We start from the raw sequence: 57,671 nt of genomic DNA on the forward strand, positions 1-57,671 counted from the left end.
TACCACCTGCGTTTCTTTATATAAAGGATACAGCTCCGTCCACGCATGGGATAATCATGCATACGAACTTCCTCATAGAACCCTTTGCTTTCAAGCTTATCCTGTTGATATTCTTCAGGAGGATTATTTTTCTCCTCAAAATAGATTTCAACTTTATCGGCAAGTTCATTGAAACGAACCATGTTGAAGTAATCAAACATGCCATCGGGAAAGATAAAACGAAGGAAGATATCGTAATTCATAAGTTTTTGGGCCAAAGATAAAGATTATCAATCAAAGCCCCTCAGGATTTCGGTATGATCCTTCGGAAAGCCAGCTATGTATAACATTTCATTGATAGTTGACGGTAGTGAAAAACAGATCGAATCGTGGAAGGCAACATGTAGTGCATTACTAATTCTCAAAAAAACTACCACTAGCACTTTATCTGCCGGTTTATCATTAAATTATGATGCAACCGCATTAGCGCCCGTAATCCCTATATTAAGCTGGCAACAAAAATTAAGCAGAAAATGGAGTTTGATAGCTATATTACCGCAACGAATTTCTTTATTAAATGACACGGGCAAAAACGGTAGAATCTCATTATCAAGCGAACTCAGAACAAATCAATTTTATCTTTACCCCGAAAAAGAAAAATATAAAGACAGTTATAACTACAGAGAAATACTTATCCAGTCGGGAATAACCTATGAACACAATTTCCAACCCGTTATTGTATATATAAAAACCGGCATAACTCAAATGATAAATTCCAAAATAGTTGAAACCGGGAAGAAAATGAGTGAACACATATTATCTTTTAATCAGGACCCTGCATTTTTTCTTAGTATTGGTATATCACTTAATCCTTAAAACCATCATAACATGAATAACGTCGTAGACTTACATACCCTGAGCCACCAAATACACAGAGAAAACATATTAAATCTTAAAAGCCACTTTTTTGTACAATTTCGATATAAGATGTTTCTCATAAATTCTATACATAAGGCAATTAAAGCTAATAAAAAACAGAAATTTAGCAGTAAAAGTAATTTTAAGGAATTTGAGAACGAGCATCATTTTAATAAAAAATCATTTATACTTAGTTTCGACCTATTCATAAAAAACAGTATGGAAGACCATTTGGCATGCGCTATTATTTGCTTGCTACATTGGGCTGGAAACAAACACCTCAACTTAATTAATATAAATCCACTGTTTTTAAATAGTTCTATAGCCCTTGAGACACAGAGTTACATGCAAAAATCATCCTTCTCGCAAGAATTAGATTACGCATTAAATATCTTTTTATGCAAATCAGAAAGTCTACAAGAAAAAATAAGAAACACAATTATATGTTTGTTAGTTATATCTTATAAAAATAACATTGACATTTCATGGCACATACGTACCCGAATAAAATATGAGCAATTAACTTAAATAGGTAATACTATTTAGTTCTTTATCACCTCATTATATCTGCCCCAGACCTGTGATTTACTTATAAGTCCTTTACTTGCCTTTATTTCCAGTTTTCCATTTGTAAGGAGGTTAGCCTTACAATTCACCGTTTTATTTCCTTTTATAATGTGTATAATACCATTATTATAAGCTCCCTCACCAGCAGAAACTAGTTGCGTAATTTGCTTCCGACCAATTACATCCGAATTCTCAGCTTTCCGAATAATAGCATCATACGCTGAACCATTCTTCACAAATTCAATGATGCGAGTTTTGTCCTCGTTAATCCATTTGCCTAAAATCTTATCACCGGAAACTTGGGCAGAGACTTTTACGCCTATTAGTATTATGACCAAAGCAAAAAATAATCTTTTCATATTTTCTATGTTTACTTGTTTGAAAACAAATATAGAATGAAAAAACGGTTCAAAAAAGTCATTTCTGTGTGAAATGGACATATTGGCAGTTCAACTGCCCTACTCATCCACATTCGCTATCTTAACTCAAATCTTAGTTAAAATTTCGAATTTAAACTGCAAATATCACATTATTCGTATCTTTGAGCCATGTTAAAGGAGTACACCATTAAAGATATATGCCCTGCGTTATCTAAGCAGGTATTAAATTACGTTTGTCCGCTTGAAAAAATAGATCAAATCGGTTTAGCATGGCCCCATAAACGAAATTTTTATTCCATCACCTGGTTCACGGAAGGAAATGGAACAGCCATTATTGACTTCGCAGAATATTCCATTCAACCCAACAGAATATTCCTTACCTCACCGGAGCAAATACACAACCGCCTGTATAGCAATGACGCAAAAGGCTACGTACTTATGTTCGACAAAGCAGTAGCTGCGCAGCTGGGAATAGCCGTTCATTCACCCTATATAGACCTCAGCTGCGAGAAAACTCCGTTATTAAAACTGGTCATTGAGAATATGATTAATAAAAACGTAACTTCAGGCATTGAGATTGACCTATCTTATTTTTATTCCCTCATCTCAGAAGATATTCATGAAGTTGAAACCGATCATAAGGAAAAAAGCACCCTGCTGAGTCAATTTAAAGAACTGATTCTTTCCAAAAACATCAAGTTTCAATCAATGGAACAATACGCCAACAGCCTGCAAGTATCACTGGCCTCCCTCAACGATCTATGTCACAAGTTTGCAGGAAGCTCCGCCAAGCAATTTCTTCTGGAACTTAAAATAGCCGAAGCCAAACGCCTTTTAGTGTACAGTCAATTGAGCGTCAGCACCATTGCCTACCACCTCGGCTTTGAAGACCCCTCTTACTTTTCGCGTATATTCAAGAAAAAAGTCATCCTCTCCCCTTCTGTCTTTCTGGAAAAATTTCGCCAATAAGCATTAAAACGCCAGAAAGTACCTATAATAGGCAAAAAAGTCCTACTTGTGTTCATGCTCCAACTACTACCTTTATGCCATAATTGTGAGACATATTTCAAGTATGATGAAATCGTTTTTTATTGGAAATTTAGAAGTTAAACTCCCCATAGTACAAGGTGGAATGGGAGTTGGAGTATCTCTTTCGGGGCTGGCATCGGCCGTTGCAAATGAAGGAGGAGTAGGAGTTATATCGTGTGCCGGATTAGGATTAATCCACAAAGGACACGGTGATTTTCTCCAAAATTGCATTTGGGGTTTGCAAGAAGAGTTGCGCATAGCCCGAGAAAAGACCACAGGAATAATCGGAGTCAACATCATGGTAGCCCTATCAAACTTTGCAGATATGGCACGCACTGCCATAGCCGAGAAAGCAGATATAATCTTTGCCGGCGCCGGGCTGCCACTAGACTTGCCCCTTTACAAAACCGCCGACAGTGAAACCAAATTAGTACCTATCGTATCGTCGGCCCGTGCCGCCAAAGTAATCTGCGAAAAATGGTACCTAAATTATAACTACCTGCCCGATGCCATAGTGGTAGAAGGCCCTAAAGCCGGCGGTCACCTCGGATTTAAAAAAGATCAAATCTTCAACGAATCATTTTCACTGGAAGAAATCCTACCCGGAGTCATTGAAATAGCAAATTCATACAAGGAAATCAAACAGATACCCGTTATTGCAGCCGGAGGCATATCAACCGGAAGTGACATCTCTCGCCTGATCAATCTTGGAGTTTCGGGCGTACAAATGGGATCCATCTTCGTTACCACTTACGAATGTGATGCTGCCGATGCGTTCAAACAAGCATACATTTCAGCCAAGAAAGAAGACATACAAATTATAAACAGCCCTGTAGGTATGCCGGGCCGCGCCATTAACAGTGCGTTTATGGAAAGAGTATGTGCAGGATTGGAAACTCCCAAAAATTGCCCTGTGCACTGCATTAAGACCTGCGATTACACCAAAAGTCCTTACTGCATTATACGAGCATTGTACAACGCCTACAAGGGCGACATGCAAAAAGGATATACTTTTGCCGGTGCAAACGCTTATTTAGCTAAAAAGATAAGCAGCGTCAAAGAGATTGTGTCAATTCTAAAAGCAGAGTTTAATGTTGCAAATGCATAACTAAAAAAATACGGACTGATTGAACAGCCCGTATTTTTTTATACACTTTATAAGATTAAATCTGTACTCTTAGGAAAGCTACTCTTTTTTCACCACAAAATAAACTTTTCCCTCACTGCATCGTCGTGAAATAACACCAATGCGGGTGAGCAAACGACCAAAGTGCACAATCTTACCGGTGCTGAGGCGCAAGGCACTCTTGCGGCGAATGTGTTCCAATATGCCCACGGCAAGCAACCACTCGCCTTCTTCGTTCTTATTGGCGGGACGAAAATATTGCTGAAACAATTCTTCCAAGGGTGATACTTCCTGAAAATCTTGGTTGTGTGTGGTAACAAGTTGCTCTTCTTCGCGGTCAAACCAATAGCGTTCACCACCATAAATGGCGGCAAGGGCCTGCGAATAGAGCTGTTCGTAGTGTATGGGGCGACTCAAATCAATCACATCCGTCACTTCGATGCAGATGAAACGACGGCTACCCGATGTGTCGGTCAGCAGGTCTTTGTGGTTGCTGGTACCAATAAAAGAGGCGTAGCGACGAAGTTCCTGCACGCTGCGACCGTGGGGGCGACGGGTTTTCACCACCGGTGCCTGGAGTATGTGCTTCAAAAAGGCTTGCTGGTTGGTGGTAATTTGATCGAACTCGTCAATATTAATCAAGCCAAAGCGATTCAAAAACAGTTCGGCATCACGCTTACGCCCGAAATCAATGCTGTCTGTGTAATATTGTCTCAACTCGGGAGGCATGATGGACAAGCAAAAAGTCGACTTCTTGGACCCTTGCGGACCAACCAACAAGGGCGATGTGCTATTTGCGTGAGTATTGCTATACCCTCTCCAATGGGCTACCATGCTGAGAAACCAACGGTAAAACAAGTCGCGCCAGAAAGGGTTGTTGCAGGGAACAGCATCGGCCAGCTCGCGAATGCGGTCGCGTCCGTCCCACCGGGGTAGGTCGCAAAGGTATTCTTCTATGGGCTTAAACACAGGTACAGCATCCGAGTACAAGTAGCGTTTCACATCCCTGTCCCACACTTTGAGTCCTTCTTTCATCGCATTAAAAGCAATGCTGTTGAGCACACGCTCCGTTATAGGCTTGAAACTGAAACAAAAGGTGTTTCGTTCGCGATACTCCACTTCGCCCATCTGGTTGTTGTAACGCAATTCGTACCGTCTTTTCATAAACTCTTCGGTGGCTATGGCCAGCGCCATCTCGGGGTTGATGCAGGGTTTGCTGCCAAAAGGGGTACGGGCAATCTCATACGTATTGCGCAGCGTGGTGCGTATCAGCAATTCTTGTTCTTCCTCTCTGTAATGGTAGTAAGTCCACCGCACGGCATCGTCTTCGGGTATGCCCGAGTTATAACAATTCGTGCCTAGGCGAACCAGCAAAGCTTTGAACTCCTCCTCTCCTTCCTCGCTGCTCTGTCCTTTCAGTGCATCACTCAGTGCGTTGTCAAACAATAGCGAAAGGGTATGATAACTGCTGTAACCCGGCAGCATGCGCTTCATCGGCTCCGGTTCCGAGGTCACGGCTTCTTTGTAACTCAATTCGGCAGGCATCTCCAGCGGTTGCTGCAACACCAACGGCTGAGCCTGAGGCGAGTAGAACGGTTCGGCATCGAACGTGAAGCGGCAGGCTCTGTCAATCACCGGCTCTTTCATTTCGATTGGGAAGCTCAGCATAGGCTGATAGATGCGGTATGCCTGTCGGTAAGCGTGGGCGTGAAACAGTTCCATGTCACGCCGGGTATCGGGCAAACTGCCGTCGGGCCGTTGAAAACGCACCCATATCTTCACACTTCGTCCGCTCGACCCGGTAAAGGCCAGCAATGTCTGAGGCAAATCGGCCACGGTTTGTTTCACCATGCGTGCTTCGTGCTCGCCCGCCAGATCATTGACTTCGAGCTGCACCACTCCGTTGTAACCGGTTTGTTGAATAACGCCCTTGACTTTTCGATAAGTCGCGGCAGGAATTATTTGTGGAATCTTTTGCACGCAAAACGCTTGTTCACCTTTTCGGGCGTACTTCAGTTCGTATCGCATGTCATCTATCAAGTCCTTGGATTTCTTTTCACAGAGAAGCTGAACAAGTTCGTCCAGCATCAGTACACGACAAGTCTTAGTTTTGCCGTTGTCTTTTATATGTGTTATCTTCAAACGGTATATTTTTAAGGTCAATCAACGTGATTTTTCCGGCCATAAAGATACACATTTCTCTTCACAAAAACCAAACAAATAATTTAATATTCTCTAGTTTGGCCGATTTTTAGTCCTTAGTTTGGCCGACTTACATTATCGAATTTGGCTAAGAAGCTCTACGCTAAGCAAATTGGCTAGGCAAACTAAGCCATTTCCTTTTTATATACAGTTCGTCCCCGCTACCTGTGACGAATGTCCCCGCATGCGGGGCTATGAGTCACCGCATGCGGGGACGAATGGAACGGGTATGCGTGACGAACTAGTTGTCGGCAGAAAAGGGCTTAGTATCCGGTAAGTTTAGAACAACTTTATTCAAAAACGAATCAACGCAAAAACACATCGAAGCAACCAAGTATATGCCTTAAACGAAGAACTATGAGGTCATAACAAGGACTTTTTTCATCAAAAACACTCGAAATAGGCGAAACATCGTCGCTTTTTTAGTTAAATTGGAGTTAATGAATCTATAGACTTAGTTAAAAGTGATAGATAGTGAGGGTAAAACTGTTAATTTAGTGGTAGACATTTTTTACTATCACTCCTCTGCATAGCCTATTGACAAGGGATTTCAAGTAGGTTAGTGAGGGTAAGTGAGGGTAAACCACATTTTTTTTCTCTGGGAGGAAGGTCGTATAAACGTGCAAGCAGAAAATGTCTCGTTTTTACAATGGCACAAACAATCAATGTTTTATATTCGTGGCGCCAAGTTACACATAATTGTCGGGCAATGTAAATAAATCATAAAAAAAGAGGGCGGAGTGTGATTTATCAGAAGTTAAATACGACAAACGGAACAAAGAGAAACAGAAAGCCGTTAACCAAGGCAAAAAAAAATTAATATTACGCGTTAAGAAGTTACAAGTTATACTTTATTATGCTACATTTGCACGCAAAAACTAGTATATATAAAAAAGTTTTCTTTAAATTATTAAATCATGAATAGGATAGCATGTTAACTTTATGGGGTATTTTGAAAACACAAAAACAAAACATACGTTATTAATATTAGTCCAGAATTATACAATACACTTAAGAAAGTATGAAAACGAAAATTAACCGTTCCCTTACTAGCAGAGCATGGCAACTAGCCGTTTTTGCTCTTAGTATCTCACTCGCTTCCTGCGGAAACAAACAGCAGGGTGGCATGGAAGGGCAGTTGGAGTATGCAGTACGCACACTGCAAACCACCAATACTGAACTGCAAAGTTCGTATCCGGCTGCCATCGAAGGTAAACAGGACATCGAAATCAGACCGCAAGTTGGCGGTTTCATTACGAAACTTGGCGTTGACGAAGGTGATGTGGTCCGCAAAGGACAAACTCTCTTTGTAATTGATCCCGTACAATACAAAGCAGCTGTTCAGCAGGCCGAGGCTTCTGTGAAAGTAGCACAGGCGGCTGTGGCTACAGCAGTACTCACCGCTAAGAATAAGAAGGATTTGTTTGATCAGAAAATCATAGGAAGCTATGAACTGCAAATGGCAGAGAATAATCGAATCACGGCAGAAGCAAACTTGAGTCAGGCGAAAGCTCAACTCATTACAGCACGTCAAAACTTATCATACACCAACGTAACCAGTCCGTCGAACGGGGTGGTGGGTACTATCCCTTATCGTGTAGGTAGTTTGGTTAGTTCAAGCATTGCTACTCCGCTCACAACGGTATCTAACATCGATGAGATGTTTGTGTACTTCTCCATGACGGAAAAACAGTTGCTGGAGATGTCTCGCCAAAACGGTACGACTGCCAATGTACTAAAGAGTTTCCCGGCTGTACAACTGAAACTAGCCGACGGATCGGTGTACACTGAAACCGGTAAAATTGAAACGGTAAGTGGGGTGATCGATCAGTCAACCGGATCGGTTCGCTTGCGTGCTACATTCAAAAACCCTAATCACTTACTGAAAAGCGGTGGATCGGGTTCTGTGGTTATTCCTTATAAATCAGACAATGTGATCTTGATTCCGCAAACGGCTACCGTTGAGGTGCAAGATAAGAAGTATGTTTATGTAGTAAAAGCCGATAACAAGGTGGCCAGCACGATGATTGAGGTGGCTCAGCTCGATAACGGAGCCGACTACTTGGTGACTGCCGGACTGAAAGCCGGCGACCGCATTGTGGTGGAAGGTATTGCTTCGTTGCAAGACGGTATGCAGATTAAACCGATTACAGAAGCTGAATCGGCAGCCAAACAGGAACAGGCGGTTCACATGAGTGCCGGACTGGCCGGAAAGAAGAAATAAGCGTCACTGCTAGTAAACGAATTAATTAGTTAAGACAGAATCATGAAATTAGATAAATTCATTAACCGCCCGGTGCTTTCCACGGTTATCTCTATCCTGATAGTGATACTGGGTGTCTTGGGATTGTTTTCCCTGCCCGTAACACAATATCCGGATATTGCACCGCCTACCATTCAGGTAAGTACCAGTTACCCTGGCGCCGATGCACAGACTGTGCTCAATAGTGTGATTGCTCCGCTGGAAGAGGCCATAAACGGTGTGGAAAACATGACGTACATGACTTCCAGTGCAACAAATAGTGGTGGTGCTACCATTACCATTTACTTTAAGCAGGGTTCGGACCCCGATATGGCTGCCGTCAATGTGCAGAACCGTGTATCGTCGGCTACCAACTTGTTACCGGCCGAGGTCGTAAAGGTGGGTGTAACTACCGAAAAACGCCAGAGCAGTATGTTGGTGATCTTCTCTGTTCACGGCACAGACGGCCGTTACAGTGAGGAGTTCTTGCAAAACTATACAAACATCAACATCTTACCGCAGATTAAACGTATCTCGGGTGTGGGTAGTGCACAGGCTTTCGGTGCCAAGACGTATTCAATGCGTATTTGGTTGAAACCGGATGTGATGAAGCAGTATAAACTGGTTCCGAGCGACGTAACAGCTGCATTGGCCGAACAGAACATTGAGGCGGCTCCGGGGCAGTTTGGTGAAAGTGGCAACCAGTCCTTTCAATATGTAATGCGTTACAAAGGTCGTTTGCAGGAAACAAGCGAATTTGAGAATATTGTTATCCGGGCTACCGAAAACGGTGAGGTGTTACGTCTGAAAGATGTGGCGCGTGTGGAACTGGGTGGCCTTAGCTACTCGGTAGAAACATTCTCGCAAGGTACGCCGGGTGTGGTTTGTGCCGTGTATCAAACAGCGGGATCAAACGCTACTCAGATTGTAAAAGATGTACAGCAAACACTTGAGGAGGCTTCGAAGAGTTTTCCTCCGGGTGTGACGTATGATGAGATGATGAACAGTAACGACTTCTTGTATGCTTCAATTCACGAGGTAATTAAGACGTTGATCGAGGCATTTATCTTGGTGTTCATCGTGGTATATATTTTCTTGCAGGACTTCCGCTCTACACTGGTTCCGGCTATTGCTGTTCCGGTATCATTGGTGGGTACGTTCTTCTTCCTTTCGATATTTGGTTTCAGCATCAACTTGCTGACGCTCTTCGCTCTGGTGCTGGCCATAGCCATTGTGGTGGATGATGCCATCGTGGTGGTGGAAGCCGTGCATGCCAAGCTCGACGAGGGGTATAAGTCGGCCCGACTGGCGTCTATCGATGCCATGAGTGAAATTGGCGGTGCTATCGTTTCTATTACGCTGGTTATGGCGGCCGTGTTTATTCCGGTTACGTTCATGGGGGGTACTTCGGGTGTGTTCTACACGCAGTTTGGTGTGACGCTGGCTATCGCCATCGTGATTTCGGCTGTCAACGCCTTGACGTTGAGTCCGGCTCTTTGTGCTATCTTACTGAAACCGCATCAGGAAGGTCACGGCGAGAAGAAACTTAGTCGCATAGATCGTTTCCACAAAGCATTCAACGCGGCTTATGATGTAACGTTGAATAAATATAAAAACGGGGTTCAGTTCTTTATCAAACGCAAATGGCTTTCACTGGGTACATTCGTGGTAGCTACATTGCTGCTGGGATTCCTGATGATGAAAACGCGTACCGGACTGGTTCCTAACGAGGATACAGGTACGTTCTTTATCACTGTCAGTTTGCCTCCCGGTACTTCGCTGGAGAAAACTCAGGTAGTCATGAATCAGGTTGATAAGATGCTGGAAATGAATCCGCTGGTGAAGTTCCGTTCTCAGATATCGGGTTACAGCTTCTTGGCCGGACAAGGTAGTTCATACGGTACCATCATCTGTCGTCTCAAACCGTGGGAAGAGCGTGAGGAGAAAGGACAGGATGTAAACTCAGTCATCGGACTGATGTATGCACAGGTTAGCACCATCAAAGATGCGCAGATTCTGATCTTTGCTCCACCTATGATTCCGGGATTCAGTATAACTAACGGATTCGAGTTCAACTTGCAGGATAAAACCGGTGGTGATATCAATAAGTTCTTCGGCATTGCGCAGGGATTCTTGGCCAAGCTGACCGAAAGACCTGAAATTGCTGCTGCTCAAAGTACGTTTGACCCTCGCTTCCCTCAATACATGATTGACGTGGATGTGGCTAAGTGTAAACGGGCAGGTATCAGTCCGGCCGATGTGATGACCACCTTGCAGGGGTATTACGGTGGATTGTATGCATCGAACTTCAACCGTTTCGGTAAGTTGTATCGTGTCATGATTCAGGCGGATGCCAACTATCGTATAAGTCCCGAGTCACTGAACAATATCTATTTGCGCAACGGTAGTGAAATGGCTCCTGTCAGTGAGTACATCACCATGAAGAAAATATACGGTCCGCAAAACATCAGCCGTTTCAACATGTTTACCTCCATGGGTGTGAATGGTTCTCCGGCTCCCGGATACAGTTCGGGTGATGCCATCAAGGCGATTCAAGAGGTGGCTGCCCAGACACTACCTGCCGGCTATGGCTATGAGTTTGCCGGACTGACCCGTTCGGAACAGAGTTCCAGCAACTCTACGGCTGTGATCTTCTTGTTGTGTATCATGTTCGTATACTTCATCTTGAGTGCGCAGTACGAAAGTTACATTCTGCCGCTGACGGTGATCTTGTCACTGCCCTTCGGTTTGGCCGGTACGTTTATCTTTGCCAACATGATGGGTGTGGAGAACAATATCTATTTGCAGATTGCGTTGATCATGCTGATCGGGTTGCTTGCCAAGAATGCCATTCTGATTACCGAGTTCGCTCTGGAGCGAAGGAAAACGGGTATGGCTATCACCTGGAGTGCCATCTTGGCGGCTGCAGCTCGTTTGCGACCCATCTTGATGACTTCGTTCGCCATGATTATCGGTTTGCTGCCGCTGATGTTTGCATCGGGGGTTGGTGCTAACGGTAACAGCTCGCTCGGTACAGGTGCTGTAGGCGGTATGTTAATTGGTATGATTTGCCAGATTTTCATCGTTCCCGCACTCTTTGTCATCTTCCAGTCTATTCAGGAGAAGATTAAGCCGTTGCATTGGGAAGGTGCCAACCAACAGGTGATCAAGGCAGAGCTTGAGCAGTATACTAATCTACATAAGGATAAAAAGAAATGAAAAAACAGATATTATTAATGGTGTGTGCAACTGCTCTGCTGAGCAGCTGCCGCATCTACTCATCGTATGATCGTCCGGATGTTACCACAAGCGGTTTGTACCGCGATACAGCGTCGGTAAATGACACGCTGGCGGTGACCGACACGACCAACATGGGCAACTTGCCGTGGACGGAGGTATTCACCGACCCGAAGCTGCAAGCGCTCATTCAGAAGGGTTTGGAGAATAACACCGATCTGTTGTCGGCTTCACTGAAGGTGAAACAGGCGGAAGCGATGTTAACTTCGGCACGGTTGTCATTCCTGCCTTCGTTCGCACTCACTCCGCAAGGTACGGTAAGCAGCTTTGATCATGCCAAAGCAACACAGACGTACCAACTGCCTGTAAGTGCCAGCTGGGAGGTTGATTTATTCGGTAAGTTACTGAACGCTGAAAGAAGCAAGAAGGCATTGTTGTTGCAAAGCAAGGCTTATCAACAGGCGGTAAAAACACGTGTTATAGCCAGCATTGCCAATACGTATTATACGTTGCTGATGCTCGACAAGCAATTGGAGATCAGCTTGGAAACTGCGGAAGCGTGGAAGCAGAGCGTGGAAACAACCCGTAAGCTGATGACGATTGGTAGTGCCAACGAATCGGCCGTGTCTTCCACTGAAGCAAACTATTTGAGTGTGCAGGCTTCGCTGGCGGAATTGCGCCGACAGATTCGTGAAACGGAAAATTCATTGTCGCTCTTACTGGGTCAGGTTCCGCAAACGGTTGACCGCGGTCGTATTGACGAGCAGGAGTTACCCGCTCATCTGGCAACAGGTGTACCGGTGCAGCTATTGGCTAACCGTCCGGATGTGAAGCAGAGCGAAATGTCTTTGGCTTCGGCGTACTACGTAACCAACCAGGCTTATTCGGCCTTCTACCCCAGCCTCACCATTACAGGTGCGTTGGGTTGGACCAACAATGCAGGGGCGGCTATTCTAAACCCGGGAAAGATGATTGCTTCCGCTGTGGGTTCGCTTACGCAACCGCTGTTCAACAAGGGTCAGCTCATCGCTAACCTGAAAGTGGCAAAGGCTCAGCAGGAAGAGGCGTTATTGGCATTCCAGTATTCGTTGCTCAATGCGGGTAGCGAGGTAAGCAATGCGCTGGTACTCTACAACTCGTCGACCGAGAAAAGCCGATTGGAAGCTGATCAGGTTCGCTCGCTGGAAAGAGTGGTAAACTATACGCAACAGTTGTTCAACTTAGGTTCGGCCAGCTACCTGGAGGTGCTTACCGCACAGAAGTCGCTACTGGGTGCTCAGCTGTCAAAGGTATCGGATGATTTCTACCGCATGCAGGCGGTGGTAAACCTTTACTATGCACTGGGAGGAGGAAGATAATGTGGAACCGTTTAAACAAGGATAGATTATGATTAGTCCGCAAGCATTCGTTGACCCGAGCGCAAAGATCGGGAAGAACGTAGAGATATATCCGTTTGCCTACATTGAAAAGGATGTGGAGATAGGCGATAACTGTGTGATCATGCCATTCGTGAGCGTGCTCAAAGGTACGAAGATGGGATCGGGCAACCGTGTGTTTCAAAACACGGTGCTGGGGGCTTTGCCGCAAGATTTCAACTTCACCGGTGATGAGTCGGAGCTGATTATAGGCAACGACAACACCATCCGCGAAAATGTGGTGATTAACCGTGCCACGTTCAAGGGTGATGCCACGGTACTGGGTAACAAGAACACGCTGTTCGAAGGGGTGCACATTTCGCACGACAGCAAGATTGCCGATCATTGTGTGTTTGGTTACGGTGTGAAGGTATCGGGCAACAGTGTGATTGATTCCCATGCTATCATCGGCAGCTCGGCGGTGGTACAGGGAGCACACGTGGCTCAGTGGAGTATGGTCCGAGGCGGTTGCCGTTTCGACAAGGATATTCCTCCTTACATCATCGTATCGGGTAACCCCACGCATTATTATGACATCAACAGCATTGTGCTGACCAAAAACAATTTCCCTGAGAAAATTCAAAAGCACATAGCCACGGCTTACCGCTTGATTTATCACGGAAATACAAGTACTTTCGATGCGTTGATGCGTATTCATGATCAGGTTCCCATGAGCCCGGAGATAGAAAACATCATCAACTTCGTGCGTGAATCGGAAGAAAATAACAACGGTATCTTGAAATAAAGAAGAACCGGACTTCAAGGCGGTGCCGACTGATGCTTCTACTGAGGCAGCTGTTGGCACTGCTTTTTTTATGTGGCCTCTGTGTAAGTGGAATATTTATTGTATTTTTGCGCTCTGAATTTGGAAAAGAATTAAAATGGGATTGGAAAAAGGTATCTTCAAAAGAACGGAATTGTTATTGGGCGACGAGGTAATGGATCGCATCGCCAACGTGAAAGTGATCATTTTCGGCGTGGGTGGGGTTGGAAGCTGGTGTGCGGAAAGCCTTGTCAGATCGGGAGTAAGCAAACTGACACTGGTAGATTCCGACCGGATATGTGTTACCAACGTAAACCGTCAGCTCATGGCTACCACCAAAACAGTGGGGCAGGTCAAAGTGGAGGCGTTAAAAGAACGGTTACTCGACATAAACCCTCAAGCAGAGATTCGTGCTTTGCAGCAGATTTACAGCGAAGAAACGGCCGACTCGTTTGAACTGGATACGTATGATTACATTGTAGATGCCATTGACAGTTTGGAAAACAAGGTTCATCTCATTCGTACGGCGACTCGTACACCGGCGCGGTTCGTCTCTTCGATGGGGGCTGCATTGAAAATGGATCCGACCAAGATAAATGTAGCTGAATTCTGGAAAGTGAAGGGTTGTCCGCTAGCGGCTGCGTTGCGCAGGCGACTGAAAAAAGGGGAAAAGCCGGCCAAAAAGTTCTTGTGCGTGTATAGCGAGGAATTGCTCGAAAACAAAGGAGGCAACAGTGCCTGCGGAACTGCAGCCTGCCTCTGTCCGAAGACAAAAAACGGTCCCGGTGATCCGGAGCTGGTCAATCACGAATGGTGCAGCAAAAAGGCACGCATCAACGGAACGGTGGCTCACACCACCGCCATTTTTGGTTTTACACTGGCCGGTCTTATCATGGAAGATATTTATGCTTCCTTCTGCTGATCCATTTTGGTCAGCATATTCTCGAGAGTGGTCTTAAATTCCTGATACTCTTCCAGCGTAAGCGATACACAAGAACCGAGTTTAGCCGGTATCGGTCTGGCTTTCTCTCGGAGTTCGCTGCCTGCCTGGGTGAGTTTCACACGAACGGAACGCTCATCTTCTTTAGAGCGTTTGCGTTTGACTAGTTTCAATCCTTCCAGTCTTTTAATAAGAGGAGAAATAGTGCCGGTATCCAGCTTTAGCCGTTCGCAAACAGCAGAGATGCTAAGGTTGTCTTCCTCCCACAAAACCAGCATAACCAGGTATTGCGGATAAGTAAGTCCCAGTTCCGCCAGCAAAGGGCGGTACCGGGCATTAATTTCTCTGTCCAATCGGTAAACCAAAAAGCAGAGTTGATTGGATAGGAGTAGTTCTTCGTATGCCATAAGTCTTTTTATTTAATCAACAGATGAAGCCAGAAATCGTTCAATATCTGCCTCCAATGAGCCTGGATCTGTTGTCGGTGAAAAGCGGAGAACTCGTTTACCACTGCGGTCAACCAGGAATTTCGTAAAATTCCACTTCACAGCCGAAAAGATAAAACCGGGTGCTTTCTTCTTCAGAAAACGAAAAACGGGATTGGCATCCTTACCGTTCACATCACTCTTTGCCATCAGAGGAAAAGTGACTCCGTAATTCAATTCACAAAATGCAGCTATCTCGCTGTCATTCCCTGCCTCTTGTTTGGCAAACTGATTGCAGGGAAAGCCAATTACCACCAGTCCTTTGTCTTTATACTTTTGATGCAACGCCTCCAACGCTTTGTATTGGGGAGTAAAACCACACTTACTGGCTGTGTTGACAATCAGCATCACCTGATTCTTGTACTGAGAGAAATCGACTTCTCCGCCTTTGTTATCGGTTGCTTTTAAATCGAAAATTGTTGCTTCCATATAAGTTGTTTTATAATTAATGGTGCAAAATTATATTGCACACAATATAAAAACAAAATTTTATGGTTAATAAATCTAATCTGAAAGAAAGCGGGTAATAAAAAAAAAATCGGGTACATTTGCCACACAAAGTAAAACGTATTATAATTTGATATAGATACCAAATCATTATGAGTAAGAAATTCAATCCGGAGACCTTGTGTGTTCAGGCGGGATGGACGCCTAAAAAAGGTGAGCCGCGTGTGTTGCCCATCTATCAGAGTACGACATTCAAATATGACACCAGCGAACAAATGGCCCGACTTTTCGACTTGGAGGAGAGCGGCTATTTTTATACTCGCTTACAGAACCCTACAAACGATGCTGTTGCTGCTAAAATAGCTGCGTTGGAAGGTGGTGTGGCGGCCATGCTTACGGCAAGCGGACAAGCGGCCAACTTCTACGCTATCTTTAACATTTGTCAGGCGGGCGATCATTTTGTGTGTTCATCATCCATTTACGGTGGCACGTTTAACTTGTTTGCCGTTACACTCAAGAAACTGGGTATTGAGGTTACGTTTGTGAGCCCCGATGCTCCGGATGAGGAGATTGAGAAAGCTTTTCAGGCTAACACGAAAGCGTTGTTCGGCGAAAGCATCTCTAACCCTTCTTTAGAGGTACTTGATATTGAAAAGTTTGCCCGCATTGCACACAAGCAAGGAGTGCCGCTCATTGTTGACAATACCTTCCCTACTCCCATCAACTGCCGTCCGTTCGAATGGGGAGCAGATATCGTGGTGCATTCAACCACCAAATACATGGACGGACATGCCACATCGGTTGGCGGCTGCATAGTAGATAGTGGTAACTTTGACTGGGATGCGCATGCCGATAAATTCCCCGGCCTTTGTACTCCCGACGAATCTTATCACGGATTAACTTATTCAAAAGCTTTCGGTAAGATGGCTTACATAACCAAAGCTACCGCACAATTAATGCGTGATTTGGGAAGTACTCAAAGTCCGCAAAATGCATTCTTGCTAAACATCGGATTGGAAACGTTGCATCTTCGTATGCCTCAACATTGTAAAAATGCACTCGCCGTTGCTACCTATCTGCATAACAATGATAAGGTGGCTTGGGTTAATTATTGCGGCCTGCCCGATAACAAGTATTACGAACTAGCACAAAAATACATGCCCAATGGTTCATGCGGGGTAATCTCTTTCGGCTTAAAAGGTGGTCGGGAAGTGTCCATTCGTTTTATGGATGCCCTACAACTAGTAGCCATCGTTACACATGTGGCCGACGCACGAACCTGCGTACTGCATCCGGCCAGTCACACGCACCGCCAGCTCACCGATGAACAGTTATTGGAAGCTGGAGTCCGACCCGATCTCATCCGTTTGTCGGTTGGTATAGAGAATGCCGATGATATCATAACAGATATCGAACAAGCATTAGAACAGATTTAAGTCCTTCGAAAGGATAGATACATAGTATATAAGGACAGGGCTAAATAATTTAATAAAATTTAGCCCTGTTTGCATTTAAATTAAAGCGAAATAAGGCAAAATAAAAACAATTCATCGCATTATTTGCTAAATTTGCGGGTAGATACTAATTTAAGCAATTATATTGGAATATGGCAAAAATTACAAAAGAAGCAGCCTTGCTTTACCACTCTCAAGGCAAACCCGGAAAGATTGAGGTTGTACCTACCAAACCTTACAGTACACAAACAGACTTATCACTGGCTTACTCTCCGGGTGTGGCTGAACCCTGTCTGGAAATAGAAAAGAATCCTCAGGATGCGTACAAATACACAGCTAAAGGAAATCTGGTCGCGGTTATCTCTAATGGTACAGCCGTACTGGGTTTGGGCGATATTGGCGCACTGAGCGGTAAGCCTGTAATGGAAGGAAAAGGATTGCTTTTTAAAATTTATGCCGGTATTGATGTATTCGACATTGAAATAGAAGAGAAAGATCCCGATAAATTCATTGAGGCTGTTAAAGCCATCGCTCCCACCTTTGGTGGTATCAATCTGGAAGATATAAAAGCACCGGAATGTTTCGAAATTGAAAGAAGACTTAAAGAAGAGCTGGACATACCGGTGATGCACGATGACCAGCATGGCACGGCTATCATATCGAGTGCCGGACTGATCAACGCTCTGCAAGTAGCCAACAAAAAGATTGAGGATGTGAAGATCGTAGTGAATGGTGCGGGTGCTTCGGCTGTTTCCTGCACCAAACTTTATGTTTCACTCGGAGCTCGTCTGGAAAATATCGTCATGGTGGATAGCAAAGGTGTAATCAGCAAGAATCGCACCGATCTGAATGAGCAAAAACGGTATTTTGCTACAAACAGAACAGATATACACACGTTGGAAGAGGCTATAAAAGGTGCCGATGTATTTTTGGGCCTTTCAAGAGGCAATGTGTTGTCTCAGGATATGGTAAGAAGCATGGCTGCATCTCCCATTGTGTTTGCACTGGCCAATCCGGTTCCTGAAATATCTTACGAAGATGCCATGGCATCACGTCCCGACGTGCTGATGTCAACCGGCCGTTCCGACTATCCTAATCAGATTAACAATGTAATTGGATTCCCTTATATTTTCCGTGGTGCTCTGGATACTCAAGCTTCCGCTATCAATGAGGAGATGAAAATTGCTGCCGTCCACGCCATTGCGAACCTCGCCAAACAGCCGGTACCTGATGTGGTAAATGCTGCATACCATGTGAATAACCTGACTTTCGGTCCGGAGTACTTCATTCCCAAACCGGTTGATCCCCGACTGATAACAGAAGTATCTATGGCTGTGGCTAAAGCCGCCATGCAATCGGGTGTAGCACGCAAACAGATTGAAGACTGGGATGCTTACAAACTGCGTTTACGCGAGTTGATGGGTTATGAATCAAAGCTAACCCGCCAGCTATACGAAACAGCACGCCAAAACCCTCAAAGGGTGGTATTTGCAGAAGGTGGTCACCCAAACATGTTGAAAGCTGCCGTTGAAGCCAAGGCGGAAGGTATTTGTCATCCCGTTTTGTTAGGTAACGACGAAAAGATAGAGAAGTTGGCCAAAGAACTTGATTTGAACCTGGAAGGTATTGAGATTGTGAATTTGCGACACGACCGTGAAACGGAGCGCCGCGAACGTTACGCTCACATATTAGCCGAGAAGCGCGCTCGCGAAGGTGCTACTTACGATGAAGCTAACGATAAGATGTTTGAGCGAAACTATTTCGGTATGATGATGGTGGAAACGGGTGATGCCGATGCTATGATAACCGGCTTGTACACCAAGTATACCAACACGATAAAGGTGGCAAAAGAAGTAATCGGAATCAGGTCTGAATATAAACACTTCGGCACCATGCACATCCTGAACTCAAAAAAGGGAACGTACTTCTTGGCCGACACGCTGATTAACCGCCATCCCGACACGGACACACTCATCGATGTAGCCAAACTGGCAGAGCACACCGTGCGGTTCTTCAACCATACTCCCATAATGGCTATGCTTTCTTATTCGAACTTTGGTTCCGACCAGGCGGGCAGTCCGGCAAAAGTGCACGAAGCAGTTTCCTTTATGCACAAAAATTATCCTGAATTAGCCATAGATGGAGAAATGCAGGTTAACTTTGCCATGAACACGGAATTAAGAGACGCTAAATATCCGTTTACACGTTTGAAAGGTAAGGATGTAAATACGCTGATATTCCCGAACCTAAGTTCTGCGAATTCCGGTTATAAACTCATTCAGGCAATGACGGACACCGAACTCATTGGCCCTATTCAGATGGGGTTGAATAAACCGATTCATTTCACAGATATTGAAAGCTCGGTTCGTGACATAGTGAACATTACTGCAGTTGCAGTGATTGATGCCTTAGTTGATAAGAAAAAAGCCAGTATCAAATGAAACGTAAATTGTCCAAAACACAAATAGTATGCATTATCCTTTTATGGGTGGCATTGTGTTACCTGGTTTTGGTTAATGCAAAGCAAATTGATGGACCAACGATTGTTATGTTACTCATATCGGGTGGATTCGTCTTTATTCCGGTTTACAAGTCTCTAAAGAAAGGATAAATAGTATCTATTTTATAACTTAAAGGCGATTAAATGTACTAATTGACATTTAATCGCCTATTTTATTTATAAATTGTTTGAGAAAACATTTTTTATATCTATTTTTGCAACCGCTAACTAATTTACAACAACCAACAAAAGATTTATTCTAATGAATGCAGCTAAAGTTTTAGACACTCTGAAGCTTCGTTTTCCGAACGAACCAGAGTACCACCAGGCAGTTGAAGAAGTTCTGGCTACCATCGAAGAAGAGTACAACAAGCACCCTGAGTTTGACAAAGCGAATCTGATTGAGCGTTTGTGCATACCCGACAGAGTATACCAGTTCAGAGTTACTTGGGTAGACGACAAAGGTAACGTGCAAACAAACATGGGTTACCGTGTGCAGCACAACAATGCGATTGGTCCGTACAAAGGCGGAATCCGCTTCCATAGCTCGGTTAACTTGTCAATCTTGAAGTTCCTGGCTTTTGAACAAACATTCAAAAACTCGTTGACTACTCTACCTATGGGTGGTGGTAAAGGGGGATCTGATTTCTCTCCACGTGGTAAATCGAACGGAGAAGTGATGCGTTTCATACAATCGTTCATGCTTGAACTTTGGCGCCACATTGGTCCTGAAACTGACGTACCTGCCGGTGACATCGGTGTTGGCGGACGCGAAGTGGGTTTCATGTTCGGTATGTATAAAAAACTCACTCGTGAATTTACAGGTACTTTCACTGGTAAAGGTCGTGAGTTCGGTGGTTCATTGATCCGTCCCGAAGCTACCGGATACGGTAACATCTACTTCCTGATGGAAATGCTGAAAATGAAAGGAACTGATTTGAAAGGTAAAGTTTGTACTATTTCGGGTTCAGGTAACGTAGCTCAGTATACTGCTGAAAAAGTATTGGAACTGGGTGGTAAGGTAGTCACAATGTCTGACTCTGACGGATACATCTATGATCCGGCCGGAATTGACAAAGAAAAACTGGACTACATCATGGAATTAAAGAATGTATACCGTGGACGTATCCGCGAGTATGCCGACAAATATGGTTGTAAATATGTGGAAGGAGCTAAACCTTGGGGTGAAAAGTGCGATATCGCTCTTCCTTCGGCAACTCAGAATGAGTTAAACGGCGATCATGCACGCGAACTGGTAGCCAACGGATGTATGGCTGTAAGTGAAGGTGCCAACATGCCTTCTACTCCTGAAGCTATCAAAGTATTCCAAGATGCTAAGATATTATATGCTCCGGGTAAAGCAGCCAATGCTGGTGGAGTATCGGTTTCTGGTCTTGAAATGACTCAGAACTCCATCAAACTTAGCTGGAGCGAAAAAGAAGTGGATGACAAACTGAAAGATATCATGAAAAGCATTCACGAAGCTTGTGTTCAATATGGTACTGAAGCCGACGGATACGTTAACTACGTAAAAGGTGCTAACGTGGCAGGCTTTATGAAAGTAGCGAAAGCTATGATGGCACAAGGTATTTTATAATCTTCTCTCTCTCTTATAAAAATGAAAGAGGCCGGCCCTTTAGGGATTACCGGTCTCTTTCTCATATATTCTGTATCACATGATCACAAAAGGGGTTTCAGGACAACTCCTTGTTTTTTTCTTCCATCCATTTTGATAACCAGAGGGTTAGCAAAACGCACATGTCTGAGAAACTTAGTCTCCGTAACAGCAGGTTGGACATTTAGAAATTTCTGATCGTATACTCCCTCATTAATGAAGGCATTAATCGTAAAATAACCCACACCAAACGAGGTGAGATTCTGAAAGAAATGAGTGCCTTGACTCGGATCAACCCTATAATTGGTGAGTCCGGCTTCAATAATAACCTTAGCAGCCGAAATATGCGGCCATTTCACCGGAATGCCCAACCAAGTATCACTACTACCCCATCTTCCGGGTCCTACCAGCACATAATTGCGTCCCTCGGCAAGAAACTGTTTATTCAACTTTTCAATTTCATAAGCGATGAATTGATTGTTAGAAGCCGAATAGTTATCTGTCTTAACGTATACCACATCATATACATCATTCATGATGCCGTTACCAAGCGAATTTGCGGAACGGAAAAGAGTTTCTTCGTCGGGTATGGCCGATAAATCTTCATCAATTACTTCCTTGCAATCTACAATGGGACGAATCTGCAACAGATAAAAAGCGCCCGAACGACTATCATGATCCATGTTAGCAGCAAATTCAATCTCTACAGGGCGGCGCATCTCCATTTCACCATATTTAAGTACCAATCGTAAAATACGAGCCAGCGGAAAGACGTCATGCTGCAATATATTCGCAAACGTAATCACTTTACGTCCGCCGGGATAGAGTCCGTCACGTATCACTTGATCATACGGATCAAACGTAGAAGCGATGTATTGCAAAGAGCCGTCACTTTCAGCCTCCTTCACATGACACTTCAGCAAGTTGAACCCGTCGTCTATAGAGAAGTCTTGTCCTGCATTCTTCAAATCGAGTGCATAAAAACGAGTCTGTGTTTCTTTCAACGCAATATCCAGTTCACTGGTTTGCAACACCTGGTTAGGGTGGTAAGGAGAGAAACGAAGAGTCATTCCGCCATCTACAATATATTTGCCCAATCCTAACGCCAAATTAACCGTTCCTTCCTCGGGTTTCTCGTTTCCGATAGGATAGTAATTCAACGAACGTGCCACTCCCGACATGGAAGGATAATATTTGTCGCCATACTGAGTACCCACTACTTCCTGAAGAATAACGGCCATCTTCTCCTGATCAATAACATTGGAAGTAGCCTGCATATAAGCCTTACTGTCTTTGAAGTAGACAGAAGCATATACCCCTTTGATAGAGTCTGATAACATGCGTAACATCTCGTACTTATCGTCCAGATAAGGAATCATGTAGGTATTATAAATCCCGGCAAAAGGCTGGTAATGAGAATCTTCCAACAGGCTCGACGAACGAATGGCGATAGGAGATTTCACTACATCCATAAACGTAAGGAAGTCATCAACCAATCCGTCGGGTAACTTTGCTTTCAGAAAATACCTCAATATCATATCATCATCCATATCAGAAAGCGCTACCTGATACAGGTTATTTGACTCCATAAATTCATCGAACACATCGGTGCAAAGCACTACTGTTTTGGGAATCACCACACGTGCATTTTCAAACTCTTCGAATTCAGGATGACGTTTCACCATGTTGTCAATAAATGCCAATCCACGCCCCTTACCTCCAAGAGAGCCTTCGCCGATACGAGCAAAATTAGAGTAGCGGTCAAAACGGTCGCGCTTAAAAATAGCCACCACACCCTGATTCTTCATCTTACGGTATTTCACTATCGCCTCAAAAATAATTCTACGGTGAGCGTCGAGATCTTGTAAACTATCCCACGTAATAGGCTTCAAAAACTCCGCTATGGGAAACATGGCACGCGAGTACAACCATTTAGAGATGTGATTGCGGCTGATGTGATACAAAAAAGATTCGGCAGGAACAGCAAAAATGATATTTTGAAGTTCTTTGAGGTTTTGTACTTTCGCTATCTTTTCCAACGTATCCGGATTGCGAAACACAAAATCACCGAAACCAAAATTATCGGCTACCGTCTGCCTCAGGTCCACATCCATCTTTTTGGAGTTTTTATCAATAAAACTAGCTCCATACTTAGATGCGTATGCCGCATTGTCGGCTTCGGACGATTGAATAATAAGTGGAATAAAGGGATCTTCCCTACGGATTTCATCACATAGCTTAATTCCCGCCAATGCATCCTTTTTCCCTTGTCGGGGAAAACGCACATCCGTAATCACTCCCAATACATTATTCTTATATCGGTAATATATTTCGGTTGCCTCCTCGTAAGTACGGGCCAATACGATCTTCGGACGTCCACGCATGCGCAACGTACGTTGGTGAGCGTTGAGAGCTTCGGTAGAAAATTCCTGGCTCTGCTTTAACACGAACTTATATAAATTAGGCAATACGGAAGAATAAAAACGAATACCATCTTCCACCAAAAGAATAAGCTGAACTCCCACTTCGGCTACGTCGTGTTCCAGATTCATTTTATCCTCAATCAGTTTGATAATGGAAAGGAGTAAGTCCGTGTTACCGAGCCAACAGAATATATAATCGAACGCACTAAGATCCTCATTGGCTATTCGTTTGGTTATGCCGTGGCTAAAAGGAGTCAGCACCACAATAGGAAGATGAGAATAACAAGCTTTGATGTGACGGCCAATACTGAAAGCATCATTGTCGCCAATACCCGGCATACAGATAACCAAGTCAAAAGGAATGTTGGCCAATAGCATCAACGCCTCTTCCTCTGTAGATACTTGCGAGAAGCGCGGAGGGTAACGTAATGACAACGACGTATACTCATTGAATATTTTTTCGTCAACCCGACCGTCATCTTCCAACATGAAAGCATCGTAAGGGTTGGCAATGAGAAGTACGTTAAAAATACGCCGGGTCATCAAGTTAACAAACTGCGTATCTTTAAAGTAAAGCTGATTCAGTTTAAGTTTGCTGAGCATAATTCCTTCATTTATGAAAATGGGTTATACTCACAAAATTCGGTTTTTTAATCCGAACCAACAATAAAATACGTCATTTTATCCTCTACCAAGTCCTTTTTATTACTTTTCGAAACAGTTGTAGAAAGTTTCAATCAGTTAACATGCATAATAGTTGCATATATTATAAATAATACCGAATATTGTTGTATAATCATTTATTAAAATCATAGCGCAACATGAAAAAGGCAACCTTTTTATTGACAGGAATCATGGCAACATCGTGTGCACAACAAAAAGCAATCTCTTATCCGCAAACAGCGACCGTAGATACAGTCGATACTTATTTCGGTGTATCCGTACCCGACCCTTATCGCTGGCTCGAAAACGACACATCGGCAGCCACCGCCTCATGGGTAAAGGCTCAAAACGAAATTACAAACAATTACCTGGAACACATTCCGTTCAGACAGGACTTGTTGAAGCGGCTCACCGAACTGGCTAATTATGAAAGAATCAGTGCTCCTTTCAAGAAGCATGGTAAGTACTATTTTTATAAAAATGACGGGTTGCAGAATCAGAGCGTACTTTATGTACAAGATGCACTCAACAGCGAAGCCAGAGTCTTCCTGGATCCGAATAAACTGTCGGACGACGGCACCGTAGCTTTAACCAGTCTCTCGTTTTCTAACAATGGAAAATATGCCGCTTATACTATTTCAAGAAGCGGATCGGACTGGAGGGAGATTTATGTAATGGATGTAGCAACCGGTTCCTTACTCGATGACCACATCACTTGGGCTAAATTTACAGATGCAGCCTGGCAGGGCGACGGGTTTTACTATAGTGCCTATGACGCTCCCAGCAAAGGAAAAGAATTTTCGAATGTGAACGAACATCACAAAATATATTATCACAAACTGGGAGAGCCTCAACAGAATGATCGTTTGGTGTATGAAAACAAAGCATATCCCAAACGTTTCTACACAGCTCAAGTTAGTGAAGACGAAAGAGTCTTGTTCATTTATGAATCTGGTGAAGGAAGGGGAAATGCTCTGTTTATGCAAGACCTCACGCAAAAGAGTGCACCCGTTGTTCAGCTTGCCTCAGATTTTGATTACCAATATACTCCAATCGAAGTCATTGGTAACCGCATCTATTTCTTTACCAACTATCAAGCGGCCAAGAATAAAATCATGGCTGCCGAACTGCAAAGTCCTGAATTGGCCAATTGGAAAGAGGTCGTTCCCGAGAAAGAACAAGTACTATCAGATGTTCGGGTAATTGGCGGCAAGTTATTTCTCACATACGATAAGGATGCCTCCAACCATGCTTATGTATATGATTTACAAGGAAAAGAGTTACAGGAAATAGAACTTCCATCTTTGGGATCGGTTAGCTTCAACGGTGATAAAGACGATGAAGAATGTTTCTTCAGCTTTACTTCGTTTACTATTCCGGGAGCTACCTATAAATATGACGTGCAAAAAAACAGTTATGAATTGTTCCGTGCTCCGAAAGTAAAGTTCAATTCAGATGATTTTGTTACCGAGCAAGTTTTTTTCACGAGCAAAGACGGTGCTAAAATACCCATGTTCCTGACTTACAAAAAAGGGCTCAAGAAGAATGGAAAAAATCCGGTATTCCTATACGGTTACGGAGGTTTCAATATCAGCTTGTATCCTTCATTCAGCATCAACCGCATCCCTTTCCTTGAAAATGGCGGCATATACGTACAAGTCAATCTTCGTGGCGGTAGCGAATACGGAGAAGACTGGCATGTTGCCGGAACCAAAATGCAGAAACAAAATGTATTCAATGATTTCATAGCGGCAGCCGAATATCTGATTGATAATAAGTACACGAATTCGCAAAAGATAGCTATCGTAGGCGGTTCAAACGGTGGTTTGCTGGTAGGTGCCTGTATGACTCAACGTCCCGATCTGTTCCGTGTTGCCATTCCACAAGTCGGCGTAATGGACATGTTGCGTTATCACAAATTCACCATCGGATGGAATTGGGCGAGTGATTACGGTACCAGCGAAGACAGCAAAGAAATGTTTGAATACCTAAAAGGATATTCCCCCTTACACAACCTGAAAAAGGGAACGAAATACCCTGCCACACTGGTCACCACGGCCGACCACGACGACCGCGTAGTACCGGCACATTCGTTTAAGTTTGCCGCTACCCTGCAAGCTTGTAATGAAGGCAGCAACCCGACGTTGATACGCATTGACAGCAAAGCCGGGCATGGCGCTGGTAAGCCGATGAGTAAGATTTTAGAAGAACAAGCAGACGTTTATGGCTTTATCATGTATAACCTGAACATGAAGCCCAAATTCTAAAATATCATTTTATCACATAAAACCAAATATTTAACTTTTAAAAAGAGATAGAAATAAAATAATAACTATATTTGCAACATAAGTAGTTTACATTTTATCAAAATCAACCTTTAAAAAATACAATATGAATATTGAACGAATCATGACCTCTCTGGAGGCTAAACATCCCGGCGAGTCTGAATATCTTCAAGCCGTAAAAGAGGTCCTTATCTCTATCGAAGATATATATAATCAACATCCTGAATTTGAGAAAGCCAAGATCATAGAACGACTCGTTGAGCCCGACCGTATTTTCACTTTCAGAGTTACTTGGGTAGATGACCGCGGAGAGGTGCAAACCAATCTGGGGTATCGTGTACAGTTCAACAATGCAATAGGCCCGTATAAAGGGGGAATCAGATTTCACGCCTCGGTGAATTTGTCTATCTTAAAATTCCTTGGTTTTGAACAAACGTTCAAGAATGCACTGACTACTCTGCCTATGGGAGGTGGAAAAGGAGGTTCCGATTTCTCGCCGCGAGGTAAAAGCGATGCCGAGATTATGCGTTTCTGCCAAGCGTTCATATTGGAACTTTGGAGACACATCGGTCCTGACATGGATGTACCCGCCGGAGATATTGGTGTTGGCGGACGTGAAGTGGGCTATATGTTTGGCATGTATAAAAAGCTAACCCGTGAATTTACCGGAACCTTTACCGGCAAAGGACTTGAGTTTGGCGGCTCATTAATACGTCCGGAAGCAACCGGATTCGGAGGCTTGTATTTTGTCAATCAAATGCTTCAAACCAAAGGCATTGATATGAAAGGAAAGACCGTAGCTATCTCCGGTTTTGGCAACGTAGCTTGGGGCGCAGCAACCAAAGCGACTCAACTGGGTGCTAAGGTAATCACTATTTCCGGTCCCGATGGCTATATTTACGATCCCGACGGTATAAGTGGTGAAAAAATAGATTATATGTTGGAACTCAGAGCTACCGGAAACGACATTGTGGCACCTTATGCCGAAGAGTTCCCCGGAGCAACCTTTGTAGCCGACAAACGCCCGTGGGAAGTAAAAGCAGACATAGCACTGCCTTGCGCCACTCAGAACGAATTAAACGGTGAAGATGCTGCAAATCTCATAAAAAATAACGTTATTTGCATCGGAGAAATTTCTAATATGGGCTGCACACCGGAAGCCATCGATTTATTCTTGGAAAAGAAAGTGATGTATGCACCGGGCAAAGCAGTGAATGCCGGCGGTGTTGCCACTTCCGGATTGGAAATGTCTCAGAATGCCATGCACCTGAGCTGGAATGCAGATGAAGTTGACCAAAAGCTGCACATGATTATGCATAACATCCATGCCCAGTGTGTAAAATACGGCACTGAAAAAGATGGCTACATCAACTATGTGAAAGGGGCAAACATAGCCGGTTTCATGAAAGTTGCTCATGCCATGATGGGTCAAGGTATTGTATGAGAATAAAATCAATTATAACACTTTTGTTTTTAATGTGCGTTACCTGCCTCTTTTCACAAGAGACAGGTAATGCTACATATTATCACAAACGCTTTCACGGATCAAGAACTTCAGACGGAGGCGTTTACCACAAAGACAGCATGACTTGCGCGCATCGCACCTATCCGTTAGGCACTTTACTTCATGTAAAAAACCCCCGAAACGAAAAAGAAGTAGTGGTAAAGGTCACTGACCGGGGACCCTACAGCAAACGCCTGATGATTGATTTATCTTATAAAGCAGCCAAGGAACTTGACATTATACGCTACGGAATTGCTCCGGTAATAGTGACTCCCATCAAACAGATACGCATTCCTTATAAACCCGACGACGAGTTTAACCCTGCCGAATTTCTGCATCTTATCATAGATGAAAGCACTCATCCCCTGCCCCTGCATAGGTAATTATTCAGGCTAAAAAACATCATATTATATAAAAACGTTTAACTTTGCATCCCGAACTAAAAATAATACGAGATGCTATTACCAGAACTCAAATTGCGCCGCGATAAAATTCGCTCGCTCATGGCTCAGCAAAATATTGATGCCGCCATTATCACTTGTAATGTAAACCTCCTCTATACTTACGGCCAGGTTGTTAGTGGTTATCTTTACCTACCCCTGCACGCACCGGCCCGTTTATTCGTAAAACGTCCCAATACACTGATTGGCGAACATGTACACGCCGTCCGCAAACCGGAACAGATCATCGAACTGCTGAAAGAAAACGGATTGCCCATGCCGCAAACCATTATGTTGGAAGGCGACGAATTGCCTTACACAGAATACATGCGTTTGGCCGGAATGTTTCCCGAAGCTACTGTAGTAAACGGAACCCCGTTGATTCGTCAGGCCAGAAGTGTAAAAACTGAGATGGAAGTCATCATGTTCCGCCGTGCCGCCGCAGCGCATGCCAAAGCTTACCAACAGATTCCTTCTGTTTACCGTGAAGGGATGACAGACATGGAACTGTCTATTGAAATAGAACGTTTGATGCGTTTGCAAGGATGTTTAGGCATATTCCGTGTATTCGGTCAAAGCATGGAGATATTTATGGGTAGTGTACTGACGGGCGACAATGCCGCTACTCCTTCTCCTTATGATTTCGCATTGGGTGGTCAAGGTATCGACCCGGCACTTCCCGGTGGGGTGAACGGCACCTTGCTAAGCAAAGGGCAAAGTGTAATGGTTGACCTGGGAGGAAATTTCAACGGATATATGTGTGACATGAGCCGTGTCTTTTCAGTTGGTAAGTTAACCGATGAGGCTTATGCAGCGCATCAGGTGTGTCTGGATATTCAGGAAGAAGTTGTCAACATGGCCAAGCCGGGAGTTGTTTGCGAAGACTTGTATAACAAAGCCATTGATATGGTAACCAAAGCCGGTTTTGCCGACAACTTCATGGGAATTGACCAGAAAGCCAAATTCATCGGTCACGGAATCGGATTGGAAATCAACGAAGCTCCGGTGTTGGCTCCTCGTGTTAAACAAGAACTGGAACCGGGCATGGTATTTGCGCTCGAGCCCAAGATTGTTCTTCCGGGCGTGGGACCTGTGGGTATTGAGAACTCGTGGGCAGTTACTGCCGAAGGAGTAGAAAAGCTCACGCTATGTAACGAAGAGATTATCGAGTTTTAAGAACCCGAATACGACTATCAATATGCTGAACCCCGGAAATCTTTAATCAGATATCCGGGGTTCAGCATATATATAAGGAAAAAGAGCCGTCAAAACATCACTCAGGATTTTACAGGTTGCAGTCCCATCTTCTGGGCACGTTCCAACATGAATGCATACGCCTCATCGTAATCGTTGGCTATCAGTCCGTCGAGAATGGCATCCTTGATGGCACTCTTCAAGGTTCCTACCTGCTGACAAGGTTGAAGATTGAATATCTGCATAATTTCCTCACCGCTGATAGGCGGTTGAAAGTTACGCACCCTGTCTTTCTCCTCAATATCTTTCAGTTTCTGTCTTACTAGTTGGAAATTATTAAGGAACCGCTGCTTACGCTCCATGTTCTTCGATGTGATATCCGCTTCACAGAGCGTCATCAAATCATCAATATCGTCACCTGCCTCAAAGAGCAACCGGCGAACGGCCGAGTCGGTCACCACATCATCGGCTATGACAATGGGGCGCATGTGCAGACTAACCATCTTTTGCACATACTTCATTTTTTCATTCATCGGTAACTTCATCTTCCGAAAAAGATTAGGAATCATTCGTTCGCCAATGAAGTTATGATTGTGAAACGTCCACCCCACCTTCGGTTCCCAACGCTTGGTCAGCGGTTTGGCAATGTCGTGCAACAAAGCAGACCAACGCAGCCACAAATTATCAGTTACCCGACTGATGTTATCGAGCACCTCCAGCGTATGATAAAAATTATCTTTGTGCGCCCTTCCGCCTCTGCTCTCCACGCCCTGCATGGCTGCCAGTTCAGGAAAGATAAGCGGTAGCAACCCCGATCGTTCCAGATCAATAAAACCTTTGGAGGGAATAGGCGAAAGAATAATCTTATTTAATTCGTCGGCTATGCGCTCCTTCGATATGATCTCAATTCGGTCTTTGTTGCGACAAAGAGATTCGAATGTTTCATCGTCTATATAAAAGTTCAATTGAGTGGCAAAGCGGATGCAACGCATCATGCGCAAGGGATCATCACTGAAAGTAATGTCGGGATTGAGCGGAGTACGAATGGTTTTCTCCTTCAGATCGGCCATACCACCAAACGGATCAACCAACTCCCCGAAGCGTGCTTTGTTAAGACACACCGCCATGGCGTTGATAGTAAAATCCCTTCTGTTTTGATCATCCTCCAGCGTACCATCTTCAACGATAGGCTTTCTCGAATCGCGCTGATAAGATTCTTTTCGTGCCCCCACGAATTCTATTTCTATCTGGTGATATTTAAGTTGTGCCGTACCAAAATTCTTAAAAACCGAAACATAAGCTCCTTTTCCTAAGCGGCGGCCCAATGCCTCGGCCATTTCAATTCCGCTACCCACTACCACAACATCTATATCTTTTGAGGGACGCTGCAAGAAAATATCACGTACATATCCTCCTACCGCATAACATTCCAGTCCCAGTTCGTCGGCCGTTTCTGAAATCTGCCCGAATATCTTATCACTGAAATGCGCTTTCAACTCCTCATTAGTCAACTCTATCATGCTTCTTTATTAAGTTTTGAACTGCAAAAATACAAAAAACTGATATTATTTGTATTTTTGTTGTCCATAAAGAAAGTATAAGTATGAAGAAACTGGTAATATACCTCTGCCTTGCCGCCCTTTTTGCTTGCGGAAACGATGTAGAAAAGAAAGCTAACGAGAAATTGGAAGAAGCCCGCGCTGCTTTTCAAAAAGGAGATTATAGTGCAACCAAACTGCTGGTCGACAGCATTAAGATTCTCTACCCCAAAGCTTATGAGGTGCGTAGAGAAGGTTTAAAGTTAATACAGCAAGCCGAGTTGAAGGAACAAGAAAGAAGTATGGTGTATCTCGACAGCATGTTGCTGGTAAAGCAGAAGGAGTTTGAGACCATCAAGCCCCGGTTCACTTTTGAGAAAGATGCCGAATATCAAGCCATTGGTAATTACCTCTGGCCAACACAGGTAGTTGAGAAGAACCTGCACCGTTCATACCTTCGTTTTCAGGTAAACGAAAAAGGTGTATTGGTGATGACTTCCATTTATTGCGGCAAGAACAACATTCACCACAACGCAGTGAAAGTAATTGCTGCCGATAAAAGTTTTGCCGAAACACCTCCCTCCAGAGACAGTTACGAGACAACTAATCTGGGAGAAAAGATAGAAATGGCCGACTATAAACAGGGAGAAGACGGCAGCGTAATGGACTTCATCTACCTCAACAAAGGCCAGACATTGCGGGTAGAGTACAAAGGAGAACGCAGCTACGCCTTTGCTCTATCAGCAGCCGACCGGAAGGCTTTGGTCGAAACGTATGAGTTATCCAAAACTCTTTCCTCTATCGAACAAATCAAAATGGAAATAGAAGAGGCCAAGCTGAAGATAGAGTTTGTAACGCGCAAGATGCAACACACCGCCGAAAAAGAAAAGGCTCAATAATCAAAGCCTTTTCAAAGCAAGTTTAATGACTTGTTCAACCGGGATAGACGGCTGTTCCTGCAGAATGGCCGTAACCACCTTTTGTGAAGCATTGGCAGCAAAGCCCAACATGGACAAAGCAGCAACCGCTTCGTCGTTCACTTCCGTGTTCATGGCGGGCATGCCTCCCGCCATACCGGCAGAAGCGCCCCCTGTTTTAATCTTATCTTTGAGGTCAACAATAACACGCTGAGCCGTTTTCAGTCCGATACCTTTAACGGTTTTCAGCATATTGACATTCTCCGAACTGATCACATTGCACAGTTCGGCCGGCGACAAAGCCGACAAAATCATACGTGCGGTATTGCCACCGATGCCCGACACGGAAATGAGCAACAAAAACAGTTCCCTCTCCTGCTTATCGGCAAAGCCATAAAGCACATACGCATCTTCACGAATCGCCTCATAAATATATAACTTACAGAGCTTCTTTCCCTGTATGGCCGAATAAGTATTTAATGAAATACCTGCCATATAGCCTACCCCGTTGCACTCAATCACCGCGTTAGCAGGTGTTAATTCTGTAAGCTCACCTTTGATGTATTCTATCATAATTACTGTTTTATTTTAAAAAATGTAGCTTTATGCTTTTAGATAATTGTATCACTGATTTTTTTATTTACTTTTGCATCTGCAAAAAAGCAAAAATATTAATAGCAACCAACAAATTTATGAAAAAATTCAGAGCTGCCATTATCGGATATGGCAATATTGGTAAATATGTATTGGAAGCATTGCAAGCTGCCCCCGATTTTGAGGTAGCCGGCGTGGTGCGTCGCAACGGAGCAGACAATAAACCTGCTGAGTTAAATGACTATCCTGTGGTGAAAGACATCAGGGAACTGACAGATGTGCAGGTTGCTATTCTCTGCACACCTACACGCAGCGTTGAAAAATATGCAAAAGAAATTCTTGCATTGGGAATCAATACGGTTGACAGTTTCGATATTCACACAGGAATTGTTGACCTTCGCCGCGAACTGTCGGCTTGTGCCAAAGCAAACAATGCCGTTTCTATCATTTCGGCAGGCTGGGATCCGGGAAGTGATTCGGTAGTTCGCGCACTGTTGCAGGCTATTGCTCCCAAAGGCATTACCTACACCAACTTCGGTCCGGGTATGAGTATGGGACACACGGTAGCTGTTAAGGCTATCGAAGGTGTAAAAGCTGCTTTATCAATGACCATTCCTACCGGTACGGGAATTCATCGCCGCATGGTATACATTGAACTCAAAGACGGTTATAAATACGAGGAAGTAGCAGCCGCCATCAAATCGGATGCATACTTTGTCAATGACGAAACTCACGTGATACAGGTTCCTTGTGTAGACGAACTGCTCGATATGGGCCACGGTGTGAACCTTACCCGCAAAGGGGTATCGGGTAAAACACAGAACCAATTGTTCGAGTTCAACATGAAGATTAACAACCCCGCCCTTACGGCACAGGTATTAATTTGTGTTGCTCGTGCATCAATGAAGCAGCAACCGGGTTGCTACACCCTAATTGAAGTTCCGGTTATCGACCTGCTCGAAGGAGATCGTGAAGACCTCATTGCTCATCTCGTATAAGCAACTGAGTCAACCTATCATTCAAAAGGAAGAAGGTATCCCCTCAAAAGGATGCCTTTTTTTGTTAGTAGCCACGCTTCTTCTACATAAAATGTATGAAAAAAAGTATCACCAAGTATCACCAATCTCGTAAAATACTGAAAATAAGACTGTTACGTGTGACACTTGCCTAAAAAAAAGCCTCACCAAGTATCACCAAGTATCACCAACTTTTTTGCAGTGATTCCTTACAGTACAACACTAATTAAATCTTTCACATAAAGGATTTCAATCAGCCTGCTTATGCGATTTATTTTGCAGGTGAGTAAATCTCGTCTCCACCCAGATGTACGCAGTTTGTACACCCCCATGTACACGGCTTGTAGACCCGGGTGTATACTATCTGTACACCCGGGTGTACGGAAAGTTCTGCAACGAGCTTTATTAGAACTCTTTGTTTTGCGAAGAAAATGACCCACTTTTGAATGATTCACCCCGTTTTTTATAAAAAAAGAGCATAAACTGAAAATTTTATCCTTTGAAAGCTTTGTTTTCAAATATTAATACTTACATTTAAACCTTCTAATCTTAAGAATACTTATTATATGAACAAAACAATCTGTTTACAAAAGGCTATTGCGCTGCTAGTCCTCATTCAATGCTGCACAGCAATAGCCGCACAAGAACTAAGTACCAAATTTGGTAAAGTAACTAACGACGAACTGCTCATGAGTTCTTATAGCAATGACAGCACAGCCAGTGCCGTTGTATTGTACAAAAAAGGAAGGACGCTCTACGAGTACATCGGCAACAAGTTTCGCATCTGTTATAACATTGAAAACAAAACAAAGATTTTAAAGAGTGACGGAACGAGCTATGCCAACGTAATCATACCTTATTATGATAGCAATAAAAATACCATGAAAGAGGTGGTGATTGACATTGATGCTTTTTCCTATAATCTGGAAAACGGCAAAGAGGTTAAAACCAAGATGAAGAAAGAATACATATTCAAAGAAAGGGTCAGCGATAAGTACATGCAGGTAAAGTTCTCAATTCCCAACGTGAAAGCAGGTAGCGTCATTGAATATAAATACAAGGTACTGTCGGACTTTTACTACCAGTTACCCACATGGGTTATGCAAGGCGAACTGCCGGTTGTTTACAATGAGTACGACATTACCATTCCGCAGTACTTTAAATTCAACATGGAGATGCGTGGTTCCGACCAGATTGAAACCACCGACGAATCTGTGCCGGTAACGTATACCGTTCAGGGTGGAGCCGCTTATCAAGCCGAGCCCGTACACGCTACCGCCCGCAACATTATATTTGTAGGTAAAAATCTGCCCGCTATTAAAGACGACTCGCAAGTTTGGTGCGCAGACGATTACAAAGCTCAAATTATCTTTGAACTGTTGGGGCTCGACTTCCCGGGATCTGTTTACCAGCCCTTCACCACTACTTGGGAGAAGATTGATGAACTGTTGCTGGAAGACGAGGAATTTGGTGGTTTATTAAAACTCAAAAACCCCTTCAGGGAAGAAATGAGAAGTCTGAATCTCATGCAAATGAGCACCAAAGATAAAATTGCAGCCATCTTCTGCCTGCTAAAGAAGAAGATTGCCTGGAACGAAAATTACGCCTTGTATGGAAAGGACATCTCTAAGGTTATCAAAACCGGATCGGGCAGTAATGCCGATATCAATTTCATTTTGATGAGTATGCTTCGCGAAGTAGGCGTTGCATGCGACCCGCTTGTGATGAGCGCCCGAGACAGAGGTGTTCTGCCGTATACACACCCCTCTATTCAGAAACTAAACACCTTTGTTGTGGCCGCACAAGAGACTGATAGCACCAAGGTTTTCCTCGACGGATCCATCACTTGCGGCTATCTCAATGTGCTACCGCCCATATTGTTGGTCGACAGGGCACGTTTAGTTAGTGCAACCAATAACCAAACAAAGTGGTTTGCACTAAACAGAGTTTGCGAAAGTCAGGTACGCGCCCTGATCAGCGCCACAATCATGCCCGATGGCAGTATTGTAGGCGAACGCAACACCGTTTACAGCGGACAATTTGCCGGTCGGCACCGCAAACGGATGAATGCCGCCAAAGACAGTACCGCCTTCATAACCGATTTGGAAACCGAAGATGACTTCAAGATTCTCCAATACCAACAAGACAGTAAGGAGGATTTCAATTCGCAGATCAAAGAAAAGATTTCATTCACCAAACAAGCGTCCGCAACCGATGAATATATCTACATAAACCCAATGGTATTTAAGCACATCAGCACCAACCCTTATATGCAAGAAAACCGCAAGTTACCGGTGGAAATGCCCTATCCATACTCTTTAAGAATCTCAAATTCACTAACTATTCCCGAAGGCTATCAGGTAGAAGAGCTGCCCAAGCAAGTGCAATTCAGCATGGATAATGAAGGGGGTACCTGTCGTTATCTGGTGCAGGTAGTGGACAATCGTATTCTGATGACTTATATATTTAGCATGAACAGAATATTCTTCGCAGCCGAGGAGTACAATTTCTTAAAAGAATTCTGGGGCACAATAGTCAACAAGAACAATGAGATGATCGTTTTAAAGAAAAAAACACTGTAAAGAAAGAGTATGAATAAACGCCTTGCCATCTTTGGGCTTTTATGGATTTGTTTTTCCGTAAAAGCTCAAATAAAAACATCTTTTCCGGCCGAGATAACCGAAAAAGCCTATGCCGTTGTACAGAGTAATGAAATTGATTTTATATGTGAATCGGCAACAAACGCTCTCAAAAAAGAGAACTATACCGTTACCGTTCTTGACGAGAAAGGAAAAGAGGCTGCGCATTTTCTGTGTATGTGCGATCAGTTTAGTTCACTGAATAAATTCTCCGGAGAGGTTTACGACCGGACAGGCAATCTGATACGGAAAATCAAAAAGTCCGAGTTAAAGATGTCTGAATATTCATCGGGACTTACCACCGATGATTACATGTATTTCTTTGAATGTAATATAGGTCAGTATCCCTATACCGTAAAGTATGAATGGGAAATAAAGTATAAAAACGGATTAATTAGCTTTCCGCCATTTGCACCGCAGAGTCGGTTTAACCTATCGGTTGTGGAGGCCAACTACCGCCTGCACGTGCCCGCCGAGGTTACATACCGTACCAAAATATTGAATTCAGGCAATAAGTTTCAATCCAAAACAACTCCTAAAGGGGCTACATACAGCGAAATTTCTTTTAAGAACCTCAAAGCTATTGAGAAAGAATTATACGGAGCGCCACTGGAAGCATTGATTCCCATTGTTTACCTCGGTCCCGACAACTTTATATTCGACGGTAGCCAAGGTGACATGAGCACTTGGAAGTCATACGGCAACTGGCAATATGCTTTGCTGAAAGACAGAGACATACTGCCTCCCGAGTTGAAAGAAAAAATTCACCAGTTAACATCCGGCTGCAACAGTGAAAAGGAAAAAGTGAAAGTGCTTTATGATTACCTGGCGGCCAACACCCGGTATGTAAGCATACAGTTGGGAATTGGCGGTTTGCAGCCAACTCCCGCAACCAACGTTTACAAAACCGGATTTGGTGACTGCAAAGCACTATCCAACTACCTCAAAGCCATGCTCCAAGAAGTGGGTATTAACTCTAATTACACTGTAATAAGTACTGATAGGGTAAAGCTTTTGAAGGATTTTGCAAGTGTGGGACAGATGAATCACGTCATCCTGCAAGTACCTCTGAAAGAAGAAACCCTTTGGCTGGAGTGCACCAATGCCCAACTGCCCTTGGGATACATCCATCGTGACATTGCCGGGCATGATGCTATTCTGATCAAAGAGAACGGAGGTGAGTTATGCACTTTACCTTCCTATCCCGACTCTGTGAATACGCAAATACGTACCGCACAAATTACGCTCGATAATAATGGAAAAGCGCACATCCAGACAACACAAAAGTGCGACTTGTTTCAATATGAGCACCTGTCAGCCATTACGCACATGCAACCCGATGAACAGAAAGATTTGTTACGTTCACAAATCAGACTGACACAAGCCAGTGTCAACAACATATCCATTCAGGAAAGCAAGCGGGCTAATCCGCAAATAGATGTTCAGTTTCAAACCGAATGCCAGCAATTTGGAAATAAAACGGGCAACAGATTATTCATTCCGGCCAACCTTTTCCGAAACTATTTCACTGTTCCCAAACAAGAAAAACGCACCAGTGACATATACATCAAATACGGATATGCTGACACCGACAGTGTGCTTATTACACTACCCGAAGGTTTCGTACTGGAGGCAATGCCCAAACCCACATCCGTCAGTTGCCGATTCGGCTCTTTCGAATCATCTATCGAAAACAAAGGTACACAGATATGCGTACGACAAAGATTGTTTCTAAAAAAAGGGAAATTCCCGGCCAATACATACGAAGAGTTCGCTAACTTTGCCCAAACAATATCCGACCTTTATGGAGGAAGGATTGTTTTAAAGAAGGAATAAAACGTTCAAACTCTTCAAATGACAACAAAAAGATATACTGCCGGCGAAGAGCTGGCCAACAGCATCTCCCATGGAGTAGGCATATTCATGGGACTGATTGCTGGTTATTTCTTATTACACAAAGCGGAGAACAGCTCTGACTCTTGGGCCTCCGCTTGTGTCACCACCTATTTATTCGGAATGCTGGCTTCTTATATTACCTCCACGCTGTACCACAGCAGTGATCCGGGAAAACGAAGAGATTTGCTTCGCAAGGCAGATCATGCGGCCATTTACTGGCACATTGCCGGCACGTACACGCCTTTCACTTTACTGGTACTGCGCGATGCAGGTTATTGGGGCTGGGGCGTCTTCACATTCGTGTGGTTGGCTTGCTTGGCCGGCACCCTGCTTAGCTTCAGAAAATTAAAAGAACACAGTCACCTGGAAACGATCTGTTTCGTAACAATGGGATCCGCCATATTAGTGGCACTCAAACCCCTGTCGGACTCACTGGAAACCATTCACTCCATGGCGGCACTCTGGTGGCTCATCGGCGGCGGGGTTTCTTATATCATAGGAGCCTTGTTTTATTCACTCCGCAAAGTGAAGTACATGCATTTTGTTTTTCACCTCTTTATTTTGCTGGGAAGTGTATGCCACATCTTAGCTATTTGGAAAATTTTATAAGCCAAAACTTTATCAAAGTTTTCCAAAACGGAAAACTTTGATAATCAGGCACAAAGAAAAATTATCCGTTTCCGGTTTCAATTTTAACACTCACTGCGCTACAAGATATTGCAATAAGCATTACCTTTGTAACAGTTCTGGTACTAAAAAGAGGTTTAGTAAAAGGGAATGCCGTGTAAATCGGCAACAGTACCCGCTGCTGTAATTCTCTGTGAATCTGAGACATACATGCCACTGTATCTATTTAATATGGGAAGGCGTTTCAGAGGAGAGATAAGTCAGAAGACCTGCCAAAACAATCATGGAATATTTACGCTTTCGGGAGTTAAAGCCAGTGAAGTTCTTCGTCAATGCTCATGCACATTGAACAAACAAGAGAATGATGTGTCACAACTCATCCTGTTTGGTATGCACAAGCATCACCTTACTGCCTCACTACCCCACAGCGTAATCATACTCCTGAGAGTAAAAAGATTACTTATTTATTAAAGCATAAGTTATGAATTACGCTGAGATTTCTATCGTTAAAAGAGATGGGAAAAAAGAAGATTTTTCCATCAGCAAAATTAAAAACGCAATCACCAAAGCGTTCAATGCCACGGGCATAACGAACGAAGACAAACTGATTGCTGATATTACCATGCAGGTAATTGCCCATTTTACATCTTCCACAATCTCTGTCGAAGCGATTCAGGATCTGGTAGAAAAGGAGCTCATGAAGGTTCGTCCCGAAGTTGCCAAGAAGTATATTATTTACAGAGAATGGCGAAACACAGAACGTGACAAGAAAACTCAGATGAAGCATATCATGGATGGCATTGTGGCCATCGACAAAAACGATATCAACCTGAGCAATGCCAACATGTCGAGCCACACTCCCGCCGGACAAATGATGACGTTTGCCTCGGAGGTGACCAAAGATTATACATACCGCTACCTATTGCCCAAACGTTTTGCTGAAGCGCATCAGTTGGGCGACATACACATTCATGACCTCGACTACTATCCAACCAAGACTACTACTTGCATACAGTATGATATGGATGATTTGTTTGAACGGGGTTTTCGCACTAAAAACGGAAGCATACGAACTCCGCAAAGCATACAGAGTTACGCCACACTGGCAACCATCATCTTCCAGACAAATCAAAACGAGCAACACGGCGGACAAGCCATTCCGGCTTTTGACTTCTTTATGGCCAAAGGGGTTTACAAGTCTTTCATTAAGCATTTAATGTCGGGTATAGACTTTTACATCAGTCTGCTAACCAACCATACGCAGCATGCTGAGATAAAGGAATGTGTATCGCAACATGTATCTTCAATAGATACCGATTCGGTAGGACGCCTCAAGCTGTGCCAGGCATTGGCCGACGCAGGAGTCACCATTGAGTTACCGGCCATGAATATGATTTTTGATAAAGCATACGCCCAAACACGCAAAGACACGCATCAGGCAATGGAGGGATTTATTCATAACCTCAATACCATGCATTCACGCGGGGGTAATCAGGTGGTATTTAGCTCCATCAATTACGGCACAGATACATCGGCCGAAGGTCGCATGGTTATTGAAGAACTATTGAAAGCAACAACGGAAGGGCTGGGCAGTCGAGGCGAGATTCCTGTATTCCCGATACAGATATTCAAAGTAAAAGACGGAGTTTCTTACTCTGATGAGGATTACAAACGGGCCATGGAGAATTTTGAAGAAGCTATCGACGGTAACATGCAGTTTAATGCGCGTAACTTTGACTTGTTCTTGAAAGCATGCCGCACAACGGCTAAAGCTCTTTTCCCTAATTTCATGTTCCTGGATACTCCTTATAACACAAACGATAAGTGGCAAGCCAACGATCCCAAACGCTACCGTTATGAACTAGCCACTATGGGATGTCGCACGCGCGTTTATGAAAATATAGCAGGAGAAAAGTCTTCTCTCGGACGTGGAAACTTATCGTTTACAACCATCAACATGCCCAGACTTGCTATGGAGGCACGGATCAAAGCCGAAAACATGGAAGAGAGCGGCAACAAAGATGCGATCGAGCAAAAAGCAAAAGAATACTTTATCGAATCGGTGCGTCAAATGAGTTGCCTGGTTGCCGACCAGCTCTACACGCGTTACCAATATCAACGCACCGCCTTGTCTCGTCAGTTTCCGTTCATGATGGGCAATGATGTATGGAAAGGCGGAGCTGCACTGGAACCTAATGAAGAAGTGGGCGACGTGCTGCGTAGCGGAACACTGGGAATTGGTTTCATTGGCGGACACAATGCCATGATGGCGCTTTACGGTGCAGGACACGGACACAACACCCAAGCATGGAATACGCTGTATGAAGCGGTACAAGAAATCAATAAAGTTGCCGAGGAATACAAAGCCAAGTATCAACTCAATTACTCTGTATTAGCCACTCCGGCCGAAGGCTTATCGGGCCGGTTTACCCGAATTGACCGACGAAAATACGGAATTATTCCGGGGGTAACCGATAAGGATTATTATGTAAACTCTTTCCATGTAGATGTTAAGGAGCCTATCAGCATCATGGATAAGGTAAAGTGCGAGGCGCCTTTCCACGCCATCACCAAGGGAGGACACATAACCTATGTGGAGCTGGACGGTGAAGCACAGAAAAATATAAAAGCCGTAGCCAAAATCGTAAAAGTAATGCACGATGAAGGCATTGGTTACGGTTCCATCAATCATCCGGTAGATACCTGTCATGCGTGCGGATACAAAGGCGTTATATACGATAAATGTCCTGTCTGCCAAAGTGAGAACATTCTGCGTATGCGGCGCATTACGGGCTACCTGACCGGTGATTTGAATTCATGGAATTCGGCCAAGCGTGCGGAAGAGAAAGACAGGGTTAAACATCATTAAGCTGCATATCTTTTATGTTGTATTTATTGCAGACTTATCCTGAAACCATTGTTGATGGCGAGGGCATCCGTTATGCTATTTATCTGGCCGGGTGCGCTCACCGTTGCCGTGGCTGTCACAATCCGGATAGTTGGAATCCGCAAGCCGGACAACCGTTGACGGAGGAGTTGACAGCAAATATCATTCGGGAAATCAACGGCAATCCTTTATTAGACGGGGTTACCTTTTCGGGAGGAGACCCTTTTTACAATCCGGCTGCATTTCTTTCCCTTATACAAAGAGTCAAACAAGAAACGCAACAGAACATTTGGTGTTACACCGGTTACCGGATAGAGGAAATTGAGGCAAAAGAAAGTCTCTCGGTCCTATTACCGTATATTGATGTATTGATAGACGGTCGTTTTGAAGAGGCACTATATTCCCCTCATCTGAATTTCAGAGGAAGCAGCAATCAGCGCATCATCTGCTTAAAATAAGAAAACCGTGCATCGAGAGTGTTTTAACACCTCCATGCACGGTTCTTTTTATTCTGTCAGGCTCTATTAAAAGAAGAACCGCAGTATATCATTGAAGTTAGCCCAAATAAGCAAGCCAAACAACAAGACCATACCCACCATTTGTGCATACTCCATAAATTTATCGCTAGGTTTACGTCGGGCAATGATTTCATACAGCAAGAAAAGCACATGTCCGCCATCCAAAGCTGGAATAGGAAGAATGTTCATAAATGCCAGTATGATTGAAAGGAAAGCCGTCATGTACCAAAATTGATGCCAGTCCCACGTAGCCGGGAAAATGCTTCCAATCGTACCGAACCCTCCCAATTGCTTAGCTCCTTCTTTGGAGAACAAATATTTCATATCGCCAACATATCCCTTCAGTGTTTTTACTCCAAGAGCTACACCGGCGGGGAACGACTCGAAGAAACCGTATTTCACATCTACAGACGGTAGTAACTTCGTTAAATCACTTTGAGCCGTCACTCCTATCTTGTAAGTAGAATCTGCTTTTAATGAAATAGTATCCGCAACACCTGCCCGATAATAAGCAATAGTCAATTGATGAGGATCCAGACTGTCTGCTTGTAAGCTTGCCTTATTCTTTCTCAGCGAATCCATCTGGTTCATGAAATCATAGTAAGCAACGGGAGTACCGTTCAGGGCAACAATGCTGTCGCCTTTCTGCAAGCCGGCTAATTGAGCCGGTGAGGCAGCTACAATTGAATCAATTACAAAAGGGAAACGGTAATAGGCAAACTTCACAGAGTCAGTCATTAACTTCTGCATCATCTCTTCAGGAATGTAAACCGATACTTTTTCGTTGCCACGAAGTACCGTTACTTCACGCGCATCGACTACCTTGCGGAGCATGTCACCGTCATAACGAACCAGTTCCTCACCGTCGGCAGAAAGCAATATATCACCGTCACGGAATCCTATGGATTTGGCTGTTTCGTTAAACTGCATACCCATTGTTGCTTTTTGAACAGGGATATAAGAATCACCCCAGGCAAAAAGAATCATGGAATAGATGAACAGAGCCAGTATAAAATTAAACAAAACTCCACCCACCATGATAAGCAAACGTTGATGAGCCGGCTTAGAGCGAAATTCCCAAGGTTGTTCGGGCTGCTTCATCTGTTCCGTATCCATCGACTCGTCAATCATACCGGATATTTTCACATAGCCTCCCAAAGGCAACCATCCAATGCTGTATTCTGTGTCACTGTTCTTGGGTTTATACTTAAACAAAGAGAACCAAGGGTCAAAGAACAAGCTGAACTTTTCAACTCTTACCTTAAAAAGACGTGCAAAAAGAAAATGCCCTCCTTCATGGATAATAACGAGCAAAGACAAGCTCATAATCAGTTGTAGGGCACGAATCAAGAATGTTTCCATTTTCTAAATGATTGTTTTTATCCGCCGCCAAGTCCTTGTAATCTGCTACAAATACCTTAACAGCGATTTTTTGTTTATACTCTATTCATTATTTATATAAGTCCGGCAGCAATACGACGGGCTTCGGCATCCGTAGCCACATAATCATCATAGTCGGGCTGATTAATATAAGAGACTTTGCACATGGTTTGTTCAATCACATCACTCATTTGCAAAAAGCCTATTTCATCACGTAAGAAAGCAGCCACCACTACCTCATTGGCCGCATTGACAATACAAGGCATGTTTCCACCTTTATTCATAGCCTCATAAGCTAAAGCCAGATTGCGGAATCGCTTCGTATCAGGCTGCTCAAAAGTTAAGTTAGTGCATTTGGTAAAGTCAATCCTCTCAAAGGAAGACTTGATACGATAAGGATAGGAGAAAGCATACTGTATGGGTAGCCTCATATCGGGCATACCTAATTGCGCTTTCACCGAGCCATCTTCAAATTGCACCATGGAATGAATAACCGACTGAGGATGCACTACCACTTCTATCTGGTCCGGGCGTACACCAAAAAGCCATTTAGCTTCAATAACCTCAAAGCCTTTATTCATCATTGAAGCCGAGTCAATCGTAATTTTAGCTCCCATCTCCCAATTAGGGTGTTTCAAAGCTTGTTCCTTCTTTACCAGACTTAGCTGTTCTAAAGAACACGTACGAAAAGGACCTCCGGAAGCGGTCAATATTATTTTCTCAATCGGATTGTCGAACTCGCCTGCCAGGCATTGGAAGATTGCCGAGTGTTCAGAATCAACCGGTAGAATAGGCGCTTTGTATGTGTTTGCCAGTGAATTGATTAGCTCACCAGCTACAACCAATGTTTCTTTATTTGCCAATGCAATTTGCTTGCGGGCTTTGATCGCATTGATGGTTGGTTTCAATCCGGCATAGCCCACCATGGCACTAAGTACAATGTCTATCGGACCCGACTCAACGACCTGGCAAAGTGCTTCCACACCGGCATACACTTTAATGGGTAAACCAGCCAAAGCCTGCTTTAACTCTTCATATTTATTCTCGTTTGCTATCACAACAGCTTCGGGCATGAATTGACGGGCTTGTTGAATCAATTGTTCAACACTATTATTTGCGGTTAACGCATAGACCTCATACAAATCAGGATGCTCGGCCACAACTTGCAAAGCTTGTGAACCAATAGAGCCCGTAGAGCCTAGTATAGCTATTTGTTTCTTCTTTATCTCTTTTGTCATCGTTTCTCTTAATAACCATTAAAAAACAATGTAATTTTCGGGATTTACCGGTCGGCCTTTCAGCCAAAGTTCAAAGCGAACAGGTATATCTTTCTTTTCTCCCGTGTTTTTTTTCGCCAAGCCAATCACTTCTCCGCTCTTCACAGATTCACCAACCGGCTTCAATAATGACCCGCAGTTTTTATAAATAGACATAAAATCATGTGTGTGTTGAACCGCTATTACATAACCGGCCTCAGCCGTATAAGTACTGAGTACAACGGTGCCATCGAGCACGGAAACAATGCTTGCATTTGTTCCCGCAACAAGTTCTACGCCCAGATGCCCCAAAGCACTGTTAAAGCGTGAAAGCAAAATGCCGCTTACCGGAGACGAGAACGTGAGTCCATGAAGATTTACAGTTTCTCCGATGGTTGTCAGATTGTATTTCTCGGCGTCTTCATATTCCTTCCTGAACTCCTCCTCGCGCAGAGACGCCTGCATCAAAGAATCTTCGCGGATGGCCAGCAACGAATCAAAAGATTCGGTCTGCTCTGCTTTTATTTTTCCGCTAAAGATATCCTGCAGATTAAGAATATAGCTATTCTGGCGATGAACCAACTGTTCAAGAGAGTCGAGTGACAAGGCGTTTCGAACTACTTGCTGGCGGACTTCACTATTCATATAGCCCGGCAGATAGTTACGTAGAGGAGTAAATGTGATAATAGTTGCGGTAATCACAAATATAACAATCACGGTAGAAAGAAGAACCGAAAAACCATTCAGCTTTGAAACACGAAGCCCCACCACCTCTTCGAGTGTATTCTCATTGATGATGGTCAACTTGTATTTGAACTTAATATTGTTCCAAAAAGCTTTACTACGTTTCTTTTTCGGCATTTTTATAAACTATATACGGCAAATGTAGGAATTTCAACTAATTCACCGGTAGTTTCTTCATTCAATTTAACTTTATATACGAGTTATTCGTCTTCGTCGGGAGCTGCATGATCCAGATCAAGCAAACCATCGGGCAGTTCAACCGTAATCAGCTTCTTTTGCGGATCAACGCCCCGAATGAATTCTTCCTGAGCCGGCAAAAGAGTTTCTTCTCCGTCGTTTTCTATGATAAAAAGCGTATTGATGGTAGTCGTATCAACATCCACAATATCGCCTATGTATCCGTTATTGACATCCTCCACACGAAAACCTACAAAGAAATCCCACGACACATCCCCGTCGACGGCTGCATCTTGAGCAAACTTCAAGGGAAAAAAAACGGGCACGTTAGTAAACATGCGTGCTCGTTCGGAAGAATCAACACCTTCTAATTTCACCAACGCCGTTGAATCCGACCGGAAACGGTATTCTTCCACATAGAAAGGCACAAGTATTCCGTCGAGCATGCATACCAAGTAATCGCATTCTACCCTGTCAAATATATCATCAGTAAAGGTAAAAGACAATTCCCCGTGAATACCGTGAGGCTTATTGAAAATACCTATTTTATATACCTCGTCTTGTTTTATCATACAACTATTTTAAATACGGGTAATTCTTGCTCCCAGAGCATTCAAACGACCTTCTATATTCTGATAACCTCTGTCAATCTGCTCAATGTTGTGAATGCGGCTGATACCTTCTGCACTCATGGCAGCAATAAGCAAAGCAATACCGGCACGAATATCAGGAGAGGTCATGTTCCCTCCACGCAATTTAAATTCATGATTATGTCCAATTACAACCGCTCTGTGCGGGTCACAAAGAATAATCTGCGCTCCCATGTCAATAAGTTTATCAACAAAGAAGAGTCTGCTTTCAAACATTTTTTGATGAATAAGCACACTGCCTTTAGCCTGAGTAGCCACAACGAGCAGCACACTCAATAAGTCGGGTGTCAATCCCGGCCAGGGTGCATCGGCTATAGTCATAATAGATCCGTCAATAAAGGATTCTATTTGATAAGAGTCTTGAGAAGGAATAAATATATCATCGCCACGCTGTTCGAGCTTGATACCCAGACGTCGGAAGCTTTCCGGAATAATACCCAGATTCTCATAAGATACATTCTTAATACACAGCTCGCTTCCGGTCATCGCCGCCATACCAATGAAGCTACCCACTTCAATCATATCGGGCAACACCGTATGTTCCGTTCCCGAAAGGCTTTCTACTCCTTCGATGGTCAATAAGTTAGAGGCTATTCCACTAATCTTAGCTCCCATGCGGTTGAGCATCTTACACAATTGTTGCAGGTATGGTTCACAAGCGGCATTATATATAGTGGTAGTTCCTTTTGCGAGAACAGCAGCCATCACAATATTGGCAGTTCCGGTAACAGACGCTTCATCGAGTAGCATGTACGTCCCTTTTAATTCCGAAGCCGATATTTCGTATATTTCTCTTTCACTATTATAGTTGAAATCAGCACCCAGATTTTGAATGCCAACAAAGTGAGTGTCCAAACGGCGGCGTCCAATCTTATCGCCACCCGGCTTGGATATTAGTGCTTTGCCAAATCGAGCTACCATAGGGCCAATTAGCATAACAGAGCCTCGTAAGCTAGAGCACTTCTTCAAAAATTCGTCACTTTCCAGATAAGCCAAATCAACCGCCTCTGCTTTGAAACTATACGAATCAATGCCTTTCTTGGCTACGGTAACCCCCATATCCCTCATCAGTTGAATCAGGTTATTGACATCCAGAATATCAGGAATGTTATTTACTATTACCTCTTCTGCCGTTAGCAGAGTGGCACAAATAATTTGTAAAACCTCGTTTTTTGCACCTTGCGGATAAATATCACCACTAAGTCGGTGACCACCTTCAATTACAAATGAAGCCATAGATATTATTTTTTAGGAAATACAACGGATTAGAATAAATCAACAAGATATTATTTATGCCCCCTCCTCTGATTGGTATTGGTGTTCTGACGAGGGCGACGGTTGATAACCTGACGATTCTCCATTAGTCGGAAAATATCTGTTGTTAACTGTAGCTTCCCTTCTGACAGTTCGTACAAATCATCGGCAATTTTACGGTCATCTATTCCGTCTTTATTCCAAGCCTGATAATCTTTTCTCATGTGATTGGCAATCATGGCTACCAGGTTTAGCTTTTCATCTCCTTCGGGAAATTCGCATGCCTTCTGAATAAGTACTTCAATGGTGCGACCATAGTGTCGGTAGCGAATACGGGTCTTGGGATACAAAACCGAATCGGGTTTGGTAATCAGGTTATCTTTCTGAATCACCGTATACGGGTAGTCAATATCTAACTTAAAGTCAGACATAATAGCCAAATGATCCCATAATTTATGCTTAAAATCGGGTACATCACGCAAGTGAGGAAACAGACCTCCCATGATGTTGATTATCGTATTTGCACAACGCTGACGTTCCGCTCTGTCCTGAATAGTCAACGCATGGTCAACCATATTCTGAATACTTCTTCCGTACTCCGGCAACGGCATTCTTTTTTGTTGGGTATTGTATATCATATATTTATTTGTTTACAGAAGTTTTTTGGGCTGTGAAGCTATAAATTCTTTCAGGTAGAAGGGTTCAAAGTAAGCAACATCCTTATAATCTTTCAAGGCTACGGCTTTTTCTGCTAAAGGAAACATCATTTTAGCCAGCGGGTGAATGTCATCTATAAAGTGTGCATTAGGATGCACTATTTTATCGCGGCATTTGGCGGCTCCATTACCAAAGAAGTAAACGGGCTGTTTCTCTAAAAATTCAAGAAAACTATTTTCATCAATGATCTCAGCCGTTATGTCGCGTTTCATTTCTAAAGCCCGATCATAAACGGCAGCGTACACTTCCATTCTGCGAGCATCAATCATGGGACAAAGCAATGCGTTGTCGGGTAATTCATGATATAACAAAATCGGTACACAGAGAATTTCCACCGTAGGAATGCCAATAAGTGGAATGTCACGACCGTAACAAACACCTTTTGCCATAGAAACTCCGATACGCAAACCGGTATATGATCCCGGACCGCAACTTACCGCCACTGCATCAAGCGGAATGGCATGACTATCGGCAAAAGACAATGCTTCATCAACAAAAACACCCAGAGATACTCCATGAGAACAGCTCTGAAAATCTTCCTTTACAAAAATATTTTGTCCGTCTTCACTTAACGCAACCGAACAAACAGTTGTAGAAGTTTCAATATGTAAGATACATGACATAATTTTCGGGTTATAATTCATGCAAAGATACGTATAATTACGAAAAAACACCTACTTTTGCACAAAACTAATGTGATATGATACAATCCATGACGGGATACGGAAAGGCTACAGCCGAACTTCCCGATAAAAAAATTAATGTAGAGATTAAATCGCTCAACAGTAAGGCACTTGACTTGTCAGTTCGCATCGCTCCTCTTTACAGAGAAAAGGAGATGGAGCTACGCAATGAGATTACCAAAATCCTTGAACGCGGAAAAGTGGATTTCAGTCTTTGGATTGAGAAAAAAGAGTGTACCGAAGGAGCTACTCCCATTAATCAAACCCTTGTAGAAAGCTACTATAATCAGATAAACCAGATTTCTAAAAGTGTGGGAATTCCTTTACCAACCGATTGGTTTCAAACACTACTCCGCATGCCCGATGTGATGAGCAAAACAGAAGTTCAGGAGTTAACCGATGAGGAATGGGCTCTAGCACGCCAGGTTATAGAAGAAGCAATCGGACACCTGATTGATTTCCGCAAACAAGAAGGAGCTGCACTCGAGAAGAAGTTCCGTGAGAAAATTCAAAACTTACACTCTCTGCTTGATTCTGTTGAGCCTTTTGAAAAAGAAAGAGTAGACAAAATAAAAGAACGAATCAGCGATGCACTCGAAAAAACCATTAGTGTTGATTATGACAAGAACCGGTTGGAGCAAGAGCTTATCTATTACATAGAAAAGCTAGATATAAACGAAGAGAAGCAACGTTTAAACAATCACCTCAAATACTTTGTAACAACTCTTGAGAGCGCAAGCGGACAAGGAAAGAAATTGGGTTTCATTGCTCAGGAAATGGGACGTGAAATCAACACATTGGGCAGCAAATCCAACCATGCGGAAATGCAGAAGATTGTTGTTCAGATGAAAGATGAATTGGAACAAATCAAAGAACAGGTTTTAAACGTGCTTTAATTGATGATGAACGGAAAACTAATCATATTTTCAGCTCCATCGGGTTCTGGTAAATCAACAATTATAAACTTTCTACTTACCCAAAATTTAAATCTGGCCTTTTCTATTTCGGCTACCAGCAGAATGCCAAGAGGAACAGAGCAAAATGGTGTGGAATATTTTTTCATCTCTCCGGAGGAATTCAGGAAACGCATAGAAAATCATGAATTTCTAGAGTATGAGGAGGTATACAAAGACCGTTATTACGGAACCCTGAAAGAGCAAGTAGAGAAACAATTGCAAGCCGGACAAAATGTTATTTTCGACGTAGACGTGGTAGGTGGTTGTAACATCAAAAAGTTCTATGGAGAGAGAGCACTGTCTATCTTTATTCAGCCACCGTCTATCGAAGAACTAAAGCAACGTTTGATTAATCGGGGCACCGACTCTGCAGAAGTAATTGATAGCCGGGTCGCAAAAGCCGAGTATGAACTGAGCTTTGCCAATCAATTTGATCATGTTATTGTAAACGATAACCTCGAAAAAGCCAAAGCGGAAGCATTGGAATTAATTCGTCATTTTTTAATGAAATAAAATGAAAACCGGGATTTTCAGCGGTTCATTTAACCCCATACATATAGGCCATCTGGCTCTGGCAAATTACTTGTGTGAGTTTGCCGGACTAGATGAAGTATGGTTTGTGGTAAGCCCGCTCAATCCGCTGAAAAATGAAGCCGATTTGCTGGATAATGACCTGCGGCTGGAAATGGTATCTTTGGCTATTGGAAACTATCCCAAATTCAAAGCTTCCGATTTTGAGTTCACACTTCCCCGCCCGAGCTATACGGTTCAAACTTTGCGGTTACTCAAAGATCAATATCCCGATAGAGAGTTTCACCTGATCATCGGGGCAGACAATTGGCAGCAATTTCATTTATGGAAAGAGTATGAAACAATTATAAACACAACTCCGATACTTGTTTATCCTCGTCCCGGCTACGAAGTACAAGAAAATAAACTTCCCCATACAATTAAAGTAGTCAAAGCTCCCCTGCTCGACATTAGTTCTACATTCATCCGGCAATCACTTCAAACGGGAAAAGACATCTCATTTTTCCTTCCCCGTGAAGTGTATCAGTACATCAAAGAAAAACAGCTCTATGTAAACCGTTACTAAAACGGTTACATAGAACTGCAAATCTCAAGTCTATTCAATTACTAATCAGTTGTCGAAGAATTTCGGGTTATGTAATTGCTGGAACCGGACGACCAAACCACATATCCTCTTGAATGTAGCAGTTTAATGATAGGAACAGGTCTAAACGAGACTGTCAGTTGCAGGATTTCACCCGGTTGCAAACAGTCGCACTGTTTCAATATATCATCCATCGGATTTTGCCCCTTGGCAATCACCGCATCCGCATCAAAGTGCTTCACAACGAAGGCTTCGTCAAACCACGCGGGTTGAGGCATACCTTCGGCATCCATCTCTACTTCATCTGTTTCGAATGGAGAAAATCCCGCAGCCTCACGCAAACGATTAATTAAATCTACCGGAGGAATTCCACCAACTTCCGCAACCTGCTTAAGCGAAGTGACCCGTGCCACTGTCTTTCTCAATATCGGGTTACTCAGTTTCTTAAACATGGGAGATATTTCATAAAGAGTTTGCTCCAGTTGCGGATAGGCCTCCAGCAAAGCACCAACCTTCACATCAAGCGTGATATCCATAACTTTATTCTTTCGAATAAGAGAGTAACCGCTGATCTCCTTCCAGATTACGCAAATCGGTAATATCCTGCGTCACTTCAATCACCCCCAGATACTCATTGTCTACTCCGCGTAAAGCAGTATATTCAATGTATATGAAACGACCTTTAAAGGAAGATATCCAAAAAGCAGCTTTATTTTCCTTTCCTGCTTTAAAGTCACTAATGATTTGTTCTACAATGTGTACACTGTGAGGAGGATGACATAAACGCACGTCTCTACCGATGATGGAACGATTACGTTCAAAAACACGTTTGGGACTGTGCGAGAAGAAACGCACTTTATCATTCTTATCTACAAAAGTAAGATCAACAGGCAGAGTCACAAATAATGCTTCCAGCTCTTCGACAGCAAAACTACCGGACGACAAACGTATCGCTCCCGAAGGTTGATAAACAGGCTGTTGCGCCACTACATTTTCGGGCTTCCATTCCACCTCAGGGTCATACAAACAATAGCCGTATTCACCCGTTTCCTGATAAATTTGATACCAATTTTCATCACTCAGTACATCAAGTGCCATAGGTAACAAGATCTCTTCTTCTTTCATGATCATACCTGCCACAGCCTCAACAGCAGGGCGCAAAACCATATTGATCAACGTAATCAGTTCAGAGGCTTTAACCCCTTCTGTCATCAACACTTCATGAGCATTTTTAAGCATCTCTCTGGTTTCGTCATGCTTACCCCACATCACAGTAGGAGGACCAGTAATTCCATTCTTCTCTAAGAAAGGAAACAATAAATACTCTTTGCGTTTATAATGTTTGTCCACATCAGATAAAGCATTGAAAACACCTTTCAACTCCAGCAGATAATTACGTACAGCTTGGTCGTCAACCAAAGCCACATGATCAAATAATACGTTGGCTGCTTCTATGAAGTTCTCGAGAGCACGGTTCTCACGTTTAAACGTATCAACAGGGTGTCCTTGAGGAACCTGTTTAGCCGTAGAGGTATCAATATTACCTTCCAATACATCCGTGTGAATGTCACACAGACGAAGAACTTCCGCTTCGGGCAATCCTTCGGCAATGAGTTCCTGCTCCACTTCTACTACTTCATTATATGGAATAGACTGTAACAGTTCGGTAATTCGTTTCCGTACTATCTCGGGAGCCTCGTTATGATGTAGCTGAAGAATCAAATGCTTCAGCATCTCTTTTCTCTGTGCAGAATTGTTAATAATTTCACTCATAGTATTTATCCTTTAATCATGGTTAATAACATTTTAAAACGTTCCACTGCATTCAGCGCATGCGGAACATTGGCTGGCATTATGATTGTTTCGCCTTCTTTCAGCAAATGAGGAACCCCATCGAGTACCACTTCGGCTTCACCATCCAGAATCTGTACCACTGCATCAAACGGTGCAGTGTGCTGACTCAACCCTTGCCCTTTATCAAAAGAAAACAATGTCAGGTTACCCGAATTGTTTTTCACCACCTGCTTGCTAACAATTCCTCCTTCAGAATAATCAACCGACTGTTTCAAATTTAAAACAGACGCCTTTTTAAATAACTCACTCATACAAATATCTGTTTAAAAGTTATTAAATCAAACCCACCTATCTTCGAGCTTCTCTCCCTTAAGACTAATTCGTATTAATTTCAAAGGCACATGGCGAGACGCCAGTTTCCGAGCCTCCTGGCAAATAGAGAGTAAGCCTCCACAACAAGGAACTTCCATAATCATGACTGTCAACGTATTAATACCCCCGTGATCAATCATATCTGCCAATTTATTGATGTATACATCTTTTCCATGATCCAATTTAGGGCATGCAATCACCAAACGTTTTCCTTTCAGATAAGTCTGGTGAAAATCACCCACACTAAATGCACAACAATCGGCAGCAACCAACAAATCGGCACCTTTAAGAAAAGTAGCTCCGGGAGATACCAAATGTAATTGCACCGGCCACTGTTGTAATTCACTCGGTTGCGAACCAGTTGCTACAACTGGCTGAACAGAAGAAGGAGTAAAACTCATCTCTCGACTTCCGGGGCAACCCGAATGTTGGTGACCAACAAGGCCCGTTATATTTGGAACAACTTTTTTCTTCGATTGTTTATAAAGCGGAACAGATACATTATTAGCTTTCAACACACTCTCAGCCTCTGCCAGAAAATCATGCTGATCATGCTCAAACAAGTGTTTGAGATGGGCCAGGATAACAGAATCACCCTTCTTCATCAACCTTGTCATCACTGCAGTTTCATCATATGGTTCTGATTCTCTTTCTTCTAATGTAATAGCACCTACCGGACAATCGCCCAAACAAGCACCCAGACCATCGCAATACAACTCACTAACCAACATTGCTTTTCCATTGATGAGTTGCAAAGCTCCCTCATGACAACCTTTTACACATACACCACAACCATTGCAGAGTTCTTCATCAATCTTTATAATTGTTCTCTTCATATCTTATTTCTTTAATTTGGTACAAAATTCAGCATTTTAATTTGATTATGTTTGTAACAAATGCAACAATGAGCAAAAAACTTTTTTATTGCAAGGCAATCAGTCGTATAAGAACCACTTCACTGGGAGCAAAAAGTCGCACCGACTTACGAGATGTACCAATACCATTGGTTATTATTACTGGAATGCCCGCTGTTGTATGACGCAGACCGGAACGAAATCGCTGACCGTACGCCGAAGGAATCACCGGAGCATAAAGTCCGAAAAGAGTAACCTGTCCTCCATGAGTATGTCCGGCAAGTACCAAATCACTGTTGGGTATCGGTACTTGTTCTGCATAATCGGGGGTATGAGTCAGTAATATCACAAAATCATCCGGAGAAAGATTGGTAGAAGGCGACACACCATTTGCCTGCAGATCAAACGGATTGCGAACGCCGGCAATTATAATACGACTATTCTCTTTCCGAACCGTATCGAGTTCATGTTCCAATATTCTGATTCCGTGCGTACGCATTCCGTTCACAATATCATCATAACAACGTTCATAGTCATTGTTACCCATTACTCCAAGAGTTCCATACGGAGTCTTTATTTCTGAAAGGCACGCACATAACTCGTTAACGAATTGACAACCTTCCTGATAATCACCTCCCATTAATAACAAATCGGGATGTAGTTTATTAATTGTCTTCACCAAACCACGCAATCGTTTTTCTGTGAACTTACTCTTGTAATGTAAGTCAGAGATAAATGCAATTGTAAAACCATTGAAACTAGCCGGAACATCTTTATGCGCAAAATCATATTTCTTCACACGCCCCAATCCGGGGTGCGTTACATTCAACGTTGCACACGACGAGAACAAAAGCAAAACACAACTACAAAGCCAAACAATCCTTTTCATGTAACCATTCTTTGTTTGCAAAGATAAGATTGTATCTTTGCATCAGTTTAAATTCGATATTTTTTTCGTGTATTTACAATAGAATAACATGTCAGACCCCATTCAACCTAATTCCATAAAAGCCTGGATATTGGCTGCCCGTCCCAAAACTCTTGCCGGCGCATTGACACCGGTCCTTATCGGTTCGGCCCTTGCCTTCATGCACGGTTCTTTTCATTGGCTACCCGTATTCATCTGTTTTCTTTTTGCCGGGTTCATGCAAATAGCAGCCAACTTTATCAATGACCTGTTCGACTACCTAAAAGGAAGCGACCGAGAAGATCGCCTGGGGCCTGAAAGAGCCTGTTCGCAGGGATGGATTTCTCCCCGAGCCATGCGTTGGGGCATACTGACTATCCTTATCATAGCTTGCCTCACAGGCAGTACGTTACTTTATTATGGAGGAATGCAACTCATTGGAGTGGGACTGGTGTGTGTGCTCTTTGCTTTTTTATATACTACAGGTCCTTACCCGCTCTCTTACAACGGGTGGGGTGACATATTGGTGCTTGTCTTCTTCGGTTTTGTACCGGTTGGTGGTACCTATTACGTGCAATCTTTGAACTGGAATAACGATGTAACAGTTGCATCGCTACTTTGCGGTTTGGTAGTCGACACCTTGTTGGTGGTCAACAATTACCGTGACCGCGAAGCAGATAAGAAAAGTGGTAAACGAACAATCATTGTTCGTTTCGGCGAAAAATTTGGCAGTTATCTCTATTTATGGCTAGGTATTTCAGCAACATTAGGCTGTTTGTGGTTTCTTCGTGATCAACGTTATTATGCAGCTTTGTTCCCTTTACTGTATGTAATTCTTCACGTACTGACATGGCGCAAAATGGTTAAAATACACAGCGGTAAAAAATTAAACAGCATATTAGGAGAAACATCTCGTAACATGCTGTTATTCGCAATTCTTTTATCGTTAGGAATGATTTTATCGTGAGCCGTACATCTTATCGTAATAATGTTGATAATCACCACTTGTTACCTCCTCTACCCACGATTGATTATTTAAGTACCATTCAATGGTCTTAACAATTCCGTTTTCAAATTTGGTTTCCGGATACCACCCCAACTCCCGGGTAATCTTTGTAGGATCAATAGCATAGCGCAGATCATGCCCCAAGCGATCTTTTACAAATGTAATAAGACCTTCGTTGATCCAGTCAATGGAAATTGCACCTTGCGCATCCTTTTCTTTCTTCTTAAGAACGGTACGATACTCCGGTTTCTCAGTCATCAACTGACGAATCGTTGCTATCGTTAACTTAACAATATCAAGGTTTGTTTTTTCGTTATGACCACCCACATTATATACCTCTCCATCGGTACCTTGCCTTACTATCAAATCAATAGCTTTGCAATGATCCTCCACATAAAGCCAGTCGCGCACATTACTTCCATCGCCGTAAACAGGTAACTTTTTCCCTTCCAGAATATTTTTAATGATGAGCGGTATCAGTTTCTCGGGGAAATGAAAAGGACCATAATTATTAGAACAACGTGAAATTGTGACCGGCATCTTGTACGTATCATGATATGCCATAACCACCATATCAGCACTTGCTTTCGAAGCACTATACGGACTGTGAGGACAAACAGGGGTATCTTCTGTAAAATAGCCATCGATCCCCAATGAGCCATACACTTCATCGGTCGATACCTGGTGAAATCGTACGCCTTTACGCCACAAAGGATAACCTTGCGTATCTTTCCCGGCAACCCACGCACGACGCGCGGCATCCAACAGATTCTGCGTGCCCAGAATGTTAGTCGTCAGAAACAGTTGAGGATTCTCAATGCTTCTGTCAACATGACTTTCTGCTGCAAAATTGACCACATAATCAAATTTATATTGGGCAAAAAGTTCTTCGGCCATCGAACGATCACAAACATCCCCCTTTACAAAAATGCAGCGGTCGTTATCAATATCTGAGACGATCGTTCCCAAATTGCCTGCATAAGTAAGTGCATCAAGCACCACTACACGCAAATCACTGTGTTTGCCTAGAATGTATTTTATATAATTGGCACCGATAAAACCGGCAGCCCCGGTTACAAGATAAGTTTTCATTGATCTATGACGTTTGTTTATTCAATCTCTTATTTGTTATCATTGGCAGCAAGTTCCAACAAGTAACAGCCGTATTCCGTTTTCTCGAGTCGGCGACCTAAAACCTGAAGCTCCTCAGTCGATATCCAGCCATTTCTCCAAGCAATTTCTTCAATACAGCTCACATAAAACCCTTGTCGGTTTTGAATGGTTGCAACAAAATTCGATGCTTCCAATAAGCTGTTGCAATTTCCGGTATCCAGCCAGGCAAACCCTCGTCCAAAGAGTTGCACATT

The 57,671-nt window shown here is 43.4% G+C and carries 48 protein-coding genes, 1 pseudogene and 1 riboswitch (1 of these 50 running past the window's edge); of the genes and pseudogenes, 27 read left to right on the forward strand and 22 right to left on the reverse strand.

Features of this window, described 5'->3' with window-relative positions:
- Positions 1–242, reverse strand: a 242-nt coding sequence (locus C511_RS0109865; protein WP_034782169.1) for an ISAon1 family transposase N-terminal region protein, incomplete at its 3' end; no start/stop codon positions are given.
- A gap of 76 nt (positions 243–318) precedes the next feature.
- Here C511_RS0109865 and C511_RS0109870 point away from each other — a divergent pair.
- Complete coding sequence (locus C511_RS0109870; RefSeq protein ID WP_027318096.1) at positions 319–855, forward strand: DUF6268 family outer membrane beta-barrel protein; 537 nt, start codon at positions 319–321, stop codon at positions 853–855.
- Between the two features lie 584 nt (positions 856–1,439).
- On the opposite strand, the gene C511_RS0109880 is transcribed toward C511_RS0109870, so the two are convergent.
- Positions 1,440–1,823: a DUF2147 domain-containing protein gene (locus C511_RS0109880; protein ID WP_024996850.1), complete on the reverse strand. Its 384-nt coding sequence runs from the start codon at positions 1,821–1,823 to the stop codon at positions 1,440–1,442.
- Between the two features lie 189 nt (positions 1,824–2,012).
- On the opposite strand from C511_RS0109880, the gene C511_RS0109885 reads away from it, so the two are divergent.
- Entirely contained in the window at positions 2,013–2,813 is an 801-nt protein-coding gene (locus C511_RS0109885; protein ID WP_027318097.1) for an AraC family transcriptional regulator, read from the forward strand.
- Positions 2,814–2,919: 106 nt separating this feature from the next.
- Positions 2,920–3,981 carry an NAD(P)H-dependent flavin oxidoreductase gene (locus tag C511_RS0109890; RefSeq protein ID WP_024996848.1) on the forward strand — a complete coding sequence of 354 codons (1,062 nt, stop codon included), beginning with the start codon at positions 2,920–2,922 and terminating at the stop codon, positions 3,979–3,981.
- A 78-nt stretch (positions 3,982–4,059) separates the two neighbouring features.
- Here the strand turns inward: C511_RS0109890 and C511_RS0109895 are convergent, their stop codons facing one another.
- A complete protein-coding gene (locus C511_RS0109895) occupies positions 4,060–6,141 on the reverse strand; it encodes a BT4734/BF3469 family protein (protein WP_024996847.1) in 2,082 nt (693 codons plus the stop codon).
- Between the two features lie 1,081 nt (positions 6,142–7,222).
- Between C511_RS0109895 and C511_RS16630 the strand changes: the two genes are divergently transcribed.
- From C511_RS16630 to C511_RS0109920, 5 genes are all read left to right on the forward strand, one after another.
- The gene (locus C511_RS16630) at positions 7,223–8,425 is read left to right on the forward strand and encodes an efflux RND transporter periplasmic adaptor subunit (protein ID WP_024996846.1); all 1,203 of its coding nucleotides are present in this window, start codon (positions 7,223–7,225) and stop codon (positions 8,423–8,425) included.
- A 42-nt stretch (positions 8,426–8,467) separates the two neighbouring features.
- Positions 8,468–11,662 carry an efflux RND transporter permease subunit gene (locus C511_RS0109905; protein WP_027318098.1) on the forward strand — a complete coding sequence of 1,065 codons (3,195 nt, stop codon included), beginning with the start codon at positions 8,468–8,470 and terminating at the stop codon, positions 11,660–11,662.
- Positions 11,659–13,038, forward strand: coding sequence for an efflux transporter outer membrane subunit (locus C511_RS0109910; RefSeq protein WP_024996845.1), 1,380 nt, complete (start codon positions 11,659–11,661; stop codon positions 13,036–13,038). The genes C511_RS0109905 and C511_RS0109910 overlap by 4 nt, the downstream gene beginning before the upstream one ends.
- A gap of 28 nt (positions 13,039–13,066) precedes the next feature.
- Complete coding sequence (gene lpxA, locus C511_RS0109915; RefSeq protein WP_027318099.1) at positions 13,067–13,840, forward strand: acyl-ACP--UDP-N-acetylglucosamine O-acyltransferase; 774 nt, start codon at positions 13,067–13,069, stop codon at positions 13,838–13,840.
- 136 nt (positions 13,841–13,976) lie between these two features.
- On the forward strand, positions 13,977–14,780 hold the full coding sequence (locus C511_RS0109920) for a tRNA threonylcarbamoyladenosine dehydratase (protein WP_024996844.1): 804 nt from the start codon (positions 13,977–13,979) through the stop codon (positions 14,778–14,780).
- Here the strand turns inward: C511_RS0109920 and C511_RS0109925 are convergent.
- Positions 14,762–15,205 carry a MarR family winged helix-turn-helix transcriptional regulator gene (locus C511_RS0109925; RefSeq protein ID WP_024996843.1) on the reverse strand — a complete coding sequence of 148 codons (444 nt, stop codon included), beginning with the start codon at positions 15,203–15,205 and terminating at the stop codon, positions 14,762–14,764. The genes C511_RS0109920 and C511_RS0109925 overlap by 19 nt on opposite strands.
- A 12-nt stretch (positions 15,206–15,217) precedes the next feature.
- A complete protein-coding gene (locus C511_RS0109930) occupies positions 15,218–15,712 on the reverse strand; it encodes a glutathione peroxidase (RefSeq protein ID WP_024996842.1) in 495 nt (164 codons plus the stop codon).
- A 170-nt stretch (positions 15,713–15,882) separates the two neighbouring features.
- Between C511_RS0109930 and C511_RS0109935 the strand changes: the two genes are divergently transcribed.
- From C511_RS0109935 to C511_RS0109950, 4 genes are all read left to right on the forward strand, one after another.
- On the forward strand, positions 15,883–17,166 hold the full coding sequence (locus tag C511_RS0109935) for an O-acetylhomoserine aminocarboxypropyltransferase/cysteine synthase family protein (RefSeq protein ID WP_024996841.1): 1,284 nt from the start codon (positions 15,883–15,885) through the stop codon (positions 17,164–17,166).
- A gap of 170 nt (positions 17,167–17,336) precedes the next feature.
- The gene (locus tag C511_RS0109940) at positions 17,337–19,625 is read left to right on the forward strand and encodes an NADP-dependent malic enzyme (RefSeq protein ID WP_024996840.1); all 2,289 of its coding nucleotides are present in this window, start codon (positions 17,337–17,339) and stop codon (positions 19,623–19,625) included.
- Complete coding sequence (locus C511_RS18145) at positions 19,622–19,795, forward strand: hypothetical protein (protein WP_148297737.1); 174 nt, start codon at positions 19,622–19,624, stop codon at positions 19,793–19,795. Before C511_RS0109940 ends, C511_RS18145 begins: the two co-directional genes overlap by 4 nt.
- 151 nt (positions 19,796–19,946) lie before the next feature.
- The gene (locus C511_RS0109950; RefSeq protein WP_024996839.1) at positions 19,947–21,281 is read left to right on the forward strand and encodes an NADP-specific glutamate dehydrogenase; all 1,335 of its coding nucleotides are present in this window, start codon (positions 19,947–19,949) and stop codon (positions 21,279–21,281) included.
- An 83-nt stretch (positions 21,282–21,364) separates the two neighbouring features.
- On the opposite strand, the gene C511_RS0109955 is transcribed toward C511_RS0109950, so the two are convergent.
- Positions 21,365–24,325 carry a PEP/pyruvate-binding domain-containing protein gene (locus C511_RS0109955; protein WP_024996838.1) on the reverse strand — a complete coding sequence of 987 codons (2,961 nt, stop codon included), beginning with the start codon at positions 24,323–24,325 and terminating at the stop codon, positions 21,365–21,367.
- Positions 24,326–24,543: 218 nt separating this feature from the next.
- Between C511_RS0109955 and C511_RS0109960 the strand changes: the two genes are divergently transcribed.
- The 4 genes from C511_RS0109960 (at position 24,544) to C511_RS0109975 (ending at position 29,790) form a co-directional block, all read left to right on the forward strand.
- Positions 24,544–26,652 (forward strand): prolyl oligopeptidase family serine peptidase, encoded by a 2,109-nt coding sequence (locus tag C511_RS0109960; protein ID WP_024996837.1) that lies wholly within the window; start codon positions 24,544–24,546, stop codon positions 26,650–26,652.
- Positions 26,653–26,776: 124 nt separating this feature from the next.
- A complete protein-coding gene (gene gdhA / locus C511_RS0109965; protein ID WP_027318100.1) occupies positions 26,777–28,114 on the forward strand; it encodes an NADP-specific glutamate dehydrogenase in 1,338 nt (445 codons plus the stop codon).
- A complete protein-coding gene (locus C511_RS16635) occupies positions 28,111–28,557 on the forward strand; it encodes a septal ring lytic transglycosylase RlpA family protein (protein WP_024996836.1) in 447 nt (148 codons plus the stop codon). The genes gdhA and C511_RS16635 overlap by 4 nt, the downstream gene beginning before the upstream one ends.
- Positions 28,558–28,629: 72 nt before the next feature.
- Positions 28,630–29,790 (forward strand): M24 family metallopeptidase, encoded by a 1,161-nt coding sequence (locus C511_RS0109975; protein ID WP_027318101.1) that lies wholly within the window; start codon positions 28,630–28,632, stop codon positions 29,788–29,790.
- Between the two features lie 101 nt (positions 29,791–29,891).
- On the opposite strand, the gene C511_RS0109980 is transcribed toward C511_RS0109975, so the two are convergent.
- Complete coding sequence (locus C511_RS0109980) at positions 29,892–31,328, reverse strand: CCA tRNA nucleotidyltransferase (protein ID WP_024996835.1); 1,437 nt, start codon at positions 31,326–31,328, stop codon at positions 29,892–29,894.
- Between the two features lie 83 nt (positions 31,329–31,411).
- Here C511_RS0109980 and C511_RS0109985 point away from each other — a divergent pair, with 83 nt between their 5' ends.
- Complete coding sequence (locus C511_RS0109985) at positions 31,412–32,245, forward strand: hypothetical protein (protein WP_024996834.1); 834 nt, start codon at positions 31,412–31,414, stop codon at positions 32,243–32,245.
- On the opposite strand, the gene ruvA is transcribed toward C511_RS0109985, so the two are convergent.
- A complete protein-coding gene (ruvA, locus tag C511_RS0109990; protein WP_024996833.1) occupies positions 32,246–32,836 on the reverse strand; it encodes a Holliday junction branch migration protein RuvA in 591 nt (196 codons plus the stop codon).
- Between the two features lie 119 nt (positions 32,837–32,955).
- Here ruvA and C511_RS0109995 point away from each other — a divergent pair, with 119 nt between their 5' ends.
- From C511_RS0109995 to nrdG, 6 genes and pseudogenes are all read left to right on the forward strand, one after another.
- Complete coding sequence (locus C511_RS0109995; protein WP_024996832.1) at positions 32,956–33,855, forward strand: diaminopimelate dehydrogenase; 900 nt, start codon at positions 32,956–32,958, stop codon at positions 33,853–33,855.
- 707 nt (positions 33,856–34,562) lie between these two features.
- Positions 34,563–35,084: pseudogene (locus C511_RS18575) on the forward strand (DUF3857 domain-containing protein); the annotation flags it as partial.
- 1,380 nt (positions 35,085–36,464) lie between these two features.
- Entirely contained in the window at positions 36,465–38,348 is a 1,884-nt protein-coding gene (locus tag C511_RS0110005) for a DUF3857 domain-containing protein (protein WP_024996830.1), read from the forward strand.
- A gap of 18 nt (positions 38,349–38,366) precedes the next feature.
- Positions 38,367–39,017 (forward strand): PAQR family membrane homeostasis protein TrhA, encoded by a 651-nt coding sequence (gene trhA / locus C511_RS0110010; RefSeq protein WP_024996829.1) that lies wholly within the window; start codon positions 38,367–38,369, stop codon positions 39,015–39,017.
- A gap of 121 nt (positions 39,018–39,138) precedes the next feature.
- A riboswitch (cobalamin riboswitch) is annotated at positions 39,139–39,326 on the forward strand.
- A 190-nt stretch (positions 39,327–39,516) separates the two neighbouring features.
- On the forward strand, positions 39,517–41,904 hold the full coding sequence (locus C511_RS0110015; protein ID WP_024996828.1) for an anaerobic ribonucleoside triphosphate reductase: 2,388 nt from the start codon (positions 39,517–39,519) through the stop codon (positions 41,902–41,904).
- Between the two features lie 17 nt (positions 41,905–41,921).
- Positions 41,922–42,380 carry an anaerobic ribonucleoside-triphosphate reductase activating protein gene (gene nrdG / locus C511_RS0110020; RefSeq protein ID WP_024996827.1) on the forward strand — a complete coding sequence of 153 codons (459 nt, stop codon included), beginning with the start codon at positions 41,922–41,924 and terminating at the stop codon, positions 42,378–42,380.
- A gap of 66 nt (positions 42,381–42,446) precedes the next feature.
- On the opposite strand, the gene rseP is transcribed toward nrdG, so the two are convergent.
- The 7 genes from rseP to tsaB all read right to left on the reverse strand — a co-directional run bounded on the left by rseP (position 42,447) and on the right by tsaB (position 49,241).
- Positions 42,447–43,802 (reverse strand): RIP metalloprotease RseP, encoded by a 1,356-nt coding sequence (rseP, locus tag C511_RS0110025; RefSeq protein ID WP_024996826.1) that lies wholly within the window; start codon positions 43,800–43,802, stop codon positions 42,447–42,449.
- A gap of 92 nt (positions 43,803–43,894) precedes the next feature.
- Complete coding sequence (locus C511_RS0110030) at positions 43,895–45,058, reverse strand: 1-deoxy-D-xylulose-5-phosphate reductoisomerase (RefSeq protein ID WP_027318102.1); 1,164 nt, start codon at positions 45,056–45,058, stop codon at positions 43,895–43,897.
- Positions 45,059–45,076: 18 nt separating this feature from the next.
- Positions 45,077–45,937: a murein hydrolase activator EnvC family protein gene (locus tag C511_RS0110035; protein WP_027318103.1), complete on the reverse strand. Its 861-nt coding sequence runs from the start codon at positions 45,935–45,937 to the stop codon at positions 45,077–45,079.
- Positions 45,938–46,020: 83 nt separating this feature from the next.
- Positions 46,021–46,569, reverse strand: a complete 549-nt coding sequence (rimM, locus tag C511_RS0110040) for a ribosome maturation factor RimM (RefSeq protein WP_024996825.1) — start codon at positions 46,567–46,569, stop codon at positions 46,021–46,023.
- Positions 46,570–46,578: 9 nt separating this feature from the next.
- On the reverse strand, positions 46,579–47,883 hold the full coding sequence (gene murA, locus C511_RS0110045) for a UDP-N-acetylglucosamine 1-carboxyvinyltransferase (RefSeq protein ID WP_024996824.1): 1,305 nt from the start codon (positions 47,881–47,883) through the stop codon (positions 46,579–46,581).
- Positions 47,884–47,933: 50 nt separating this feature from the next.
- Positions 47,934–48,539, reverse strand: coding sequence for a DUF4290 domain-containing protein (locus C511_RS0110050; protein ID WP_024996823.1), 606 nt, complete (start codon positions 48,537–48,539; stop codon positions 47,934–47,936).
- 12 nt (positions 48,540–48,551) lie between these two features.
- Positions 48,552–49,241 (reverse strand): tRNA (adenosine(37)-N6)-threonylcarbamoyltransferase complex dimerization subunit type 1 TsaB, encoded by a 690-nt coding sequence (tsaB, locus tag C511_RS0110055; RefSeq protein WP_024996822.1) that lies wholly within the window; start codon positions 49,239–49,241, stop codon positions 48,552–48,554.
- Between the two features lie 77 nt (positions 49,242–49,318).
- Between tsaB and C511_RS0110060 the strand changes: the two genes are divergently transcribed.
- Genes C511_RS0110060 through nadD form a run of 3 tightly spaced genes read left to right on the forward strand, consistent with a single transcriptional unit; the run spans position 49,319 to position 51,353 of the window.
- A complete protein-coding gene (locus C511_RS0110060; protein WP_024996821.1) occupies positions 49,319–50,197 on the forward strand; it encodes a YicC/YloC family endoribonuclease in 879 nt (292 codons plus the stop codon).
- 6 nt (positions 50,198–50,203) lie between these two features.
- Positions 50,204–50,770: a guanylate kinase gene (gene gmk, locus C511_RS0110065; RefSeq protein ID WP_024996820.1), complete on the forward strand. Its 567-nt coding sequence runs from the start codon at positions 50,204–50,206 to the stop codon at positions 50,768–50,770.
- A 1-nt stretch (position 50,771) separates the two neighbouring features.
- Complete coding sequence (nadD, locus tag C511_RS0110070; RefSeq protein WP_024996819.1) at positions 50,772–51,353, forward strand: nicotinate (nicotinamide) nucleotide adenylyltransferase; 582 nt, start codon at positions 50,772–50,774, stop codon at positions 51,351–51,353.
- A 41-nt stretch (positions 51,354–51,394) separates the two neighbouring features.
- Here nadD and C511_RS0110075 read toward each other — a convergent pair whose 3' ends face one another.
- The 5 genes from C511_RS0110075 to C511_RS0110095 all read right to left on the reverse strand — a co-directional run bounded on the left by C511_RS0110075 (position 51,395) and on the right by C511_RS0110095 (position 55,280).
- Entirely contained in the window at positions 51,395–51,907 is a 513-nt protein-coding gene (locus C511_RS0110075; protein ID WP_024996818.1) for a DUF1858 domain-containing protein, read from the reverse strand.
- 4 nt (positions 51,908–51,911) lie between these two features.
- The gene (locus tag C511_RS0110080) at positions 51,912–53,144 is read right to left on the reverse strand and encodes a DUF438 domain-containing protein (protein ID WP_024996817.1); all 1,233 of its coding nucleotides are present in this window, start codon (positions 53,142–53,144) and stop codon (positions 51,912–51,914) included.
- Positions 53,145–53,149: 5 nt separating this feature from the next.
- A complete protein-coding gene (locus C511_RS0110085) occupies positions 53,150–53,476 on the reverse strand; it encodes a cupin domain-containing protein (protein ID WP_024996816.1) in 327 nt (108 codons plus the stop codon).
- Between the two features lie 27 nt (positions 53,477–53,503).
- A complete protein-coding gene (locus tag C511_RS0110090) occupies positions 53,504–54,373 on the reverse strand; it encodes an ATP-binding protein (protein WP_027318104.1) in 870 nt (289 codons plus the stop codon).
- Positions 54,374–54,458: 85 nt separating this feature from the next.
- A complete protein-coding gene (locus C511_RS0110095) occupies positions 54,459–55,280 on the reverse strand; it encodes a metallophosphoesterase (RefSeq protein WP_024996815.1) in 822 nt (273 codons plus the stop codon).
- Between the two features lie 88 nt (positions 55,281–55,368).
- On the opposite strand from C511_RS0110095, the gene C511_RS0110100 reads away from it, so the two are divergent.
- Positions 55,369–56,265, forward strand: a complete 897-nt coding sequence (locus tag C511_RS0110100; RefSeq protein ID WP_027318105.1) for a 1,4-dihydroxy-2-naphthoate polyprenyltransferase — start codon at positions 55,369–55,371, stop codon at positions 56,263–56,265.
- On the opposite strand, the gene rfbB is transcribed toward C511_RS0110100, so the two are convergent.
- The gene (gene rfbB, locus C511_RS0110105) at positions 56,257–57,396 is read right to left on the reverse strand and encodes a dTDP-glucose 4,6-dehydratase (RefSeq protein ID WP_024996814.1); all 1,140 of its coding nucleotides are present in this window, start codon (positions 57,394–57,396) and stop codon (positions 56,257–56,259) included. The two genes, C511_RS0110100 and rfbB, sit on opposite strands and share 9 nt — an antisense overlap.
- A 29-nt stretch (positions 57,397–57,425) precedes the next feature.
- Positions 57,426–57,671, reverse strand: partial view of a glucose-1-phosphate thymidylyltransferase RfbA gene (rfbA, locus tag C511_RS0110110; protein WP_024996813.1) — the 3' portion only. The gene runs 630 nt beyond the window's last position; the window shows 246 of its 876 coding nt (coding positions 631–876); the start codon falls outside the window, past its right edge — the gene reads right to left on this strand; it ends in the stop codon at positions 57,426–57,428.

Origin of the sequence: Bacteroides graminisolvens DSM 19988 = JCM 15093 (assembly GCF_000428125.1) — a bacterium.
In the GTDB taxonomy this organism is placed as follows: domain Bacteria; phylum Bacteroidota; class Bacteroidia; order Bacteroidales; family Bacteroidaceae; genus Bacteroides; species Bacteroides graminisolvens.

Excerpts from the sequence above, each read along its gene's own strand:
- C511_RS0109870 (WP_027318096.1), top strand. The coding sequence starts at position 319 with ATGTATAACATTTCATTGATAGTTGACGGTAGTGAAAAACAGATCGAA.
- C511_RS0109880 (WP_024996850.1), bottom strand. The coding sequence starts at position 1,823 with ATGAAAAGATTATTTTTTGCTTTGGTCATAATACTAATAGGCGTAAAA.
- C511_RS0109885 (WP_027318097.1), top strand. The coding sequence starts at position 2,013 with ATGTTAAAGGAGTACACCATTAAAGATATATGCCCTGCGTTATCTAAG.
- C511_RS0109890 (WP_024996848.1), top strand. The coding sequence starts at position 2,920 with ATGAAATCGTTTTTTATTGGAAATTTAGAAGTTAAACTCCCCATAGTA.
- C511_RS16630 (WP_024996846.1), top strand. The coding sequence starts at position 7,223 with ATGAAAACGAAAATTAACCGTTCCCTTACTAGCAGAGCATGGCAACTA.
- C511_RS0109905 (WP_027318098.1), top strand. The coding sequence starts at position 8,468 with ATGAAATTAGATAAATTCATTAACCGCCCGGTGCTTTCCACGGTTATC.
- C511_RS0109910 (WP_024996845.1), top strand. The coding sequence starts at position 11,659 with ATGAAAAAACAGATATTATTAATGGTGTGTGCAACTGCTCTGCTGAGC.
- lpxA (WP_027318099.1), top strand. The coding sequence starts at position 13,067 with ATGATTAGTCCGCAAGCATTCGTTGACCCGAGCGCAAAGATCGGGAAG.
- C511_RS0109920 (WP_024996844.1), top strand. The coding sequence starts at position 13,977 with ATGGGATTGGAAAAAGGTATCTTCAAAAGAACGGAATTGTTATTGGGC.
- C511_RS0109925 (WP_024996843.1), bottom strand. The coding sequence starts at position 15,205 with ATGGCATACGAAGAACTACTCCTATCCAATCAACTCTGCTTTTTGGTT.
- C511_RS0109930 (WP_024996842.1), bottom strand. The coding sequence starts at position 15,712 with ATGGAAGCAACAATTTTCGATTTAAAAGCAACCGATAACAAAGGCGGA.
- C511_RS0109935 (WP_024996841.1), top strand. The coding sequence starts at position 15,883 with ATGAGTAAGAAATTCAATCCGGAGACCTTGTGTGTTCAGGCGGGATGG.
- C511_RS0109940 (WP_024996840.1), top strand. The coding sequence starts at position 17,337 with ATGGCAAAAATTACAAAAGAAGCAGCCTTGCTTTACCACTCTCAAGGC.
- C511_RS18145 (WP_148297737.1), top strand. The coding sequence starts at position 19,622 with ATGAAACGTAAATTGTCCAAAACACAAATAGTATGCATTATCCTTTTA.
- C511_RS0109950 (WP_024996839.1), top strand. The coding sequence starts at position 19,947 with ATGAATGCAGCTAAAGTTTTAGACACTCTGAAGCTTCGTTTTCCGAAC.
- C511_RS0109955 (WP_024996838.1), bottom strand. The coding sequence starts at position 24,325 with ATGCTCAGCAAACTTAAACTGAATCAGCTTTACTTTAAAGATACGCAG.
- C511_RS0109960 (WP_024996837.1), top strand. The coding sequence starts at position 24,544 with ATGAAAAAGGCAACCTTTTTATTGACAGGAATCATGGCAACATCGTGT.
- gdhA (WP_027318100.1), top strand. The coding sequence starts at position 26,777 with ATGAATATTGAACGAATCATGACCTCTCTGGAGGCTAAACATCCCGGC.
- C511_RS16635 (WP_024996836.1), top strand. The coding sequence starts at position 28,111 with ATGAGAATAAAATCAATTATAACACTTTTGTTTTTAATGTGCGTTACC.
- C511_RS0109975 (WP_027318101.1), top strand. The coding sequence starts at position 28,630 with ATGCTATTACCAGAACTCAAATTGCGCCGCGATAAAATTCGCTCGCTC.
- C511_RS0109980 (WP_024996835.1), bottom strand. The coding sequence starts at position 31,328 with ATGATAGAGTTGACTAATGAGGAGTTGAAAGCGCATTTCAGTGATAAG.
- C511_RS0109985 (WP_024996834.1), top strand. The coding sequence starts at position 31,412 with ATGAAGAAACTGGTAATATACCTCTGCCTTGCCGCCCTTTTTGCTTGC.
- ruvA (WP_024996833.1), bottom strand. The coding sequence starts at position 32,836 with ATGATAGAATACATCAAAGGTGAGCTTACAGAATTAACACCTGCTAAC.
- C511_RS0109995 (WP_024996832.1), top strand. The coding sequence starts at position 32,956 with ATGAAAAAATTCAGAGCTGCCATTATCGGATATGGCAATATTGGTAAA.
- C511_RS0110005 (WP_024996830.1), top strand. The coding sequence starts at position 36,465 with ATGAATAAACGCCTTGCCATCTTTGGGCTTTTATGGATTTGTTTTTCC.
- trhA (WP_024996829.1), top strand. The coding sequence starts at position 38,367 with ATGACAACAAAAAGATATACTGCCGGCGAAGAGCTGGCCAACAGCATC.
- C511_RS0110015 (WP_024996828.1), top strand. The coding sequence starts at position 39,517 with ATGAATTACGCTGAGATTTCTATCGTTAAAAGAGATGGGAAAAAAGAA.
- rseP (WP_024996826.1), bottom strand. The coding sequence starts at position 43,802 with ATGGAAACATTCTTGATTCGTGCCCTACAACTGATTATGAGCTTGTCT.
- C511_RS0110030 (WP_027318102.1), bottom strand. The coding sequence starts at position 45,058 with ATGACAAAAGAGATAAAGAAGAAACAAATAGCTATACTAGGCTCTACG.
- C511_RS0110035 (WP_027318103.1), bottom strand. The coding sequence starts at position 45,937 with ATGCCGAAAAAGAAACGTAGTAAAGCTTTTTGGAACAATATTAAGTTC.
- rimM (WP_024996825.1), bottom strand. The coding sequence starts at position 46,569 with ATGATAAAACAAGACGAGGTATATAAAATAGGTATTTTCAATAAGCCT.
- murA (WP_024996824.1), bottom strand. The coding sequence starts at position 47,883 with ATGGCTTCATTTGTAATTGAAGGTGGTCACCGACTTAGTGGTGATATT.
- C511_RS0110050 (WP_024996823.1), bottom strand. The coding sequence starts at position 48,539 with ATGATATACAATACCCAACAAAAAAGAATGCCGTTGCCGGAGTACGGA.
- tsaB (WP_024996822.1), bottom strand. The coding sequence starts at position 49,241 with ATGTCATGTATCTTACATATTGAAACTTCTACAACTGTTTGTTCGGTT.
- C511_RS0110060 (WP_024996821.1), top strand. The coding sequence starts at position 49,319 with ATGATACAATCCATGACGGGATACGGAAAGGCTACAGCCGAACTTCCC.
- gmk (WP_024996820.1), top strand. The coding sequence starts at position 50,204 with ATGAACGGAAAACTAATCATATTTTCAGCTCCATCGGGTTCTGGTAAA.
- nadD (WP_024996819.1), top strand. The coding sequence starts at position 50,772 with ATGAAAACCGGGATTTTCAGCGGTTCATTTAACCCCATACATATAGGC.
- C511_RS0110075 (WP_024996818.1), bottom strand. The coding sequence starts at position 51,907 with ATGGATATCACGCTTGATGTGAAGGTTGGTGCTTTGCTGGAGGCCTAT.
- C511_RS0110080 (WP_024996817.1), bottom strand. The coding sequence starts at position 53,144 with ATGAGTGAAATTATTAACAATTCTGCACAGAGAAAAGAGATGCTGAAG.
- C511_RS0110085 (WP_024996816.1), bottom strand. The coding sequence starts at position 53,476 with ATGAGTGAGTTATTTAAAAAGGCGTCTGTTTTAAATTTGAAACAGTCG.
- C511_RS0110090 (WP_027318104.1), bottom strand. The coding sequence starts at position 54,373 with ATGAAGAGAACAATTATAAAGATTGATGAAGAACTCTGCAATGGTTGT.
- C511_RS0110095 (WP_024996815.1), bottom strand. The coding sequence starts at position 55,280 with ATGAAAAGGATTGTTTGGCTTTGTAGTTGTGTTTTGCTTTTGTTCTCG.
- C511_RS0110100 (WP_027318105.1), top strand. The coding sequence starts at position 55,369 with ATGTCAGACCCCATTCAACCTAATTCCATAAAAGCCTGGATATTGGCT.
- rfbB (WP_024996814.1), bottom strand. The coding sequence starts at position 57,396 with ATGAAAACTTATCTTGTAACCGGGGCTGCCGGTTTTATCGGTGCCAAT.